Genomic DNA, 54931 nt, shown 5'->3' on the forward strand with positions numbered 1-54931 from the left:
GCCGCCGGCGCGGCACTGATGCTGCTGGTGTTCCGGGGCCGTCCGGGGTGGCGGCTGCGCGGACCGCTGGCCGTGGTGTGGACGGCGGCCGGGTCGCTGTTCGGCTGGGGGTCCTGGCAGTTGGTGGCGTTCGGGACGTTCACGGCCGCGCCCGACCCGCGGCGGGCGGTGCCGGGCCTGATGACCCTGGTGGAGGCCGCGCAGGTGGTGACCGGGCTGCTGGTGCTGGCGGTGGGCGCGATCGCCCTGGCCGAGCGGTCCGCGGCCCGCGCCGTCCCGGACACCGCGTGGGCCACGGCGGTCCCGCGGTCCGGCCGGGCCGCTGACGTAGAGTCTGCGCAATGATCACGGGGGCGGGGGCCGACCGGCACACGGACGCGGGCACGGACGCGGAGCACAGCGGAGACACGGAGACCGGCCGGGGCACGCGCCCCGTCCGCCGCGCGCTGCGCGCCCTGTTCGGGCGGCAGGCCCGGCTGCGGTGGGTGCACCTGGTGCTCGGCGGCGCGCTGCTGATGCCGTACTGGCTGCTGTCGACGGTCCTGCTGGGCTCGCTCGACCCGCGCAAGGGCCCTCTGCTCCAGGTCCTGCTCTACTTCGCCGCCCTCGCCGCCTCGCTCCCGATGGCCGCCGCCACCGCACTGGTACCGACCGTACGGGCGCTGGAGGGCGCGGCCGCCCTGGCGCTCTGCGCACCCGCCCGTGCGGACGAGGTGGCCACCGGACCGGCCCGGTCCTGGGCGGCCCGGCGGCGGACGGCCGGCTGGTTCGTGCTGCACCTCGCGTTCGGCGGCATCGTCAGCGGGATGACGCTGACCGCCACGCCGTTCGCGGTGATGCTGATCCTCCAGCCCACCGGCTTCGAGGAGTTGACCCGGTTCTGGGAGGACCTCGGCGTGCCGGGACCGCTGCCGGGACCGGTACTGGGCCTCGCCCTGCTCGCGCTGGTCGTCGGCACCAGCGCCGGCCTCGGCGGCCTGCTGGCCCGCTGGGCACCCGTGCTGCTCGGCCCGACCCCGGACGAGCGCCTGGCCGCCGCCGAACGGCGCGCCACCGTACTCGCCCAGCGCAACCGGCTGGCCCGCGAACTGCACGACTCGGTCGGCCACGCGCTGAGCGCCGTCGGCATCCAGGCCTCGGCCGCCGCCCGGGTGCTGCGCACCGACCCGGAGTTCGCGGCGGAGGCGCTGGCCGCCATCGAGGAGACCGCGCGGGGCGCCGTCGCCGAACTGGACGCGGTGCTGGGGCTGCTCCGCGAGGAGGAGCGAGGCGAGGCCGAGACGGCCGGGCCGACCCTCGCCGGACTGGACGACCTGCTGCGGCAGCTCGCCAGGACCGGGGTGACGGTGGACGCCGAACTGGCGCCGGGCCTGGACCGGCTGCCGCCCGGGTTCTCCCGCGAGGCGTACCGGATCGTCCAGGAGGGGCTCACCAATGTGCTGCGGCACGCCGGGCCCGCACCGGCCCGGCTGCGGGTCTCCCTGGCCGAGGAACAGGTGGGGATCGAGCTGACCAGTGCGCTCGACCGGCTCCGGCCCGGCCGGCCCGGCGGCGGGCGCGGGCTGCGCGGGATCGGCGAACGCGCGGCGGCCCTGCGCGGCGACTGCGAGGCCGGGCCGACGGACGACGGAACGATGTGGCGGCTGGCCGTCCGGCTGCCGGTGGGAACGGGAGGAGAGCAGCGGTGAACGGTTCGAGGAGTGCTTCGAGGAGCACGGCGGGGGTCGAGGGAGCGTCGGCGGGCGGCAGCGACCCGGTGCGGGTGGTGATCGCCGACGACGAGCGGCTGGTGCGGACGGGCCTGCGGGTGGTGATCGACGCCGAACCGGACCTCACCGTGGTCGGTGAGGCCGCCGACGGCGCCGAGGTGGTGCCGCTGGTGCGCGAACTGCGTCCGGACGTGGTGCTGATGGACGTCAGGATGCCCGGGATCGACGGCATCCGGGCCACCGAGCAGTTGGTCGGCGGGATGGCCGAGCCGCCCCGGATCCTGGTGGTCACCACCTTCGAGCACGACGACCACGTCTACGACGCGCTGCGGGCGGGGGCGGCCGGCTTCCTGCTGAAGCGGGCCCGGGCGGAGGAGATGGTGCAGGCGGTGCGGCTGATCGCGCGCGGCGACTCGCTGCTGTTCCCGGCGGCCGTCCGCGAGCTGGCCCTCCGCTACGGGGCTCCGTCCGCGCGGGACACCCGTCCGGCGCCCGGCCGGGGGGCCGACCCGGGTCGGGGCCGTTCGCCGATCGAGCGCCTGACCGAGCGTGAGGGCCAGGTGCTGCGGCTGATGGCGGCGGGGCTGAGCAACGGCGAGATCGCCGCGAAGCTCGCACTCAGCCAGGAGACGATCAAGACCCACGTGGGCGGCGTGCTCGCCAAGCTGGGCGCGCGGGACCGCACCCAGGCGGTCATCACCGCCTACGAGTCGGGCTTCGTCCTGCCGGGCTGAGTCCGGCGCCGGCGGCCACCCACCGAGGTGTCGGCCGAATGTCGCAGGGGCATCCACAGGGAATCCGGTGGATGGAGGAACGTTTTTTCCCTCCCGCCGACCCACAGGTAGAGTGCGATCTTCCCCTTCGACGTCCGATACCTCCCGTATCGCCCGGAAAGAACTGGTGGCCGTATGTCAGTCCGGACCAGCCCGGCGCTCTGGTGGCGCGCCGGCATCGTGCTCTCGACCGCCCTCGGCCTGAGCCTCCAGACCGCGCCGCTGGTGTACTTCACCATCCAGAGCAATGTGATCGTGCTCGGCTACTTCGTCGGCGCCGTGTACTGGATGCTCAAGCGCGGGACCACCGACGCGCCCGCGCCCCGGCTGCGCGGCGCCGCCACCCTGTACATCCTGATCACCGGGCTGGTCTCGCACATCCTGCTGGAGCACGGCGCCAACCCGCTGCCCGGCCTGTTCGACGGACCGGACAAGCTCCAGCACTGGTCGTCGTTCTTCGTGCACTACGTCACCCCGGTGCTGGTGATCGTCGACTGGCTGGTGTTCCGGCCCCGCAACGCCTCCTCCTGGCGGGACATCCCGCTCTGGCTGACGTTCCCGCTCGGCTACGCGGCGCTCGTACTGGTCCGCAACGCGCTGTTCTCCAACTACCCGCTGCCGTACCCGTACTTCTTCTTCGACCCGACCACGAAGGGGTACGGCTACGTCTGGGGTCAGATCGCCCTGCTGACGGTCGAGTTCGTCGCGCTGGCCGCCGTCGTGGTCGGCCTGGACCGGCTCGGGACCCTGGTCCGCACCCGGCTGGGGCGGGACAACGGCACCCCGGCCGAAGCCTGACGCCCAGTCGGTTCCGGTCCGGCATCGGAACAGCAGTCCGGCGTCGGAGGAGCCGTCCGGCGTCGGGGCAGCCGTCCGGCCTCAGATCCGCCAGGACCGGATCCGGTCGGCCGCCGCGAACACGTCCGCCCGCCCCTCCGCGATGTCCCGGGCCAGCTCGACCAGCGCCCCGTACGGCGGATCGACGCCCTCGCCCGCCGCGTGCATGTACGCGGCCGTGGCCATGCAGGCGTAGAGGTTGTTGCGCAGCGGCAGCGGGCGCAGCAGCACGATGGTGTGCATCAGGGTGGCGGCGCACCAGGCCGGATCGGCGTCGTGGCCGAGCTGAGCGGTGTTCACCCGGTGCCGTGCGACGGCCGCCTGGAGTGCCGAGTAGTCGCGCACGCTGAGGTCCTCGGGCGAGGCCAGCTCCTGGATGTCGAGCAGCCAGCGCAGATCGACGCGCGGCAGCATCATCGGCCCCCTCCCGTGACTGCTCCGCTCAGGCGGCGGGCGCGTCCTCCGGGAACGCCCGGTCGAACTCCTCGCGGTGCTCGTTCCAGAACGCCACCGCGTGGGAGACGAACACCCGGCGCTGCTGCTCCCGCACACTCAGGTCGTGGACATACGCCTTGACACTCTTTCCGTCGGCGGCGGCGGCCTCGCGGATGGCGGCGAGTTCGTGCTCCGTGTACTCGATGTTGAGTGCTGGCATGGCGCCGATGGTACTGGAGCTCACAGGAGTTGGACACTGAGTCGACAACCCTGACAGCACTCGGGGGAGCCTCTGGTCCGCAGGTCGGAGCCGGGTGGGCCGGAGCCTACCTCCGGGGTCCAGGTGGGGACAGATCCGCAGGTTGACGTGCCGAAACCGGTCGGGCCCGTACCGTCGGCCGTGGGCGGCGGAGAGTTCCGCGGGGGGAAGCCCGGACCGGAAACGGCAGGGGACGAGATGGGTATCGGACGGCGGAGGCCGACGGCCGGAGCAACCAGGACGGCGGGGGCCGCGAGGGCTGCGGGGGCGGCCAGGACGAGCGGGGCGGCCAGGACGAGCGGGGCGGCCAGGGCGAGCAGGGCGGCGGGGGTCGCGGCGGTCGCGCTCGCGGTCACGGCGGGCACCATCGGCACGGCGGGCGCCGTCGGCGCCGCACCGGACGGGGACGGCGACGCGCGGCGGCCGGGCGTCAACCGGCTGGAGGGGGTCTGGCAGACGAACGGGTACGGCATCCTCGTCGAGGTCCACGGAACGGCCTTCACCACCTACGACGTGACCCGGGTCAGCTGCACCCCGGGCTTCTTCTCCGGCGCCCAGGTCGGTGCGCCCGGACGCGACGGCACCGTCCGGTACGGCCAGTCCGGCAAGGCCTACGCCTCGTCCTCGCTCACGCCCCGGGGGCGCGACCGGGCCGTGTACCAGGAGGACGGCGCCGCCTCCGCCAGGGACCTCACCCGGCTGCCCGGCGGCCTCCCGGCCCAGTGCCGGCAGCCCGCCCCGCAGGACGCGCTCTCGGCCTTCGACCGGTTCTGGGCGACCTTCGAGGAGAACTACCCCTTCTTCGCCGCCAAGGGCATCGACTGGCGCGCCAAGGGTGCGCAGGCGCGGGCCGGCATCACCCCGCAGACCAGCACCGACGACCTGCAGAAGATCATCGTGGACCTGCTGGAACCGCTCGGCGACGCGCACACCGCGCTGGGCCGCAAGCGCCCCGGCGGCGGGTACACCGGCGTCTTCGGCGGGCTGCGCCCGGGCACCGCGGAGCCCACCGACGAAGTGCGGGAGCAGGCGGCCCGGGCGGTGGCCGCCCAGCTCCTCGCCCCCGAGCGGACCTTCGGCCAGGGCCGACTGGGGGTCGGCGAACTCCCGGGCGGCATCGGCTACCTGAGGGTCAGCGCCTTCGACGGCTATGTCGAGGACGGCCCCTACCAGGACCACGCCGCCGAGCTGGACAAGGCGCTGGACCTCCTGCTGGCGCACCCCGAGCGGCTGAACGGCCTGGTGGTCGACCTGCGGCTGAACGGCGGCGGGTCGGACCGGCTGGGACTGCGGATCGCCTCCCGGCTCACCGACCGGCCCTTCCTGGCCTACCGCAAGGTGGCCCGCAACGACCCGGCCGACCCGACCGGGTTCACCCGCCCCCAGCCGAGCGTGGTCCGCCCCGCCGTCGGCACGACCCGGTACACCGGACCGGTCGCCCTGCTGACCGCCGGCTCCACCGTCAGCGCGGGCGAGACCTTCACCCAGGCGATGGCGGAGCGGCGGCCGGCACCCGTCCGGATCGGCGAGAACACCCAGGGCGTGTTCTCCGACATCATGTTCAAGCCGGTCTCGGCCGACCTCGTGGCCGTCCTGCCGAACGAGAAGTTCCTCACCCGCTCCGGCAGCACCTTCGACGGACCGGGCATCCCGCCGAACGTCCGCACCCCGGTGTTCACCCCGGAGGAGCTGGGCCAGGGCCGCGACTCCGCCCTGACCGAGGCCCGCAGGCTCCTCTCCGCCGGAGGCACCGCGGCCCCCGGCACCGCGGACGCCGCCGCAGCCGCCGCGGCCGGCCCCCGCTGACCGTCACATCGGATCCACCGTCCTCAACTCGCCGTCCAGCTCCAGCCACCGGGTGATGCCGAGGCCGCGCAGGAACGGCAGGTCGTGGCTGGCGACGATCAGCGCCCCCTGGTAGGCGGCGAGTGCCTGGGTGAGCTGGCGCACGCTGGCCAGGTCGAGGTTGTTGGTCGGCTCGTCGAGCAGCAGCAGCTGCGGCGGCGGGTCGGCCAGCAGCAGCGCCGCCAGGGTGGCCCGGAACCGCTCGCCGCCGGAGAGCGTGCCGGCCGGCTGGTCCGCCCGCCCGCCGCGGAACAGGAACCGGGCCAGCCGGGCCCGGATCGCGTTGTCCCCCGCGTTCGGTGCGAACAGCTTGACGTTGCCCACGACGGTCAGCTTGTCGTCCAGCAGGTCCAGCCGCTGCGGCAGGTGCCGCAGCGACACCGGGGCGGTGATCGTGCCGGAGAGCGGGGCGAGCTCACCGGCGACGGTGCGCAGCAGGGTGGTCTTGCCCGCGCCGTTGCGTCCGACCAGGGCGATCCGCTCGGGCCCGCGCAGGTCGAGCTCCGCGGTGATGCCGTGCGGCAGCCGCACCCGCTCCAGGGTGAGCACGGTGCGCCCGGCCGGAACCGCGGTGCGGGGCAGGTCGATCCGGATCTCGGCGTCGTCCCGCACGGCCTCCTCGGCCGCGGTGAGCTTGCGCCTGGCCTCCTCCAGCCGCTCGGTGTGCATGCCCTGGAGGCGGCCGGCGGTCTCCTGGCCCTGGCGTTTGAGCTTGCCGGCGACGATGTGCGGATCGTTGCGGGTGACCGAGCGCTTCTTCCCGTAGCTGGCGCTGCGATCCAGCCGCGTCCTGGCGTCGACCAAGTCCCGCTTCTGGCGCTGGACATCGGCCTCGGCGTGGCGCAGCAGCCGCTCGGCGGTCTCCTGCTGGGCGGCGACGGTGCGCTCGTAGTCGGTGAAGTTGCCCCCGTACCAGGTGACCTGGCCGTCCCTCAGCTCGGCGATCTGGTCGACGTGCTGGAGCAGCTCGCGGTCGTGGCTGACGATCACCATCACCCCGCCCCAGCCGGCCACCGTGTCGTAGAGCCGCTCGCGGGCGGCCCGGTCGAGGTTGTTGGTCGGCTCGTCGAGCAGCAGGACGTCGGGGCGGCGCAGCAGCAGGGCGGCCAGCCGCAGCAGGACGGCCTCGCCGCCGGAGAGTTCGCCGGTGGTGCGGTCGAGGCCGAGCCTGCGCAGGCCGAGCCGCTCGAGAAGGGCGCGGGCGCGCTCCTCGACGTCCCAGTCGTCGCCGATCGCGTCGAAGTGGCGCTGGTCGGTGGATCCGGCCTCGACGGCGTGCAGGGCCTCGCGCGCGGCCCGGACGCCGAGCGCCTCGTCGACCCGCAGGCCGGTGTCCAGGGTCAGCCCCTGCGGGAGGTAGCCGATCTCGCCGCCCACCCTCACGGTGCCTGAGGTGGGCGTGAGTTCGCCCGCGAGCAGGCGGAGCAGGGTGGACTTGCCCGCGCCGTTGAGCCCGATCAGCCCGGTGCGGCCGGGGCCGACGGCGAGGTGGAAGCCGTCGAGGACGGGCCTGCCGTCCGGCCAGTCGAAGGAGAGGTCGGTGCAGAGGAGCGAGGTGGTGGGTTGTGCCATGGAGGCCTCCCGAGGGTCTGCCGGACGCGGCCGGTCACCGGACGTGGTCGTGGGACGGCACGGGGAGACACCGCGGGTGCGGGCGGGACCGGGAAGGGGGCCGGAACGGGGCTCGGGTCGTCAGAGCGACGGGGGACGCCGGGCCGGCTCACCACTGAGGTCGGGCACTCGCACACTCACGGACCGCGCGGGCAGCACTGGGGCTGCGGCAGGGCAGCGAAGGCGCTGCGGCGCGGCGGGGGCGGTGTCTCGGGACCTCAGTAGAGCAACGGCCTTCTCCTGTTCTGGCGGGTGGCGAGGATCACGCTACGAAGGCGCCGGGGTGGTGTGCAACCGGTTTTTTCGGTGCCGATCGCGTGCCGATCCGGTGACAGCCCCGTCCCGGAACGGCCGACTGCCGGAAGCCGTCCGCCGCACATGGCAGACTCCTCCCCTGCCACTCCCGCCACACCCGCGGCCCGTCCGCCGCACGGTCCGTGGCGGGCACTCACATCCGTGGCGTGCATTCACAGGGGGAACCGAACATCATGTCATCGATATCCCGGGCGACGCGTGCCGCGCTGGGCGCCTCCGTCGTCGCTCTGACGATGGTCGTCGCGACCGCGTGCGGCCCGGACAACAGCGACCCGGCCGCCGCGCCGACCGCCGGGGCTCCGGGCGGGACGACCGCCGCGACCACCGCCGGCGCGACCGACAAGCCGGGCGGCCTGCCGCCGATCAAGCTGCCGACGGCCGACGAGCTGAAGAAGTGGAGCTTCGACGACTGGGACAAGTGGGCCCAGCAGAACGTCGTCTCCCCGGCCGTGAAGGGCTTCTGGGACCTGCAGAAGATCCTCAAGGCCAAGCCCTACAAGCCGGGCCCGGGCAGCCAGCCGACCGCGCCGGCCACCGCGCAGCCGACGAGTGCCGCGCCGGCGCAGCCGACCACCCCGCCGCCGGCGCAGCCGACCGCGGCGCAGCCCACCACCACCGCCCCCACCCAGCCGGGCGGCAGCGGCGGTACCGGTGGCGGCACCGGTGGCAACGGCGGCGGCAGCCAGAACGACCCGCAGCCGAAGCTGGTCGAGATGAAGCCCCTCCCGCACCCGTTCGCCAAGCCGGCCCACGTCAACGGCAAGCTGTTCTTCCAGGACGGCAAGCAGGACTACGTCTGCTCCGGCACGGTCGTCTCCGACCCCGCCAACCCGGGGAAGAGCAACCTCGTCTGGACCGCCAGCCACTGCCTGCACGGCGGCAAGGGCGGCAAGTACCACACCAACATCACCTTCGCCCCGGCCTTCAACAGCAGCGGCGCGGTGAGCGCCGGCAAGCAGGGCACCCTCGCCGACGCCGAGCCGTACGGCGAGTGGGGCGCCGTCGCGGGCATGGTCGCCCCGCAGTGGACGGCCGAGGCCGACCCGGAGAACGGCGGCCCGTGGAGCCAGTACGACTTCGGCATCCTCAGGGTCGCCAACCCGGACGGCAGCGCCAAGTCCCTGGAGGAGGTCGTCGGCGGCTCGGTGCCGGTCTGGTTCAACGCCCCGCGTGAGCAGATCGCCTCGGTCAGCACCTACGGCTACCCGGCCGCCAAGCCGTTCGACGGCATGGAGCTGGAGCACTGCGAGGCCGGCAAGCCGGCCCGCCGCTCGATGGACCCGTCCCGCCCGACCATGCTGATGACCGGCTGCAACGGCAGCGGCGGCGACAGCGGCGGCGGCTGGTTCACCACCAAGGACGGCAAGCAGGTGCTGGTGTCGGACACCTCCATCGGCGGCTCCGACAACACCTGGGAGGCCGGCCCGTACCTGGACGACGTCGCCCAGCACGCGCTGGAGTACTTCTCCAAGAAGAGCAAGTGACCCCGGTCACCCGCTGAACTCCCACCGGGGGCGGTGGCACCGCGCGTGCCACCGCCCCCGGCGGCGTTTCCGGCGGCACTGACGACGGCACTGGCGACGGCACCTCCGGCGGCACCCGCCCGGTGCGCTCCCCGACCCGCCTAGAATCGACGACATCATGAGCGCCACACTCGTCGTCAAGGACCTCGCCGCCGGCCACGGCGAGCGCACCCTCTTCTCCGGCCTGGACCTGGTCGTCGCCCCCGGCGACGTGATCGGCCTGGTCGGCGTGAACGGGGCCGGCAAGTCGACCCTGCTGCGCCTGCTGGCCGGCCTGGACACCCCGGAGGGCGGTTCGCGGCGGCTCAGCCCCGCCTCCGCCAACGTCGGCCACCTCCCGCAGGAGCCGGAGCGCCGCGCCGACGAGTCGGTCCGCGACTTCCTGGCCCGCCGCACCGGCGTGTCCGCCGCGCAGGCCGCGCTGGACGAGGCCACCCAGGGCCTGGTCGACGGCACGCCCGGTGCCGACGACGCCTACGCGGAGAGCCTGGACCGCTGGCTGGAGCTCGGCGGCGCCGACCTGGAGGACCGGGCCGAGGAGGTCGCCGACTCGCTCGGCCTCAGGATCTCCCTGGACCTGCCGATGACCGCGCTCTCGGGCGGCCAGGCCGCCCGGGCCGGCCTCGCCTCGCTGCTGCTCTCCCGCTACGACGTCTTCCTGCTCGACGAGCCCACCAACGACCTCGACCTGGACGGCCTGGAGCGGCTGGAGTCCTTCGTCAAGGGCCTGCGCGCCGGCACCGTGGTGATCAGCCACGACCGCGAGTTCCTGGCCCGCACGGTGACCAAGGTGCTGGAGCTCGACCTGCACCAGAACCAGGTCAACCTGTTCGGCGGCGGCTACGAGGCGTACCTCGAGGAGCGCGCCACGGCCCGCCGGCACGCCCGCGAGGACTACGAGGAGTACGCCGACACCAAGGCGGGCCTGGAGGCCCGGGCCCGGATGCAGCGCGGCTGGATGGAGAACGGCGTCCGCAACGCCCGCCGCAAGTCCAGCGACAACGACAAGATCGGGCGCGCGATGCGCACCGAGTCCACCGAGAAGCAGGCCGCCAAGGCCCGGCAGACCCAGCGGATGATCGAGCGGCTGGACACGGTCGAGGAGCCCCGCAAGGAGTGGGAGCTGCGGATGGAGATCGCCGCCGCGCCGCGCTCCGGCTCGGTGGTCGCCACCCTGCGCGGGGCCACCGCCCGGCGCGGCGACTTCGTGCTCGGCCCGGTGGACCTGCAGATCGACTGGGCGGACCGGGTCGCCATCACCGGTGCCAACGGCGCGGGCAAGTCCACGCTGCTGGCCGCCCTGCTGGGCCGGCTCGAACTCGACTCCGGCAGCGCGGCGCTGGGCTCCGGCGTGGTCGTCGGCGAGGTGGACCAGGCGCGCGGGCTGTTCCTCGGCGGGGAGCCGCTGCTGGAGGCGTTCGCCGCCGCCGTCCCGGAGCTCGCGCCGGACGAGGTCCGCACCCTGCTGGCGAAGTTCGGGCTGAAGGCGGTGCACGTGCTGCGCCCCGCGGACACCCTCTCCCCCGGCGAGCGGACCAGGGCGGCGCTCGCGCTGCTCCAGGCGCGCGGGGTGAACCTGCTGGTGCTGGACGAGCCCACCAACCACCTGGACCTGGCGGCCATCGAGCAGTTGGAGTCGGCGCTCGCCTCGTACACCGGCACGCTGCTGCTGGTCACGCACGACCGGCGGATGCTGGACACGGTGGCGGTGAACCGGCGGATCGAGGTCGGCGGCGGGCGGGTCGCCGAGCTGTAGCCCGGAATCCGTGAGCACTGCGGGCCGGGGAGGAGGTCCAGACCTCTTCCCCGGCCCGCCGTCATGTGCTGTGCTGTCGCCCATGGTTGACAGCACAGCGCTCGACAGCGCGGTGGCGGGGACGCCCTACCCGAGTGTCCCGCTCACCCCCATGACCGTGCCCGCCCACGAGGCGGAGGCACGCAGCAGGTCCTTCCACGACGTGATGGCGCAGCGCCGGACCGTCCGCGACTACTCGACCCGGCCGATCCCGGACGGTGTGGTGGAGTGGGCGATCCGCACCGCCAACACCGCGCCGAGCGGCGCGCACGTCCAGCCCTGGCGGTTCGTGGTGATCACCGATCCGGAGCGCAAGCGCCGACTGCGGGAGGCCGCCGAGGCCGAGGAGCGCGAGTTCTACGCGCACCGGGCCTCCGAGGAGTGGCTGGCCGCACTGGCGCCGATCGGCACCGACTGGGAGAAGCCCTTCCTGGAGGACGCCCCGGCCGTGATCGTGGTCTTCGAGGTGCACAAGGGCCCGCACTCGCCGCGCCCGTACTACACCAAGGAGTCGGTGGGCATCGCGGTCGGCCTGCTGCTCGCCACGCTGCACCAGGCGGGGCTGGCCACGCTCACCCACACGCCGAGCCCGATGAAGTTCCTCAACGAGGTGTGCGAACGGCCGCAGGAGGAACGGGCCGCGTACGTCATCCCGGTGGGGTACCCCGCGGAGGGGGCGCGCGTACCGGACCTGCGGCGCAAGGAGCTCGACGAGGTGCTGATCCAGCTCTGACGCGCCCCCGGACGGCCCGGTAAGCGGCGACGGGCGGTGGTGACGGATACAGGACGTCGACATAATCGCTGTCATGAATCACGTCATGCCATCGCCGTGCGGGGGCGCGTCCGGTTCCCTCTCGTCGTCCGCGCCTCCGTCCTCCTCGCCTCCGTCCGCCTCGCCTTCGCCCGGCGCGCCCGCGCCCGGTACGCCCGACGCGCCCGTGCCCGACGGGCCCACCCTCAGTACACCCACCCTCGGCCGGCCGCCCGAACTGCTGCGGCCGGCCGAGGGGATCACCCTGCGCCGCCGTTCCGCCGCCCAGAGCCTCGCCCTCAACGCCGCCGTCCGGGCCAATCTGGACCATCTGCGCCCCTGGCTGGAGTGGGCCGCCGAGGCCCCCACCGTCGCCCGCACCGCCGAGCTGACCGAGGCCGGTGCCGCCGCCTGGGACGCCGGCACCGACTTCATCTACCTGGTCGGCCTGGACGCCGAACCCGGCCGGGTGATCGGCTCGTTCGGCCTGCACCGCCGGATCGGGCCGGGCGCGCTGGAGATCGGCTACTGGGTCGGCACCGACCACGTCGGCCGGGGCATCGCCACCACCGCCGCCCGGGCCCTCACCGAGGCGGCGTTCGCCCTGCCCGGCATCCACCGGGTCGAGATCCACTGCGACCCGGCGAACGCCGCCAGCGCCGCGGTGGCCCGACGGCTCGGCTTCCGCCTCGACCGCGAGATCGACGCACAGGTGCGGGCACCGGGCGAGACCGGGCGCAAGCAGATCTGGGTGCAGGAGCGCCGCCCCGCCCGGTAGCGTTCCGCCCCGTGGCGCTCCGTCCGGCAGCGCCCCGCTCAGTACCGGTCGCCCGAGGGCGCCGGCAGCGCGTCCAGCTCGGCGAGGTCCGCCGGCGACAGCACCAGCTCGGCCGCCGCCGCGTTCTCCGCCAGGTACTTGGGCGTCTTGGTGCCCGGGATCGGCAGCACGTACCGCCCCTGCGCGACCACCCAGGCGAGCGCCACCTGCGCGGGCGTCGCGCCGACCCGCGCCGCGACCGCCCGCACCCGCTCCACCAGCGCCAGGTTCGCCTTCAGCGCGTCCTGCTGGAAGCGCGGCAGCCCACGGCGGAAGTCGTCGGCCGGCAGCTCGTCGAAGGAGGCGATGCCGCCGGTCAGGAAGCCCCGGCCGAGCGGCGAGAACGGCAGGAACGCGATCCCGTGCTCCTCGGTGTAGGGCAGCACCTCGGCCAGCGAGTCCCTGGTCCACAGCGACAGTTCGTTCTGCACCGAGGCCACCGGGTGGACGGCCCGCGCCCGCTCGATCTCCTCGACGCCCACCTCGGACAGCCCGATCCGGCGCGCCTTGCCGGCCGCCACCGCCTCGGCGAGCGCGCCCCAGGACTCCTCGATCGGCACCTCCGGGTCGACCCGGTGCAACTGGTACAGGTCGACGTGGTCGGTACCGAGCCGGTGCAGGCTGTCGTCGATCGCCCGCCGGATGTGCTCGGGCCGGCCGTTGCGCAGCACCCGCTCCTCACCCGTGCCCGGCACCAGGCCCACCTTGGTGGCGAGCACCGCCCGCTCCCGGTACGGACCGGCCAGCGCGGCGCCGACCACCTCCTCGTTGCTGTACGGGCCGTAGATGTCGGAGGTGTCGATCAGCGTGACCCCGAGGTCGAGCGCCTGCCGGATCACCCGCACCGAGGTCTCGTCGTCCCGGTTGTGGACGTCGTAGGCCCAGGTCATCCCCATGCAGCCGAGGCCGACGACCCCGACCTCGGGACCCTCGCTGCCGAGCGTGGCGTTGCGCATGACGTACTCCTCACTGGTGTCGGCCCCCGTGGCGCCGACGTGCGACCGGATCAACGGGCACCAGCCTGCCCCTTGGAGTGCACTCGAGGTCAAGCGACACCGCCGCGCCGGGCCGGTGCCCCGCCGCCGATCCACGCATCAGCCCCGCCGCGCGAGCGCCGCGGCACCGGCGGCCGTCCAGATCCGCCGCGCCAGTTCCTCCGGCGCCAGGGTGCCGTCGACGGTCAGGCCGCAGTCGGCCCGCAGCGGCTCGATGTGGCGCTCGTGCGCGTCCCGCCGGTGCTCGACGTAGTTCCGCAGCAGCACCGCGAGCGGGAAGCCGCCCGCGACGCACTTGCGTTCGATCTTGCGGGCCAGCCGGAGGTCCGCCGCCACGTCAACGAACACGTCCAGTCGGGGGCGGGCGCGCGGCGAGGACACCCGGCGGGCGAAGAGGCCCTCGACGATCACCACCGGGACGGCGTCGAGCGCCGCAGCGAGGTCGGCGTCCAGCCGCTCGCCGTCGATCGAGCACGGATCGCCGACGTCCAGCCGGGGCGTCCCGGTCTCGTCGGGCGCCCACACGCCCCGCCCCGGTTCGGCGTACCAGTAGTCGTCGCCGTGCAGGACCCGGACCGGCTCCTCCGCCGCGGCCGCCACGAGCGCCGCGGCCAGTGTCGTCTTGCCCGCTCCCGCACCGCCGGTCAGTGTCAGCAGCACCATGCCCTCCCCCTTCTTCCGGCCGACGGCGCGAGCACCGCCCGGCCGGCGACCGTACGCCCACCGGCATCCTCCCGCCGGAACCTTAACGTCCGCGTAAGGCGTGCCGGGAGCCTGCTTTGATGCCCCGAAGGTTCTTGACGTGCCCAGGTGGTCTAGTCCAGCTTGGTCCTCAGCACCGCGCACCTCCCCCACCCGGACCACCTTCCGCCGTCACCCGCCCCCGCGCCTCCTCCCCACCGCGCGAGGCCGGTGGCAGGCCTCGTTCCCGAGAGGCACCCCCATGCCACGCGCGCCCCACGACACCCCTGCCCGGCACCGCCGCCCGGCGGTCCGCTCCAAGCTGCTCGGCCTCACCGCCGCCGTCGTCCTCGCGGGCGGCGGCCTGGCCACGATCGCCGGGAACGCCGGCGCCGCCGACGGCAACCTGCTCGCCAACCCCGGGTTCGAGAGCGGCTCGCTCGGCCCCTGGAGCTGTTCCGGCACCACCGGCAGCGTGGTCAACTCCGGCGCGCACGGCGGCTCCTACGCGCTGAGCGGCGCCGTCGGCAGCTCCGACACCGCGCAGTGCGGCCAGAGCGTCGCCGTGAAGCCCAACACCACCTACACGCTGAGTGCCTGGGTCAAGGGCCAGTACGTGTACCTCGGCGCGACCGGCAGCGGGGTCACCGACCCGGCCGTCTGGACGCCCGGCGGCAGCAGCTGGCAGCAGCTGACCGCCACTTTCACCACCGGCGCGGCCACCACCAGCGTCAACGTCTACCTGCACGGCTGGTACGGCCAGGGCGGCTACCTCGCCGACGACGTCGCGCTGTCCGGCCCCGGCGGCAACCCGACCACCCCGCCGCCCACCACCGCCCCGCCGACCACGACGCCCCCGACCACCACCCCGCCCACGACCGCGCCGCCCACCACCCCCGCGCCCAACGTGGCGCTCCCGGTGGCCCCGTACATCGACATGGGCGCCTGGCCGACCCCCTCGCTGCCCGCGATGGCCAAGTCCGGCAACCTCAAGGCCTTCACCATGGGCTTCGTCACCGGCGTCGGCTGCAAGGCCAGCTGGTTCAACGCCTACGACCCGCGCACCGGCTGGGCCAAGGACCAGATCGACGCGCTGCGCGCGGCCGGCGGCGACGTCAAGCTCTCCTTCGGCGGCGCGAGCGGCACCGAACTCGCCGCGGCCTGCACCACCGTGGACTCGCTGTTCGCCGAGTACGACGCCGTCGTGAAGGCCTACAACCTGCGCTACGTGGACTTCGACATCGAGGGCGCCGCGATCGCCGACACCGCCGCCAACGACCGCCGCTCCGCCGCCCTCGCCAAGCTGCAGAAGGCCAACCCGGGGCTGAAGGTCTCCTTCACCCTGCCGGTCCTCCCGGAGGGCCTCACCACCGAGGGCGTCGCCATCGTCCGCTCGGCCCGCGACGCGGGCGTGGACGTCGACCTCGTCAACATCATGGCGATGGACTACTACCGCTCCGGCGCGGACTACGGCGACGCCGCCGTCCAGGCCGCGCAGTCCCTGTACGGCCAGCTCAAGGCCCTGTACCCGGCCAAGAGCGACGCCCAGCTGTGGTCGGCGGTCGGCGTCACCCCGATGATCGGCGAGAACGACGACCACCAGGTCTACAACCAGGCCGACGCCCAGCAGCTGGTCGCCTTCGCCCGTCAGCACCACCTCGGCGAGCTGGCCTTCTGGGACGCCACCCGGGACGCCAACGCCTGCACCGGCGGCCTCTTCAAGTGCACCAACATCCCGCAGCAGCCCTACGAGTTCGCCAAGATCTTCGCCCAGTACGCCGGCTGAGCAACCCCGGCCGGGCGACTCCGGCCGAACACCCCGGCCGAACAGCCCCATCCGCACCCGCACCGGCGGCCCCACCCCCACGGGCCGCCGGTGCGGCGTTATTCGAGCGCGCGTTCGCGGACGGTCCACTACAGTCCCCCCATCACCGGGGCCGCCCACCAGCGGCTCCGACGCAGGTGAACAGGCACGCGAGGGGGCGGACATGACAGTCCGGGACGACACGGGCACCACGACCGGGGAGATCACCGCCGAGGAACTGGCCGCGTTCAGCCGCACCCTCGGCCGCCTGCGCGCACTGCCCACCGGCGACCTCACCCGGCTGCACGCCGAGCGACAACTCAGCTCCTTCCACCGCGAGAGCCGCAAGCAGCGCCGTCAGGAGGAGCGCGCCGAGATCCTGGCCGCCGACGCCCGTCTGCTCGCCGCCACCGCCACCGGCGCCCCGGACCGCCGCGAGGACGCCCCGCTCGCCGCCGTACCCGTCGGCCCCGCAACGGGCCGCCCCGCAACCGCCCACCCCGCACCGCTCGGCGAACTCCGCGGCGGCCGCCGCTGCTACGTCTGCAAACAGCGCTACCGCGAGGTGGACGCGTTCTACCACATGCTCTGCCGCCCCTGCGCGGCCGACAACACCGCCCGCCGCGCACTCTCCACCGACCTCCGGGGCCGCCGCGCGCTGCTCACCGGCGGCCGAGTGAAGATCGGCTTCCAGCTGGCCCTGATGATGCTGCGCGACGGCGCCGAGCTGCTCGTCACCAGCCGCTTCCCGCACGACACCGTACGCCGCTTCCGGGCCGCCGAGGGCAGCGCCGCCTGGTGGGACCGGCTCACCGTCATCGGCATCGACCTGCGCGACCCGCGCCAGGTCCTCGGCCTCACCGAGCAACTGCGCGCCGACGGGCGGCCGTTGGACATTCTGGTCAACAACGCCGCGCAGACCCTGCGCCGCCCGCCCGAGTCCTACGCGCTGCTGACCGCCGGCGAGCGGTCCGCCCTGCCCTCGGGCGACGCCGCGAGCATCACGCATGCGCCCGGCTTCCGGCCGACGGCCGCCCTGGCTCCGTCACCGTCACCGCTCCCGGGGCCGCTCCCGATCACGCTTCCGATCCCGCTCGGGGCCGACGAGGCCGGCCTGCTGCCGGACCTCGCGGACACCAACTCCTGGTCCGCACGCCTCGGTTCGCTCGACCCCACCGAGGTCCTGGAGGTCCAGCTCGTCAACGCGCTCGCCCCGGCCCTGCTCTGCGACCGGTTGCTGCCACTGCTGCTCGCCTCCCCGCACCCGCGCCGCTACATCGTCAACGTCACGGCCGTGGAGGGCCGGTTCGCCGTCCGCAACAAAACCGCCGGCCACCCGCACACCAATATGGCCAAGGCCGCGCTCAACATGCTCACCCGCACCAGCGCGGCCGAACTCGCCACCCAGGGCGTGCACATGTGCGCCGTCGACACCGGCTGGATCACCGACGAGAACCCGGCCCCCCGAAAGGCCCGGATCGCCGCCACCGGCTTCCGCACCCCGCTCGACATCGTCGACGGCGCCGCCCGCGTCTACGACCCCGTCGTCCGCGGCGAGGCGGGCTCCCCGGTCTCGGGGGTCTTCCTCAAGGACTACCGCGAGGCGGCGTGGTGACCGACCGACCGCGAGTCGGCCCTCCGGACCGCGGCCCGTGGTCGCGGTCCGGACGTCCTTTCGCATTCATCGATCCTGCTCGCCCCGGCACTACCGGTCGAGCAGCCTGAAACGCGGAAACTCCCTCGGTGTGCGCCGCCGCACCCGGCACGCGCCGCACGAATCGACCGACCGGGTTGAGCTCACGAACGCGGCGGGCAGCCGGACCGGCGGGCGCTCGGTGCGGGCGGCCCGCTCGGCGGTCTTCGCCCGGGCTGCGATCGTCGACCTGCGCGCTCGAAGCTTGGGCGACCGAAGCACAAAGGGCTCCTCCATGGGAAGCTTCGGCACCGCATGCGGCCGCTCGGCCAGTTCCGCGCACCAACGCTCGGCCCACGCCGGATCGAGGGCGTACAGCGCGGCCGCCCCCCAGAAGATCCCACAGCCGGTCGATCCGGTCCCCCAGCTCGTACCGCAGCTCGGCCCGTTGGTCCTCATCCATCCTCGGCACTCCCTCGCGCACGGAACGCCGGTTCCCTGCGGCGCACACGGCCGAGCATACACACTTAACGTCCAACTGACGATAAGTGGTCCGGGTGCCCGTTCAGCCGCCGGACGGACCCCCGGCCGCCTCCTCGGCCACCCGCTTGCGGATCACCACCGCGGTGCCCGCGTCCAGGTCGATACCGTGGCCGGGCGGGGCTGTCGCGTGGTCGTCGTCGCGCAGGACGAGCTGCGCCTGGCGCTGCTCGACCTGGACGCGCTTGCCCGCGTGGAAAAGGGCGTGCAGTTCCTCGAACACCGACATGCCGAAGCCACCGGAGGATCCCGATCCGGCCTCCGGCCCGCCGTTGCGGCGATTGCTCACCACCGCCGCCAGGGCGACCAGACCGGTCACCAGGACGGCCGCCGCCATGACCACTGCCACCACTACCGTCATGCCGTTCGAACGATCGGGTCACGCACGATCGTTCCGACGCCCGCCGCGCAGGAGGTCGACCTCGCCGACTTCCTGCGCGGCGGCCGGTAGCGGTCACTGCCCCGCGGTCACTGCCCCGCGGTCACTGCCCGGCAGCCACCGCTTCCTCGTCCGTGACCTCCAGGCCGTACGCCACGACCGCCTGCCGCAGGCCGCCCGGATAGCCCGCGAGGGCGGGGGTGAAGTCCCAGTCCCCCGCCTCGCTGCGGTCGAAGCGGCCGAGGCGCATGGCGATGTTGCTCTCCGCCCCGTCCGCGAGGTGGACGACGGCCGCGTCCTGGTCGGCGCCCGCCTCGAGGATCAGCGCCGGTCCGGCGAACCCGGCCATGGTGGCCGAGGGGTGGTTCTCGGTGTCGGCGGCGGCGATGACGACGAGCCGGTCCGCCTCGGCGGGCAGCGCGTCGAAGTCGACCATCAGGCAGGCGTTGGCGTCGTCGTAGCCGGTGACGAGGCGGACCGAACCGTCCGGCGTGGAGGCGTTGTTGTAGAAGACGAGGTGGTCGTCGGAGAGCGCGCGGTTGCCCTTGCAGACCAGGGCGGCGATGTCGTACTCCTCCTCCCCCGTCCAGTGCAGCAGGAGCCGCGCGGGCTCGGCGGCCACGTCGATCGCGGGCGCACTGTCGCCCGACCCGCCGCCGGCCGCGTCGTCCGCGGCGCTCGCGTAGGCGGGCGCGAACATCTCGTGGAAGCCGTGGTGCTTGAGCAGGCCGACCAGCTCGGAGCCGTTGATCAGCGTGATCGGCTTGCCGGAGACGAACTGGTGCGAGCTGGGGCCGAACTTGCTGGTGGTGACGAGCACGGCCTTGGTGGCCGCCCGGTCGTGCTGGAGCGTTCCGAAGAGGTCCCGCACGACCGACGGGGTCACCGTGTCCCGGTAGCGCTTGACCTGCACGATCACATTCCCGCCCCGGAACGGGTCGCTGTCGATGCCGCGCACGTCCACCCCGCCGTCCTTCGACCGGGCGGTCAGCTCGACCTTCATGCCCATCGACTCCATCAGCCGGGCTATCAGCTGCTCGAACTCGATCGGGTCCATCTCCAGCAGGAGTTGGAGCTCGCGCACCCGCCGTGCCATCCGGCCGCGGTTCGCATTGGTGTCGTCGCGGAGGTGCCGGAACAGCATCCGCTGGGCGCGGCGCTCGTTGGCATCGGGATTGCTGAGACGGTGGAGCTTGCGGCTCCGGGACATAGGTACTCCCTCGAACGCACATGGCTGACGTTTCGTCAGGTGCGTGTCAGAAATGGCGACTTCAGGACGGCTTGGGCACATCCCCCGCTGGGTAAGTGAGTAGGTTACCGCCGTACGCGGACTCTGTCGTTCGGATCGGCACGGGCAGGTTCCCCGACAGCCCGCCTGCGATCACGACCCGCTGCCAGAATTGCCGCATGAGCACCGAGGGAGCACCGCTGGAGCTGGCGCACTACTACCCGGGCTGGATCTGGGACGACGCCGCCGTGGGGCGGATGAAGAGCCTGCTGCTCTACTTCGACGGCTTCGCCCTGCTGCTGCCCGAGCACCACTTCGGGACGACGGTCGCCCGCGAGGAGCGGCTCGCCGGTCCGCTGCACGACAGGGGGCTGCTGCACAACCTGGAGCCGGACACCTGGCTCGACGCGGACAGTGCGCTGCTCGTCCAGGAGGCTGCCCAGAACACTCGGCGGAGCACGGTCCAGGAGCCGCTGAACGCCGCGAGGACGGGTGACTTCAGCGGGTCGATCACCGCCGACCACTTCGGCCCCGTGGAAATACGGGCCCCACGCATCGACGAACTGCTGCAGTCCGGCGCGGTGACCCGTCTGCGCCCTGACCTCGGCCCGGACATGGTCGAGATGGCGCCCACCGCCCGCGAGGCCGCCCTCATGGCGCTGGCCCTCGTCGCCCAGCAGCGCATCGCCGACAGCCGCCTGCACCTGGTGGGTGACCTGCCCGAAGCGAATCACGCCACCGCTTTCGCCGTGCACCGCGACCTGGAGGACGTCGGCATCGACCTCTCGCCGGTGCCGCTCGACGAGATCCTCGACTTCAAGAAACGGTACGGCGACGACTACAAGAGGTACGCCCGTGAGTTGCGCGTCTTCGTCCGGGCGCTCGAAGGGATCGATCACCTGGCAGACCGTAAGCAGTTGTTGAACGATCGCAAGGAATCGCTCGCCGACCAGGCCGCCGCACTCCGCCGGACCCGTCGAGCCTGGGGCCGCCCCCTGGCATCGCTCGCCCTCGCCGGAGCGGGCGCCGCCTGGACCCTGCACCAACCCGATCTCGTGGGGGCTCTCCTCGGCCTGTCCCAAGCGGCGTCGGGATTCACGACGCCGCCCAAGCAGCACACCCCCTTCACCTACCTCCTCGAAGCACGCCGGCTGGGGTGAACCCGGAACCCGGGCCTACCGGAGCCCGGGCTCCAGCACGAAGACCGGGATCACCCGGTCGGTCTTCTCCTGGTACTCGGCGTACGCCGGGTACGCGGCGACCGCGCGCTCCCACCACTCGGCCCTCTCCTCGCCCGTGACCTCGCGGGCCGTCATCTCCTGGCGCGCGGGACCGTCCTGGAGCTCCACGTGCGGGTCGGACTTGAGGTTGAAGTACCAGACCGGGTGCTCCGGGAAGCCGCCCTTCGAGGCCACGGCCGCGTACCGCCCATCGTGCTCCACCCGCATCACCGGGATCTTGCGGATCTTGCCGCTCTTCGCGCCGCGCATCGTGACGATGACGACCGGCAGGCCCGTGTCCCAGAGGGTCGTGCCCTGCGTGCCGCCCGAACTCTCGTACAGCTCGACCTGGTCGCGGATCCACTGCGCCGGACTCGGCTCGTACTCGCCCTCAAGAGGCATCGCGTTCACTCCGTGGTCGCGTCGTGAAGAAGGGACATCCCGGGCGGGCAGCCTATCGAGCGCGGGGCTCCGGTGCTCCCTCGGCGCTCCGCTCCGTGGTTAGGCTCTCCCGTCATGGCAACGAACGACAGTGAGCTCCTCGTGGTGACCACGACCCACGACGAGGAGACGAAGGCGCGCATCCTGGCGGCGGACGTCGTACGGGCGCGGCTGGCCGCCTGTGCGCAGGTGTACCGGATCCAGTCCGTGTACTGGTGGGACGGCGAGGTCCAGGACGCGGCGGAGTGGCGGACCGACTTCAAGACGCGCGCCGAACTGGCTGACGCACTGGTGGAGTTCATCGGCGAGCGGCACGAGTACGACACGCCGGAGGTGATCGCCGTGCCGGTGGTGGCGAGCAGCGCCGCCTACCTGGAGTGGGTGCGGGCGGAGACGACTCAGGGGTGAACGGAGCGCAGGAAGTCGGCGGATCCGACTTCCTGCGCTCCCCGAACGCCCGTCAGAACCAGTGCAGGCAGTGCGGGGGCTGCTCGGTGCGGAAGAGGGTGTCCGCCACGGCCGCCGCGCCCGGATGGCGGGCCTCGATGCGGCCGGCGCGGACCAGGGTGCTCGGGGTGGTGCCGCCGAGGTAGATCGAGCCGAGGTCGCTGACGTCCAGGGTCAGGTCCGGCTCCCGCTCGGTCTCCACGCACTCCGCCTTGCCGTCCCGGACGGTCAGCAGGTAGCGGTTGCGCTCGCCGAGGAAGGCGTCGTCGACGTCGAGCACCAGCTCCCCGTCCGCGTACCAGCCTCGTGCGGCCAGGGCGCGCGGCACGTCCAGCAGTCGCACCCAGAGCCAGTCCTCCTCGGCGCTGGTCTCACCGCTGCGGATGTCCTCCAGCTGCCACCGCAGCGGGTGCCAGGACGGGACGTGCTTGAACACGATCTGGCCGACCAGGTCGTGGCCGAGCACCGTCCGGGCCAGGGTCGTGAACACCGTGTCGTCGAGGGCGATGACCTCGTCCACGGTCAGCGTGCTCGTCTTGTTCACGCGGTCGAACTCGCCGAGCGCGTAGCTGGCGTAGCCGTCCGGGACGCCGGCGGCGTCCCGGTGCAGCACGACGTAGCGCGGCGCCGGGGAGATGGGGGGCTGTCCGCCCCGCAGGGCCCACCAACGGTGCGGGCGGGAGAGAGCACCGGGCTGGGCGAGGCGGTAGCGGTCGTAGACGTCCTCCAGGATCTCCTGGCAGTCGTCGCTCCGCACCAGCTCGACCGAACCGGTGTCCTCGCCGCCCGCCCTCGGGGTGATCAGCTCGGCCCGCCTGCGCGGCACGGTCAGCCGGTTGGTCCACGTCGCCGGTCCGTAGCCGAAGCGGCGGTAGATCACGGCCTCCGAGGCCAGCAGCACCGAGAGGAACTCGCCGCGCTCCCGGACGTCCGCGAGCTGGCGCCGCATCATCGCGGTGAGCGCGCCCCGGCGCCGGTGGGTGGGCGCGACGCCGACGGCGGTGACACCCGAGACCGGGACGACGGCGCCCCCGGGCAGGGTGAGCTCGAAGGTGTACGCGGCAGCGGTGCCGACGGGCCGCCCGTCGTCCGCCACGGCGAACAGTCCCCGGTCCATCTCGAACGCCGACCACCAGGCCCCGCCGCCGTCCTCGGTGGTGGTTCCGGGGAACAGCCCGAAGGCCGAGTGCATGGTGGCGATGAACTTCTCGCGGTCCTGCTCGGTCGTGGCACGGATCTCCATCGGTACTGCGGCCTCCCCGGCTCGTCCGCACCACCTCCCGTGGCGCCCAGCCACAGTGCATCCGCCCCGACTACCGAGGTCAAGCGAATTACCCCCGCACCGGCAAGCCCCATGAGGACCGTGCACCACTCCACCGGTCGGCACCGAGTAGGCTCACCCGGGAGGAGAGGAGGGCCGCCATGAGCCAGCCCGTGCACGACGGAATCGAGCTGATCCCTCGGCCCGAGCAGAATCCGGCAGCACTCAGAGCCGCCCTGGCCGTGGTTGCCGCAGACCGCCTCCCGGAAATGCTCGACGGACAGACCAAGGCGATGGCCGAGGCCATCGAGACCGCGAGCGTGCAGCCACTCCGCTCGTTCGTAGCTCACTGGTCAGCGGTGGTGGAGATCGAGCGGCACCCGGCGACAGCCCGGGCCTACCACCGGTCGAACTATCTCGCGAACCATGCCGCAACCCTTGCCGAGTGTCGCGAACACGCCACCGCCGTCGCCGAGTTCTACCGCACCGCCTATGCGGCGGTGAACGAGTGACCTGGAGCTGGGAGTACCTCCCCAGCGAACAGCATGTGACCGCCGGAGCCCCGACCGACATCCTGGCGGCCGTCGAACATCGGGCCGCTGAACTGGTCCGTGCCGCCGAAGCGCTCTACCTGGACGGCACCTCCTACCAGGGCAGTGGGGAGCCGATGCGCTACCTGGACATCGCGGGCGGCCTGCTCTCCTACTACGTCGTCCCGCGCCTGGAACTCGTGGTCGTCTGCCAGGTCACACCGCCGCCGGGGCTCTGATTCCTCGCACTACCGCCACTACTGAGCCCGACCAGCAGTTTCGTTCCAGAAGGACGTGACTGGCGGTCGCGCCTCGAGCTCTCCGCGAGGACCACGGCGTAGGAGTCCTCTGCGTCACGCCCCCAACACCACTCAACGTGACCGCCCCGATGAGCGGGCGAACGGTGGCCACCCTCCGAGTCGACGGGACCCGTGCCACCGGGGTGGGCGTCGGGGGCCGGGCGGGAGCCCTCGGCCTGCCGGGGGTGGCGGGCCGAGGGGTGGGGCGGGTCGGTCAGCTGAAGATCACCGAGCGCAGCTTCAGGCGGTTGCCGAGCTTCTTGCCCGGGTTCATGACGTAGTAGGTGTCGCCGTCGCAGTCGAAGTCGAGGAAGACCGTGGCCGTGGAGGTGGTGAAGTTCTCCGGTGCGAAGGCCGGGTGGTCCTCGGTGGCACCGAACAGGTTGATGCACTCGCGGCTCCTGGGGTCGGCGAGCCCGGCCGGGACTCCGGGACCGACCTTGTAGAGGAAGTCGCCGGTGGCGGCCTGGGCGGAGGTCGGTACGGCAAGGGTGATCAGCAGGGCCCCGGCGGCGGCGACCAGGGAGTTACGAAGGCGCATGGCGATTCCTCGGATTCAACGGTGCCGGAACGTCCGACGCGGCGTCGATTCCCCTCCGCCCGCCCGCGCAACGGCCGTACACCCGATCGAGGGAGGAAGATCACCCGTTCAGGCCACCCGCTCACCGCTCGGGTTACGGCTGCCGCCCGCCATGGCGTCGCGGACGCCGCGCGAGAGGCGTTCGGCCATCGCGGCGACCAGGGTGCGCGGGCGGCGCGGGGTGAGGTGGGCGCTGAGCTGGTTGGCGAAGCCCGGCACCACGTAGGCGCGGTCGGCGTCGAGCGCCCGCAGCGCCGCCCGCACGACCGGCCCGACCGTCGCGAAGCTGCCCGTGACGGCCGCCTTCCGGGTGCCGATGACGTTGAAGAACTCGGTCTCCACCGGCCCGGGGCAGAACGCCAGGACGCGGATGCCGCGGCGCCGGTACTCCTGGCGCAGCGCGAGGCTGAAGTTGAGCACGAAGGTCTTCGAGGCACCGTAGACGGCGAGGTACGGGGTGGGCTGGAAGCTCGCCGTGGAGGACACGTTGATCACCGAACCCCCGCCGCGCGCGAGCATGCCGGGCAGCAGCTCGTGGGTGAGGTCGACGAGGGCGACCACGTTGACCATCAGCTGGTCGTGGTCGCGCTGCCCGTCGATGGTCTCGAACGGGCCGCAGGTGCCGAAGCCGGCGTTGTTGACCAGGAGGTCCACGGCGAGGCCCCGGTCGGCGAGTTCGGCGCCGACACGGCGGGCGGCGTCGGGAGCGGAGAGGTCCTGGACCAGGACGTGGGCGGTGACGCCGTGGGCCTCGCCGAGGCGCTTGGCGAGGTCGTGCAGGCGGTCGGCGGAGCGGGCGACCAGGACGAGGTCGTGGCCGCGCGCGGCGAGCTGGGCGGCGAACTCGGCGCCGAGGCCGGAGGACGCGCCGGTGATCAGAGCAGTGGTGGCAGTGCGCACGGTGGTGCTCCCTTGTCCATCGATCCATGAGACGATCTGTGACATCAGAGTATCGGATAACAGAAGAGCTGCGACAGCCCTGTTTCAGTTAGCAGGCGAGCCGATCCCCCGCTGTACCGTTCCCGGGTACGCCAGAGCTGGAGGCACACAGATGAACCGCACGCCCGGGCGCCCGCTGCGCGCCGACGCCGAACGCAGTGTCCGCGCGATCCTCGCGGCGGCCGAACGCGTCCTGGCCGAGCACCCGGGCGCGACCATGGAGCAGATCGCGGAGGCCGCCGGGGTCACCCGCACCACCGTGCACCGCCGCTTCGCCAGCCGGCAGGCGCTGGTCGACGCGCTGGCCACCGAGGCCGCGGCCAAGCTCGCCGAGGCGATCGAGGACGGGCACCCGGAGACCGCGCCGCCGCTGGTCGCGCTGCACCGGGCGACGGCCAATGTGCTGCGGGTGAAGGCCGCCTGGGGCTTCGCCCTCGGGCCGGCGGCCGCCGGGAGCGAGCCGGCCGCCCGGATCCACGAGGAGGTCGCCCGCCGCTGCGTCGAACTGCTCGGCCGGATCCAGGAGCAGGGCGTGATCGCCGCGGACGCCGACCTGGAGTGGGTGCGGCGGGTCTACTACGCCCTCATCGGCGAGGTCCTGCACGGGGAGCCGGCCCACGGCTGCGGCCCGGCCACCGCGGGAACGGCCGCCGCAGGATCGGCCACTGCGGGAACGACCACCGCCGGAACGACCACCGCGGGAACGACCACGGCCCTCGACCCGGACGCGCTGGCGACCAGGATCGTGGACACCGTGCTCCACGGCGTCGGCCCGCGCCCGGCGGGCTGACGCCGCCGGGCGGCAGGGCCGACAACCGCACAGCGGCGATCAACAGCGGCGATCAGGCGCAGAGCGACTGCCCCTGCGCCGCCCGCACCGATTCCACCAGTTCCGTCGTCGCGCGCTCCTGCTTCTCGTTCGCCGCCTCGTCGGCCTTGGGGACGAGCAGGCCCGGGCCCACCAGCACCGAGGCGAACGCGACCCGGCCGGGATCGCTCCTGCAGAGATCGGCCACTGCGGCGCTGCCCCGGCTCGCCACGACACCGCGCCCCACCCAGTCGCCCATCCGGCCTCCGGAGCTGCTCGTGGAGTCGGCCTTCGTCGCCATTACCCGGACGACCACGGCCTCCGCGTCGTCCACCGTGATCGTGCAGGTCCGAACGCTGCTCCCGTTGCCGTCGCCGCGCGTCTCCCGCTGCTCCTCCGTCCCCGCCCTCCCCTTGGGCAGCAGGGCGTCGAGCGGCGTACCGGCCGCCCGCGGGAGGCCGCACAGCGTCTGCTCCACCACTTGGTCGTCGTCCCCGCCGAGCAGCACCACGGCGCCGACGGCGACCGCCCCCAGCGCCACGACCGCGCCACCGGCGATCACCAGGGCACGGCGACGGCCGGACGACCCGGAGGCGCCCGGCGTGACCACCTCCGCCGCACCGTTCTCCGGCTCGTCCGTCCCGCGTCTCGCCGTCCCGTCCATGTCGCTCTCCCCCTCGCGCCCGAACTCCCGCCCGGGCACTCCTTGATCGTCGATGCGGCGCGCAGCGTACCGCGGTGCCGACCGGCGGGCCCAGGACTTTTGCGGCACCTCCTGGAGGTCCAACTCGCCCATATGGCATGACAATCGTCTATCTCCCTCGATCGAGGGAAAGATCGCCCATGACGCCATTTTCGCCGCCGGATGGGGGAACATCAGCACGTCCGCGCCCGAACGATCCCGGTCGGGCGGCAGAACCCGGCCCCTGGATCAGCCCGTGACTCCCTCCTCCGCATCCGTGTGGGACTGCCCCTTCAACCACACCGACGGCCTGGAGTTCGACCCCCTCCTCAAGCGACTGCTCACCGAGGAGCCGATCGCCAGAATCCGCCTGCCGCACGGCGAGGGCGAGGCCTGGCTGGCCACCCGCTACGAGGACGTCCGCGTGGTCACCACCGACCGCCGGTTCAGCCGCGCCGCGGGCATCGGCCGGGACCTGCCCCGGATGACGCCCGCCCCGATCGCCCAGGTCGAGTCCATCAACCTCATGGACCCGCCGGCCCACAACCGGCTGCGCCGCCTCGTCGCCCAGGGGTTCACCAACCGCCAGGTCGAGCGGATGCGCGCGCACACCCAGCGCGTCGTCGACGGCTACCTCGACGAGATGACCGAGCACGGCGCCCCGGCCGACCTCGTCGCCCACCTCTCCGCCCGGCTCCCGCTCACCACCATCTGCGAGCTGCTCGACATCCCCGCCGAGGACCGCACCGAACTCCGCGGCCACGCCGTCGCGATGATGGCGATGGGGCCGAACAGCGGCGCCGGCCAGGTCAACGCCAAGACCGCGCTGCGCGCCTACTTCGCCGAGCTCACCGCCGCCCGCCGCCGTGATCCCGGCGAGGACCTCATCAGCGCTCTCGCCACCGCCCGCGACGGCGCCGAGCTGCTGGACGACGACGAACTCGCCGTGATGGCCATGGTCCTGCTGGTCACCGGCCACGACACCAGCACCTACGAGCTGTCCAACATCACCTACACCCTGCTCACCCACCCCGAGCAGCTCGCCAAACTCCGCGCCCAGCCCGAGATGCTGCCGCGCGCCCTGGAGGAGTTGCTCCGCTTCATCCCGTTCCGCCAGGGCGTGGGCATCGCCCGGGTCGCCACCGAGGACGTCGAGCTCGGCGGCGTGCTGATCCGGGCCGGCGAGCCGGTGCACGTCTCCTACCTGGCCGCCAACCGCGACCCGGCGGTGTACGAGCGGCCCGACGAGCTCGACCTCGACCGGGGCGCCCCCACCCATATGACCTTCGGCTACGGCACCCACCACTGCCTCGGCTCCCATCTGGCCCGGATGGAGCTCCAGGTGGCCATCGGCACCCTGCTGAACCGGTTCCCGGGGCTCCGGCTCGCCGTGCCGCCGGAGGCGCTGGACTGGCGGACCGGCTCGATCTGGCGCTACCCGCGGACCCTGCCCGTCGCCTGGTGACGACCGCCCCCAGCCGCAGACCGCCTGCCCGCAGGAACCCTGCCAACAGGCCACCTGCCCCCAGGCCACCTGCCCATCGGAGACCCCGCCATGCCAACGCTCTGCCGCCCCGCCGTCGCCGTCCCCGAGCACGTCATCACGCTCGACCAGACCCTCGACCTGGCGCGCACCCTGCACGCCGACCACCCGCAACTCGGGCTCGCCCTGCGGCTGATCGAGAACACCGGGGTGCGGACCAGGCACCTGGTCCAGCCCATCGAGGAGACCCTCCGCCACCCCGGCTTCACCGCGCGCAACGCCGTCTACGAGCGGGAGGCCAAACGCCGCGTCCCCGAGGTGGTCGAGCGCGCCCTCGGCCACGCCGACCTCACGGCCCAGGACATCGACCTCATCCTCTACGTGTCCTGCACCGGCTTCATGATGCCCTCGCTGACCGCCTGGCTGATCAACAGCATGGGGTTCCGCTCCGACACCCGCCAGCTGCCGATCGCCCAGCTCGGCTGCGCGGCCGGCGGCGCCGCCGTCAACCGGGCGCACGACTTCTGCCGCGCCTACCCCGGCGCCAACGTGCTCATCGTCGCCTGCGAGTTCTGCTCGCTCTGCTACCAGCCCACCGACCTCGGCGTCGGCTCGCTGCTCTCCAACGGGCTGTTCGGCGACGCGATCGCCGCCGTCGTGCTGCGCGGCCACGGCGGCACCGGCGTCCACCTGGAGCGGAACGGCTCGCACCTCGTCCCGGACACCGAGCACTGGATCTCCTACGGGGTAAAGGACACCGGCTTCCACTTCCAGCTCGACAAGCGCGTGCCAGGCACCATGGAGATGCTCGCCCCAGCCCTGCGCGCCCTGGCCACCGACCACGCCTGGGACGTCTCCGGCCTCGGCTTCTACATCGTGCACGCGGGCGGCCCGCGGATCCTCGACGACCTCTGCACCTTCCTCAACCTGGAGCCGGCCGCGTTCCGGTTCTCCCGTGCCACGCTCACCGAGCGCGGCAACATCGCCAGCGCCGTGGTCTTCGACGCGCTGGCCCGGATGTTCGAGGAGGGCGGGGTCGAGGACGGCACCCAGGGGCTGATCGCGGGCTTCGGCCCGGGCATCACCGCCGAGATCTCGCTTGGCAGTTGGGTGCGGCAGCCGCTGGAGGCGAAGGTCCCGCGCCGGCCCCGGGCGATCGACGCCGCGGAGCTGACCCTGGCTCATCAGACCACCCCCCTGCTGCGTCCGGCCGGGACTACGATCACCGAATGACCGATACCACCGATGCCAGCCATGCCACCGATGCGGCCGGGACGGCCGATGCCGCCGCTGTCACAGCTGTCGGCGCTGTCACCGATACGGCCGGGGCGACCAATGGGGCCGGGGCGACCGGGACGGCCGGGGCGCCGTCGATCCCCAGACCGCCCCGGCCCGGTGACGCGTCCCGGGCCACCGAGCTGGCTGCGCTCTTCCCCGCCCTGCACGCCCCGCAGTACTGGGCCTGGGGCCGCTACGACGCGCAGTTCTCGACCGTCCTGCCGCCGGACGAGCTGGTCACCAACATCCACCTGGTGGGCTTCACCGACGGCGACCGGGTGGTGCTCTGCCGTGACGACCGGAACCACTGGTTCCTGCCCGGCGGCACCCGCGAGCACAACGAGTCCGTGGACTCCTGCCTGGTCCGCGAGCTGCGCGAGGAGGCCGGCGCCCGGCTGCTCGGCGAGCCGGTCTGGCTGGGGGCGCACCGCTGCGTGACCGACGACCCGGTGCCCTACCGGCCGTGGCAGCCGCACCCGGAGAAGGCGTGGCTCTGGGGCTGGGCCGACGTGGCGGTGGACTCGGTGCCGACCAACCCGGACGACGGCGAGCAGGTCGTCGAGGTGCGGGCGGTGGAGCCGGACGAGGCCCGGCGGCTGCTGCTGGACGGCCACGAGGCCTGGTGGGGCGAGCTGATCGCGCTGGCGGTCGAGCTGCGGTCACGACCGCGCTGAGTCGGGCCCGACGGCCGCCGGGCCGCGCCCAGGAGCCCGTCGGACCAACGCTCGGAGGCTCGCCGCGCCGCGCCGCGAAGGTCACCGGAATGGCCCAGTACGGCAGCATGGCGCCCGATTCGCGGTGATATGACTCGAAGGGACTCGGGTCCCTCTCGGGCCCGCACCGACGGGAGCCGTCATGGACAACTACCCGCTGCTCAACATCTTCTGGACGATGCTGGAGCTGTTCCTCTGGATCCTCTGGTTCTTCCTGCTGTTCAAGATCATCACGGACATCTTCCGCAGCCACGACATGGGCGGCTGGGCCAAGGCCGGCTGGATGATCCTGGTGATCCTGCTGCCACTGATCGGCGTGCTGGTGTACGTGATCGTGCGCGGCAAGAGCATGGGGGAACGCGATGTCGCCCAGGCCCAGAAGGCCGACGCGGCGTTCAAGGCGTACATCCGGGACGCGGCCGGTACCCCCGGCGAGGGCGGCACCGGGGAGGCGGGCACGGGCCGCAGCCACGTCGACGACCTGGCGAAGCTCGCCGCGCTCAAGGCCGACGGGTCCATCACCGAGGAGGAGTACCAGCGGGCCAAGGACAAGCTGCTGGTCTGACCCCCGGTAGGGCCGCGGTGGCCGGTGGACGCACGTCCACCGGCCACTGCACCACGTCCTGGCGCCCCGGGTGTCAGCGCCGCCCGGAGCGGCGGTCGTCCGAACCGCCCCCGCCGGCCAGACCGGCCCGGCGCAGCGCGTCCGCCATGGCGCTGTTGCCCAGCGACCCCGAGCCGCCCGAGCCACCGGAACCACCCCGGTCCCGACGCTCCTGACCGCCGCCGCCCTGGCCACGACCGCCCTGGCCGCCACCCTGACCGCTCTGGCCCCCCTGGCCTCCGCGCCGCTCCTGGCGCGGCGGACGCGCCTGCCGGTCGCCGCCGCGCCCGCCCTCGCCCCGACCGCCCTCGCCGCCACCGCGGCCGACCTCGTCGTCCAGCCGCAGGGTGAGCCCGATCCGCTTGCGCGGCACGTCCACCGTGGTGACCCGGACGGTCACGATGTCTCCGGGCTTGACCACCTCGCGCGGGTCCTTGACGAAGTTCTTCGACAGCGCCGAGACGTGCACCAGGCCGTCCTGGTGCACACCCACGTCGACGAAGGCGCCGAACGCGGCCACATTGGTCACCACGCCCTCCAGCACCATGCCGACCTCCAGGTCGCCGATCTTGTCGACGCCCTCCTTGAAGGTGGCGGTGCGGAACGCCGGACGCGGGTCGCGCCCCGGCTTGTCCAGCTCGCCCAGGATGTCGGTGACGGTCGGGACGCCGAAGGTGCCGTCGGCGAAGTCGCTCGGCCGCAGCGCGCGCAGCCGGCTGCCGTTGCCGATCAGCTCGCGCAGCTCCCCGCCGGTCGCGGCCAGGATCCGGCGCACCACCGGGTAGGCCTCCGGGTGCACCCCGGAGGCGTCCAGCGGGTCGTCGCCGTCCGGGATCCGCAGGAAGCCCGCGCACTGCTCGAAGGCCTTCGGGCCGAGCCGGGCGACGTTCTTGAGCTCCTTGCGGGTGCGGAACGGGCCGTTGGCGTCCCGGTGCGCGACGATGTTGTCCGCGAGCGTGCCGGTGATGCCGGAGACCCTGGTCAGCAGCGGCGCGGAGGCGGTGTTGACGTCCACACCGACCGCGTTGACGCAGTCCTCGACCACGGCGTCCAGCGAGCGCGAGAGCTTCACCTCGCTCAGGTCGTGCTGGTACTGGCCGACGCCGATCGACTTGGGGTCGATCTTGACCAGCTCGGCCAGCGGGTCCTGGAGCCGGCGGGCGATCGACACCGCGCCGCGGATCGACACATCGAGGTCCGGCAGCTCCTGCGAGGCGAACGCGGAGGCCGAGTACACCGAGGCGCCGGCCTCGCTGACCATCGCCTTGGTCACGCCCAGCTCCGGGTGCCGCTTGAGGAGGTCCTCGGCGAGCTTGTCGGTCTCCCGCGAGGCGGTGCCGTTGCCGATCGCGACCAGGTCCACGCCGTGCTTCTTCGCCAGCGCCGCCAGCGTCGCCAGCGCGGCGTCCCACTTGTTGGCCGGCTGGTGCGGGTAGATCGTGTCGTGGCCGAGCACCTTGCCGGTGGCGTCCACCACGGCGACCTTCACGCCGGTCCGGAAGCCCGGGTCCAGGCCCATGGTGGCGCGGGTGCCGGCCGGGGCGGCCAGCAGCAGGTCCCGCAGGTTCGCGGCGAACACCCGGACCGCCTCGTCCTCGGCCTCGGCGCGCAGCCGGCCGCGCAGGTCGATGCCGAGCCGGACCAGCACCCGGGTGCGCCAGGCCCAGCGGACGGTGTCGCCGAGCCACTTGTCGGCCGGGCGGCCGTGGTCGGCGATGCCGAAGCGGGCGGCGATCCGCTGCTCGTAGTCGCTCGCGCCGGGCAGGTCGCCGCCCTCGTCGCCGTCGTACGGGGACAGGTCGAGGTCCAGCACCTCCTCCTTCTCGCCGCGCAGCATCGCCAGGATCCGGTGCGAGGGGAGCTTGGTGTACGGCTCGGCGAAGTCGAAGTAGTCGGCGAACTTCGCGCCCTCCTGCTCCTTGCCCTCGCGGACGGTGGCGACCAGCCGGCCCCTGCTCCACATCCGCTCGCGCAGCGAGCCCACCAGGTCGGCGTCCTCGCCGAACCGCTCGACCAGGATCGCCCGGGCGCCCTCCAGCGCGGCGGCGCCGTCCGCGACGGACTCGTTGAGGTACCGCGCGGCCAGCGCCGCCGGGTCCTGCGTCGGGTCGGCGAGCAGGGTGTCCGCCAGCGGCTCCAGACCGGCCTCGCGGGCGATCTGGGCCTTGGTGCGCCGCTTCGGCTTGAACGGGAGGTAGATGTCCTCCAGCCGCGCCTTGGAGTCGGCGGCGAGGATCCGTGCCCGCAGCTCGTCGTCCAGCTTGCCCTGCGCCTCGACCGACTCCAGGACGGCGGCGCGGCGCTCCTCCAGCTCCCGCAGGTAGCGCAGCCGCTCCTCCAGGGTGCGCAGCTGCGTGTCGTCCAGCGAGCCGGTGACCTCCTTGCGGTAACGGGCCACGAACGGCACCGTCGCACCGCCGTCCAGCAGCTCGACCGCCGCCTTCACCTGCCCCTCGCGGACGCCCAGTTCCTCGGCGATCTTCCGCCCGATCGCCTGCTGGGCCTGCTGGGCCGCCTGTTCGACTGGCGTGGTCACGAAGCCGGTCACCTTCTTCAGAGTTGCTGTCCGTACCCCCGCATTCTGACAGCCGCCACCGACGGCCCGCCCCGCCCCCACCACCCCGGGCGTGGCGCGCCGGCGGTCCCGGCCGGACGGCGCCCACCCGCGCGGGCGCGCCCCCGCCCCGCGCCCCACGACCGCTCCGCGCCCACCCGCAGAGCGCTCCGCGACCGATCGGCCACCGCTCCGACCGGCCCGGACCGGCGGCTCCCGGCAGCGCCGGCGCCTCCCCGGGCGCCCCCTACGAAACCCAACGCCCCTGTGAAATCCTCACGTTCTCACCCTGGTGTTCGAAATCCGCCTGATCGCGGGGCCCGTCCCGGCGTACAGTGCCGGGCATGTGCGCAGCCGCCCGGACGCCCGACCGCATGCACGACGACGACTTCCTGCACGACCGTCTTCACGACGAAGAACCCGTCATCGACACCGGCTTGGTGAGACGGCTGATCGCGGCCCAGTTCCCGCAGTGGACGGGCCTGCCGCTGACCCCGGTCGGCATCACCGCCACGGACAACGCGATGTTCCGGCTCGGCGCCGACCTCGCCGTCCGGCTGCCCCGGGCCGCCTGGGCCGCCGGGAACATCGCGCGCGAGCAGCACTGGCTGCCCCGCCTCGCGCCGCGGCTGCCGGTACCGGTGCCGATACCGGTCGCCCACGGGCGGCCGACCGCCGCCTACCCGTGGGAGTGGTCGGTGCTGCGCTGGCTGGACGGCGCCAACCCGACCGCCGGGGCGCTCGCCGACCCCGGGCAACTCGCCCGGGACCTGGCCGGGTTCCTCGGCGCGCTGCGCGCCGTCGAGCCGGGGCCGGACGCCCCGCCGGCCTCCCGCGGCGGCCCGCTGGCCGGCCGCGACGCCGCCACCCGCGCGGCGGTCGGACGGCTGCGGGGCGTGATCGACACCGGGGCGGCCACCGCGCTCTGGGACAAGGCACTGCGGCTGCCCGAGCCGACCGGCCCGGCCGCCTGGGTGCACGGCGACCTCACCGCCGGGAACCTCCTGGTCGCCGGACAACGCCTGAGCGCCGTCCTGGACTTCGGGCTGCTCGGGACGGGCGATCCGACGGTGGACCTGATCGCCGCCTGGAACGTGCTCCCGGCGTCCGCCCGCCCGGCCTTCCGGGCCGCCCTGGCGGTCGACGACGCCACCTGGGAACGCGGCCGCGCCTGGGCGCTCTCCATCGCCCTCGTCCAACTGCCCTACTACCGCACCACCAACCCCCCGCTGGCCGCCAACGCCCGCCACGTCGTCCGGGAGGTCCTGACGGACCGCAGCGTCTGACGGAGGGGGTGCTGCCTCAGACGAAGCGGGTGGGCTCCGCCGCGCCCGGCGGCAGCGGGGTGCGGGCGCCCTCCGCCCGCCAGGCGCCGGCCAGTTCGGCCGGGAAGCGGCGCCCGCTGCGGGTCAGCAGCAGGCCGGGGGTGAGTTCGACCTCGTCTCCCGGCCGGAACGGCCGGTCGGCCCCCGCCGCGAACGGCTCCCACGGGCCGAGGTGCCCGCGCCGCCCGGCCACCCGGATCCGGCTGCCGTAGGTGCTGGTGTCCCGCACCACCACGGCGCCGCCGCGCACCGCGACCAGCAGGTGCCGGCGGCTGACCCGGGCGGCGCGCTCGGCGGGCAGCAGCCCGGCCAGCGCGATGCCGTCGGCCGTCCCCGGGGCACGGCCGACCTCGGTGCGCGCGCCCTCGTCGAGGGTGAACCGGCCCACGCACTCCCCGTCCAGCACCAGCTTCACCTGGGCGGCACCCGGCCGGGCCCCGTCGTCGAGCAGCGGGGTGCCGTGCAGCTCGCAGGTCGGCACACCGCCGCGCATCCGCGGCAGCATCACCCGCCCGCCGCGGTGCACGCTGTAGAGGCTGCACCGCGCGTCCGGGCAGCGCCAGGCCCGCCCGACCACCTCGACCAGCGGTTTGCGGGCGGCGGTCAGCAGCCCCTGCTTCTTGAGCACGGACAGCTCCATCTTCTTGGAGATCTCCGCGCCGGTCCGGTGCCCCATGTCCAGCGGCGCCAGCCGGACCGCGCCCCGCCCGGCCGCCTCCGGCCGCAGGAACTGCCAGGTGTTGCCCTGGATCCACGGGTGCTCGATCCGGTGGTCGTCGTAGTAGTCGCCGGTCACCACCTGGATCCCGGTCATGCCGGCGATCTCCAGCACCCGCTCGTCGGCGTCCGGCACCTCCTCGACCAGCCCCTCGGCGACCCAGCGGGCCAGCGTCGGCGCGTCCCCGGGCTCGGTGAACTCCCGCCGCCCGCCCAGCAGGCTGCGGTCGGCGACGCAGTAGACGGCCACCCGCCGGTCCCCGGTGAGCCGCACCAGCGCGTCCACCACCAGGCCCAGCCGGTGCAGCGACCTCGGCGCGGGCCCGCCGAAGTCCGTGCGCCGGACGATGTTGGAGAGCTCGACCAGATAGTCCGCCCGGTCCGCGGACGTGGCGAGGTTGCGGTCGATACCGTGCTCCATCGGGCCTCCGCCTGCTCGTCCGGCACGGGCCGCCCCGGACGACCGTCCCCACGACCCGTCACACCGGATCCATCATCGCCGATCCCACTGCGGAGCGGGAGCGGACCGCGGAGCCGCCTCAGAAGATCTCGAGCAGGGGCGACATCAGCGTCACCCCGAGGTCGGCCGCGACGATCAGGGCCGCGAACGCGACGATGCCTGGCTCGGCCGCCCTGAAGCGCCAGTCCGTTCCGTTGAAGTCAGCGAGCTCGGTGCCCGAGGAGTCGACGACGTAGTCGCGCGGAAGACGCGCCCCGGCCACGAACACGGTCCCGCCCGCCTCCAGCCTGACGAAGCGCCCACGCGGCCCCAGGGAACGCCTTCCGGTGACACGCCCCTTCACCCCGAGCAGCGAGACGTCCACCCCGCGCTTCAGCTGGCCCCGTGCCCCGTAGCCCGGTGTACCCATGCCGTCGACGGAGAGGATCTCGCTGCCGTCCAGCACGAACTCCCAGCGTTCGGTGCTGCCCCCGAGCGGCACGTAGGCGCCGATCGGCCCTCGGAAGACGGTGATCCGCCCCAACGGCGAGTCCAGCTCCGCGGCCGGCCGCCGCGAAGTCACCGGATTGCGCCACGCCCTGATACTCCCGAGGGACTGCAGTTCCATAACCACCCTCTCAATGCCTTTGTGTCACATCGCTGCCGTCACGGCTGGTCCCGCACCCGATCGGTACCCGGCAGCGCGTCGACGATCCGGTCGACCGCACGGTCCCGCGTCCACGGCGGGAACTGCGGGATCCGCCGCAGCGCCGCCAGACTGCCGGCCAGCTCCGGCGACCCGAGGTGGGCCCGCCGTCCGGTCCGGTCGAGGCGGCGCACGAACCGGCGCACGGCCCCCGGGCTCCAGCGGGCCTCGGACCGCATCGGCACGTCGAAGGCCCAACGCACCGGCGGCCCGTCCAGCGGCTTCACCCAGAGGTAGGAGTCCGTGGTCCCGGGAGCCCGCTCCGTCACCGAGCCGACGGTGAGCAGGAACATCAGGGCGTTCTGGGCCCAGGACTTGAGGCCGATGTCCCGGATCTCCACGTCGATCCGCTCGATCCCGCCCCAGTGGATCTCCTTCCCGCCGGCCTCCCGCCGCAGCCCTTCCCGGTCGAACACCGGCTCCCAGGCCCGGGCTTCCCCGCGCCACAGCCGGGCGCCGTCCGACTCGTACCGCAGTGGTCCGTACCTCGACGCCATTCCGTACTCCTCGAGAATCAGCCGGCTGCGCGGCCTGTGAACGTCGGTGTCACGCGGGGAGGACGGAGGCACGGGTCGCTTCCAGTTCGCTCACCAGCCGCTCGACCCGCTTGTTCGGCGTGCTTCCCCCCGCCCCGTTCCCCGCGTCCGCGCTTCTCATCGACCCACTGTGCGACAGCGCCCCGATTCCCGGAAGTACGTCAGTGGTCCACCTTCACCACGATCTTGCCGATCTGACTGCCGCCCTCCAGGTACCGGTGGGCGTCGGCGATCTCCTCGAAGGGGAAGACCCGGTCCACCGCGGGCTCGAAGGCACCGGCGCGCAGACCGGAGGCGACGAAGGCCTCGGCGCGGCGCAGGCCCTCGGGGTCGGTGGTGAGCTCGTGCAGGGTGTAGCTGCGCATGGACTTGCCCTTCATCACCGGCATCGGCGGGAACGGGGTGTCCTCGCCGCTGAGGGCGCCGTAGAGAAGAAGAGTGCCGCCCGGGGCGAGGGCCCGGGCGAGGTCGACGACGCCGGGCCCGGCGACGGCGTCGAAGGCTAGGTCCGCGCCCCGGCCGCCGGTCAGCTCCAGGACGCGGGCGGCGAGGTCCTCCTCCTCGGTGACGACGACCTCGGCGGCGCCGGCCTTCAGCAGGGCCTCGCGCTTGGCCGGGGTGCGGGTGGTGGCGATCGGGACGGCGCCGACGCGGTCGGCGATCCGGATCGCCGCCAGTCCGACACTGCTGGAGGCGGCGGTGATCACCACGGCGCCACCGGCGCGCAGCCCTCCGACTTCCACCAGGGCGCCGTACGCGGTGACATAGGGCATCCAGACCGCCGCGCCGCCGACCGCGTCCAGCCCTTCGGGCCGGTGCACCACCGCGTTCGCCGGGACGACGGCGCGCTCGGCGTAGACGGCGTAGTCGTTCATCGAGAAGGCCGGGACGACGCTGATCGCGTCGCCGACGGCGAACCCCGTGACGGCCGGGCCGATCGCCTCGACGACCCCTGCGGCCTCGCTGCCGAGGCGGCCGGGGAACTCCCTGACGTCCTCGATGTACTGGCCACTGCGGTACAGCACCTCGGCCCGGTTGAGGCCGACCGCGTCGATGCGGACGAGGAGCTCCCCGGGGCCGGGGTCGGCGATCGGCACCTCCTCCAGCCGCAGCACCTCGGGTCCGCCCAGCTCGTGGAACAGCACGGTCCTGACCATGGTTCAACTTCCTTCCGGCGCAGGTGATCAACGCGTTTCCGTGCCGTCCAGCCAAGCCCAAAGTACGGTGGCTGTCAAACTTTGATTGCTGTCGTACTTCGACCGGTCTCGTACGATGGCCGTTCACAGGACAGGAGGCCGACCACCGATGGCACGAACCGCACCGCGCACCGGCTCCACCCCCACCCGGGACCGCGTCCCCCCGCACCCCGACCTGCGGACGATCACGCTCCAGCAGGCCCTGGAGGCACTCGTCGACCCGGTGCGGAGGCAGATCGTCCGCGCCCTGCACGCGGCGGGCGAGGACCTGCCGTGCGGAGTGATCGAGCTGCCGGTCGGCAAGTCGACCGCCACCCACCACTTCCACGTCCTGCGCGAAGCGGGGCTGATCCGCCAGCACTACGTGGGCACTTCGCGGATGAACGCGCTGCGGGGCGAGGAGTTCACGGAGCGCTTCCCGGGCCTACTGGAGGCGCTGGTCGCGGCCCCCGAGCAGCTCTGAGCGGCTCTGAGCGGCTCTGAGCGGCCCCGACCAGCCCTGAGCGGATCTGAGCGGCCGTCCCCGCCGGGCGACCCTCCCCCTCGTCGACCCTTCCCATTAGGGTGCGAACATGACACGCCATATCGCCTTCGAGGGACCGCACAACTTCCGCGACCTGGGCGGCTACCCGACCGCCGACGGGCGGACGGTCCGATGGGGGCGGCTCTACCGCTCGGCCTCGCTCGGGACGCTCACCTCGCCCGCCGACCACGAACGGTTCCGGGCGCTGGACATCGGCACCGTGATCGACCTGCGCTACCCGTGGGAGATCGCCCGCAAGGGCCGGCTGCCGGAGCTGGAGGGCGTCGCGTACCACAACCTCTCGATCGAGCACCGGCCGTACGACCAGGCCGAGATCGATCCGGAGCTCGACCCTTGGCGGTACCTGGCGGATCGTTTCGCCGAGGTGGCCGAGGACGGCGTAGCGGAGATCCGCACCGTCCTGGAGCTGATCGCCGACGCCGACCGGCCGGTCGTGTTCCACTGCGCCTCGGGCAAGGACCGCACCGGGCTGATGGCCGCACTGGTGCTGAGCCTGCTCGGCGTCGGCGAGGACGACGTGGCCGCCGACTTCGCGCTCACCGAGCTCGCCACCGCGCGACTGGTGGCCGACTGGCACGCCGCCAATCCGGGGCGCACGCTCCGCTGGCCGGGCTTCGGACGCGCGCCGGAGGACGTGATCCGGCTCGTGCTCGCGGACCTGACAACCACCCACGGCTCGGTCCACGCCTATGCCACCGGCACTGTCGGGGTGGACGAGGCACTGATCGGCCGGCTGCGCGCACGACTGCTTCCGGACCGGCCCGAAGGCGCCCACCGGTAAACCGGAACCAGCCAGGGCGGCACCGGGGCGACAATCACATGAAAAAGGAATCGGTCCAGCAATAGAAGAAAAGCGAACATTGCGGATCGATTTTCTCCGGAAAAGCGTTCGGATCGGGAAATTGCAGCGATTTCCGGTCATCCGCTTGCCAGAGTTCCGTTCTCCGGCCGCACCAGCCCGAATGGCCGGAAAAAATAGTGCTGGCCACCTGTTCGTGCACGCTAAGGTCATTTCCGCGGGGGCTCGGCCGACCGGGTGACCGTGACCGTTCCGGTCGAACCTCCGCTCGTTTCCTTCTGCCTGCATGGCACCGCCCGACCGGCGGTGCCACCGGACTGATCGGACGGACCATGGACGCAGAGAACCGCTCCGGCCGCGTGCTCCGCGGCCTGCTGGTGACCGCCGCACTGCTCGGCTTCGCCGGCGCCACCCCTGCCCTCGCCGAGGGCTCCTGGGCGTCCTACATCAGCAGTTGGGGCCCCGGCTCGGAGTCCCGCCGATGGGCGGACAGCGACCGCGACGACGTCGCCACCTCCGTCACCTTCCAGGGCTGCCAGACCGGGAACAACGACTTCAAGGACGCCGACCTCCAGCTCTACAAGGATGTCTTCGGGCCCGACAAGACCTACGGAATCCGCTCCAACCACTGCGACACGTCCAGCTGGGGCGACCAGAGCGCCGGCGACTACTACTTCGTACTGGAGGGCGTCCGCAGCGGCTCCCGGCTCTGGGTGGACACCGTAACCACCCGGTACTGAGCACCACCGAGCACCACCGAGTACCGCCGAGCACCACCGAGCTCCGTCACCCGGGCCGCCCGCCGTTCCCGCCCCCTCGGCCCGCCCTCACCGACCCACCCCCTCGACGTGCGGCGCCGGCGGCCGCCCCCGCCCGCCGGCACCCCGCGCCCCTTTCCCGAGCGAAATGCGTCGACCCTGCCATGGCCCTTGAATTCCAGCGCATCGAATTCCAGTACGGCCGGAAGGCCCGTCTCTTCACCGGCCTCGATCTGCGGATCGACAATCCGGCCACCGTCCTGCTCGGCCCCAACGGCGCGGGCAAGTCCACCCTCATGGCCCTCGCCGCCTCCCAGTTGAGCCCGCACCGGGGATCCGTCGGCTGGCACGGCGTCAATCCGGCGGCCGGCGCGGGCGACCGGGCCGCCTACCGGCGCGCGGTGGCCTGGCTGCCGCAGCAGATCACCCCGGTGCCGGGGCTCAGCGTCCGTGAACAGGTCGCGTACTGCGGCTGGTTGAAGGGCATGTCCAGGGCCGCCGCCTGGCAGGCCTCGGCGGTCGCGCTCGCCCGGGTCGGCCTCCGCGAGCTGGCCGACCGGCCCGGACACCGGCTCTCCGGCGGCCAGTTGCGCCGGATGGGCATCGCCGGCTGCCTCGCCCACCACAGCGAACTGATCCTGATGGACGAGCCGACCGCCGGCCTCGACCCCACCCAGCGGGCGGTGTTCCGCGCCCTGGTGGAGGAGTTGACGAGCGAGGTGAACGTGATCGTCTCCACCCATCAGACCGAGGACCTGGCCGGGACGTACCGGCAGGTGGTGGTGCTGGACCGGGGGCAGGTCAGATTCCAGGGCGCCACCGAGGAGTTCCACGCGCTGGCGGCCGAGGGCGGGCCCGGCGCCGGGCGCGGCACCGACGGTTCCGGTCGGCCGACGGCGGCCGTCCCGGGCCCCGGCTCCGGAACCGGAACCGTCACTGGTGCGCCGAGCGCCGAGGCCGCGTACGCGCGCCTGATCGAGCGGGAGACCTGACATGCTGCTGCGCACCGTTCTGAGGGTCTCGGCCGGCACCCGGGTGCTGCCGTTCCTGCTCGGCTTCGTCCTGGTCGCGCTCGGCGACGAGCTGACCGCCTGGGTCACCCCGGCCTACGGGCTCGCCGCCGCCGGGCACGCCAGCCTCGCACTTCCGTTCGCCTGCGCGGCGTGCGCCGCCGCCGGCGCCTGGGAGGGCGGCCGACTGCACCGGGGCGGGGTGTTCGACCGCTCGCCGGTGCGCTCCGCGCTGGCCATCACCACTCCGGTACTGCTGCCGGTCGCGCTGATGGGCGGGCTCGGCATGCTCGCCGCGCTCACCACCGCGGCACTGGCCGGCGGCACGGCGGACGGCGTGCCCCAGCCGGGCGTCCTCGCGGTCTGGGCCGGCCTGCTGCTCGCCAACACCCTGGTCGGCTCGGTCGTCGGCCGGGTGCTCGCGCCGGTGGTAGCCGTCCCGCTCGCGCTGATCAGCAGCTTCGTCCTCAACGCCTACCCGGTCGCCTTCGACACCTACTGGCCGCGGCACCTGGTCGGCGGCGGGCTGTCCGACTGCTGCGCGGTGGACCAGGTACTGGACGGGCGGGCGGTGGCGGCCTCGCTGGCCTTCTCCGGCGCGGTCTGCGCGGCCGCCGTCCTGCTGGTCCGACGGCGCGGCGGCCCGCTCGCCCTCGCCGCCGCGCTCGCGGTCACGGCGGGCGGGGTCGCGCTGGGCGGCTGGACCGCCCGCGACCTCGGCCCCGAACCGGTGCGCCCCCGGTCCTCGGCCGCGCTGCGCTGCGACTCCGGACAGCCGCGGGTCTGCCTCTGGCCCGAGCTCGGCGCCGCCCGCTCGGTGCTGGTCCGCGAGGAGGTCCGACGGACGGCCGGGGCGCTGGCCCGGCGCGGCGTCCCCGTCCCGGCGGTGTTCACCATGGCCGCCCGGCCCGGTCCGGGCGAGGCCGGGCTCGGGGTCCCGACCGACGCGCGGGCGCCGGACGTCACCGCCGCCGTGGTCGGCGGGCTGCTCCCCCGCACCCCGGACTGCGCCCGCCGCGGCGACCCCTACCCCGCCGCGGCCGTCACCGGCACGGCCACCGCCTGGCTCACCGCGACTGCCGCCTCCACCGCCACTACCGGAATCACCGGAACCCCCGAGAGACCCGCCGACGGGCGCTTCACTCCCGCCGACAGCGCCCGCGCCGCCCAACTGCTCCAGCTGCCCGAGGCCACCCAGCTCGCCTGGTACCGGGACACCCTGGACGCCCTGGCCGACTGCGGCACCCTGCCCCCTCCGGTCCCGCACACCGGTGCGACGATCGGGGGTGAGCGGTGATCTGGTGGTGCAAGGCACGCGCGGTGCCGCAGCTGGTGGCCGTCCTCGCCGGGACCGTCGCCGCCGGTCTGCTCCTCGGCGACGGCGAACTGCCGGTGCCGGCCCTGCACGGGCAGGCCGGGCACTTCCTGCTCGCGCACGTGATCACGCTGCTCCCGGCGGTGTTCCTGCTGTACGGGCTGGGCCGGGGGGACCTGCGGACCGAGACCGTCGCCGGGCGGTTCCTGCGCGGACTGGACGTCGGCCTCGCGCTCACCCTGGCCGCCGCCGGAGCCACCTGCGGCAGCCTCGCCTACGCCGCCGGGCAGGGGGCGCTCGCCCTGGTCGTGGCGCGCAACATCGCCGGCTACCTCGGCCTCGCGCTGCTGGTCCACCCCTGGATCGGCCACCGCCCGGCCGCCGCCGTGCTCGCCGCCGTCCCGCTGGTCTGCTCGGCGGCGGGCTGGCACCCTGACGGCAGCCCCCGCCCCTGGGCCTGGCCGCTGCACCCGGCCGGCTCCCCCTACGCCCTCGCCGCCGTGGGCCTGCTGCTCCTCGCCGGGGCCGGGTGCGCGCTGTTCCGCCGACATCCCACGACCGCTCCGCACCTGCTCACCGGCTGACCGGCTGACCGGCTGACCGGCTGACCGGCTGACCGCGCAGCCTCCGACCGGGGAGGAGACACCAGGAAACCGGATGCCCGGCGTCCCGGTCCCGCCTACCATCGCCGGCATGGATCGCCATGTGCCCCGTGGTCTCGCCCCCGTGGACAGCCACGCTGCCCGGTGCCGGGAGCGGGGGGACGCCGAGCACCACCGGAGCATTCGCCTCCACCCGGTCCATCCCGACCGGAACCTCGCCCTCTACGTCCGGCGGATCGAGGCGGCCGGCTGGCAGCTGACGGACCAGGCCTTCAGCGACGACGGGGCCCACCGCCGCTGCGCGATGCGGTTCGCCCGCACCGCCGGATGATCACGACAGGCTGACTGCCGGGGTCGGAGCGGCGCTGCCGCTCAGCCGCGACGCGGCCTGCCCTGACGGCCGCCGCCGCCCTTCGGCCGTCCGCCGGAGCCGGAACCCGAGCCCGAACGGGTACCCGAGCCCGAGCCGGAGCCCGAACCGGCTCGGGCACCGCTGCCCGAGCCCGAGCCGCCCTGCTGCCTGCGGGGCGCGCGTCCGGCCGGGGCCGGGGCGTCGGCCGTCTCCGGCCAGTGCGCGGGCCGCTTCAGAGCGGCCGGCAGGCGGGTGGCGGCATCGCCGCGGGCCGCGTTCAGCTGGGCCTGGGTGAGGAAGAGCGCCCCGGTCAGGTCGGCGCCGGCCAGGTTCGCGTCCCTCAGGTCAGCGCCGACGAGGTCCGCGAGCCGCAGATCCGCCCCGGACAGGTCGGCCGCGACCAGCATCGCGCCCCGGAGGTTGGCACCGCGCAGGTCCGCTCCCCGCAGGCGGGCACCGAAGAGGTCCGCCCCCCGGTGGTCGCGCCGACGCGGAACGGCGGCCCGGACCAGCTCGCCGGCCCGGAGCAGCAGCTCGGCCACCGTCTGCCGGTGCGCGGGGACGTCGACCGCCAGGATCTCCTCCGGGGTGCCGCCGACCAGCCGCTCCGTCTCCTCCAGGGCCCGGCGCAGCTCCCCGTGGACGGGGCTGGCCGGGGCGAGGGCGAGCGCCTCGGTGAGGTACTGGAGCAGCTCGTGCAGCTGCCGCACCACCGGGAACACCTCGTACATCGTCCGGGCGGTCTCCGGCGCCTCGCGCCAGCTGCGCCCGCCGAAAATCACCTGGGAGACCTGCTGGCCGGCCCCGAAGCAGTCGTACACCGTGCAGCCGGGGAAGCCGGTCTCGCGCAGCCGCTCGTGGATCCCGCAGCTGAAGTCGGTGCGAAGGTTGCGGCAGGGGGTGCCGGCGGCCTTGTCGACGGCGAAGTCCGTGCCGGCGGCGAACGGCAGTGCCACACAGCACAGCCCGAAACAGCTACCGCAGTCGGAGACGAGGTTGAGGCTCGGGACGCTCACGGTGCTGTTGTTCCTCCAGGACGACGGGTGGTGCGCTGTAGAGCGTACCGACCGCTTCGAACGGCCGTCGGTTAGTGTGGTCGGCCGAACCCCGGCACCGCAGCACCACCGCAGCACCACCACAGCACCGGGGTCGCAGCACAGCACCGCACAGCACCGCAGCTCAGCAGTACAGCACCGACGGAGGACCCAAGGCATGTCCCGGCACGACGTGACGCCGTACCCGGACACCGAGGGCGCCGAGGACGCCACGAGCACGCCCGGCGCAGCCCGCGTCGACAGCACCACCGACCCCGCCGCCGGACCGGCCCTCCGGATCCCGCCGCGCGCCCGCACCCTGGGCCTGACCCTGCTCTGCTTCGCGGTCTGCCTCGCGATCGGCCTCCAGCAGTGGACCACCGCCCAGCTCGGCGGCTTCGACCTCGGGATCTTCGACCAGGGCGTGCGCGGCTACGCGCACCTCGGCCTGCCGGTCTCGACGCTGAAGAGCTACCACCACGAGTTCCCGCCCGGCTTCTCGCTGCTCGGCGACCACTTCTCCCCCGTGATCGCGCTGATGGCGCCGCTCTACTGGCTCTGGGACGACCCGCGCTCGCTGCTGCTCGGCCAGGCGCTCTGCTTCGCCGCCGGGGTGCCGCTGATCCGCCGGATCGCCGGACGCTGCTTCGCCGACGCCGACCCGCGCACCGCCCGCCGCGCCGCCGACCTGGCCGCGCTCGCGTACGGACTGGGGTGGCCGCTGCTGGTGGCCTCGCGCGGCGGGTTCCACGAGGTGGCGTTCGCGGTGCCGCTCACGCTGCTGATGCTGGAGCGCGGGATGGCCCGGCAGTACTGGGCCTCGGCGCTGGCCGGCCTGCTGCTGTGCTGCACCAAGGAGGACATGGGCCTGGCCGTGGGCGCCTACGGCCTGGTGCTGCTGCTGCGGGCCCGGCGGGACCCCGATCCGGCCCGGCGCCGGCCGGCGGTGCGCTGGGGCGCGGGGCTGCTGCTCGGCGGTCCGCTCGCCTCGGCGGTCGCCATCGCGAAGCTGGTGCCCGCGATGGGCGGCGTGCCCGGCTACTACTGGAACTACCAGGCGCTCGGCGAGGACGGCGGCTCGGCGGTCGCCAACGTCCTGGCGGACCCGACCCTGCTGTTCACGGCGTCCTTCGACGCCCCGCTGAAGCCGCTGCTGCTGCTCTGGATCTTCGGCACCCTGTTCGCCCTGCCGCTCCGCTCGGCGACCGTGCTCCTGGCCGTCCCGCTGCTGGCCGAGCGGGTGCTGTCCAGCAATCCGAACCACTGGTCGATCGCCCGGCACTACGACGCGTTCCTGTGGCCGATCCTGCTGGTCGCCGCGCTGGAGGTACTGGGCCGCTGCCACGGCCGGGTGCTCACCCGGCGGCTCGGTGCGGCGGCGGCGGCGCTGACCGTCGCGGCCGCGGTGCCGCTGGGGGTGGCGAACCTGTTCGTCCCGGCCTACTGGCAGCCGAAGCCGAGCGAGGCGGCGCTGCTGCGCGGCGCGGCGCTGGTCCCGGACGGCGCTTCGGTGGAGGCCGACAACCAGGCGGCGCCCCGGCTGACCGCGCGGGCGGACGTGGTGCTGGTGGACGAGAAGCCGCGCGGGCGCGAGTACGTGCTGATCCGCGCGGACAAGCGGTCCTTCCCGTTCCGCACCGACCGGGAGCAGGCGGCGCGGATCGAGCTGCTGCTCGCGCACGGGTACCGGACGGTCTGGTCGGAGGACGGCGTCTACCTGCTGCACCGGGAGGGCACCGAGCCGGTCCCGGGCCAGCAGGTGCCCGGCCCGGACGCCGTCCCGTACCAGGACGCGGTGCCGTCGGACGTCGGCCACAACCTGTTCCGCGGCTGACCCGCCCGCACTCTCGCACGGCGCGGGCCCACCCGGAACCGCCGGGCTCAGCCCTCGTAGGGTGCCAGCTCGGCCCGCTTCGGCGCGCGGCCGTCGCCGGAGGAGCGGCCGGTGAGCCGGCGGCCGATCCAGGGGCCGAGGTGGGTGCGGACCCAGCGGGCGTCGGCGGCCAGCTTCTCGGCGCGGGTCGGCGGGGCGGTGGCCGGGAGCGGGGCGCGCCAGTCGAAGCCGGCGGGCCGGCCGAGCGACTCCAGCACCGCTTCGGCGACCCGGCGGTGGCCCTCGGGCGAGAGGTGGAGCCGGTCCTCGGCCCAGAGCCGACGGTCGTCGAAGCAGGGCGCGGAGAACAGGTCGACCACCGCGATGCCCGGGTCCTGGGCGAGCTCGTGGACGAAGTCCTTCATCCGCAGGATCGCGGGGAGCAGCCGGGCCGAGCCGGCCATCCGGCGGGTGGGGTCGGTGCTGCTGAACATGACCACGGTGGCGCCGGTGGCGCGCAGCCGGGTGGCGGCGGAGCCGAGGAGTTCCTCGACCCGGGCGATGTCGCAGCGCGGGCGCAGCACGTCGTTGAGCCCGCCGGCCAGGGTGACCAGCTCGGCGCCCAGTCCCGCGGCCCGCTCGACCTGCTCGTCGTGGATCTGGCCGATGAGCTTGCCCCGAACGGCGAGGTTGGCGTACCGGAAGCCGTCGGCCGGTTGCTCGGCCCGGTGTTCGGCCTGGTGTTCGGCCGCGAGCCGGGCGGCGAGGCGGTCGGCCCAGCCCCGGTAGTGGCCGTCGGGCAGCAGCTCGTCGCACATGCCCTCGGTGAAGGAGTCCCCGACGGCGACGTAACTGCGAAAGGCGGTGGGCGTGTTCTGCGTGTTCTCCATGGCCCGACGATCGTACGCGCGCCGTCCCCGGCCCACCCGTGGACCCCGCCCGCGCGCGCGGATCGGCGGCGACTCAACGCCCGCGGCAAGCGGACGCCGATCGCGCGTTGATCGGCGGCGGGCAGAGTGGGGACCGTCGGGAGGAACGGCCGGGGGGGAACCGCGGGCCGTGCGCTCCGCGGCGTCCGGCCTCGGGGGTGTCGGACACCGGGGCCGCTCTCCCCATCGCCGGTCGCGGGCGCGGCGCCTCCCACACGGGTGCCCCCGCGACCGGCCACCTCGCCGCGGCCGGAGCCGGACCGAGGCCGGACTTCAGCCGGCGGCCACCGCGCCCACCACATCCGCCGCATCCACCGCATCCGCCGTGCCCACAGGATCCGCCGTCACCGCCCCGCCCGTGACCCAGTGCGTCCGCACCGCGTCGGTCGGCCGCTGCTCCCCCAGCGCGTCGAGTCCCCAGCCGCCGAGCGCCTCGACGACCGGCCGCAGCGCGGCCCCACGCCCGGTCAGCTCGTAGACGGTGGCGTTGGCCGGCCGTTCCAGGCGGCGGCGCTCGACGACGCCCTCGCCCTCCAGCTGCTTGAGCCGCGCGGCGAGGATGTCGGTGGAGACGCCGGGCAGGTCGGCGTGCAGGTCGGTGTAGCGGCGCGGGCCGGCCAGGAGTTCACGGACGATCAGGAGGCTCCAGCGCTCCCCCACCGCGTCCAGGGCGCGGGCGACGGCGCAGTACTGGTCGTAGCTTCGGCGTGACATGTGGATCAGCATAGCCAAAAGGTTGGACTTTCCAAGTGCCTACTTGGTAGAACAAAGCAACCAGGGTCGGTGTGGGGTGACGGTCGGGAGGCCGCAGATGGAGTTTCGGCAGTCGAGCAAGCTGAATGACGTGTGCTACGAGATCCGCGGCCCGGTGGTCGACCAGGCCAACGCGCTGGAGGAGGCGGGGCACAGCGTGCTCCGGCTGAACACCGGCAACCCGGCCACGTTCGGCTTCGAGGCGCCGGAGGAGATCCTCCAGGACATCATCCGCAACCTTCCGCGGGCGCACGGCTACAGCGATTCGCGGGGCATCCTGCCGGCCCGGCGCGCGGTCGTGCAGTACTACCAGCAGCGCGGCGTCGACGGCGTGACCGTCAACGACGTCTACCTCGGCAACGGCGTCTCGGAGCTGATCCAGATGGCCGTCACCGCACTGGTGGACGACGGCGACGAGGTACTCGTCCCGATGCCGGACTACCCGCTGTGGACGGCGGTGGTCCGGCTGGCCGGCGGCAAGGCGGTGCACTACGCCTGCGACGAGCAGGCCGACTGGTTCCCGGACCTCGACGACATCGCCGCGAAGATCACCGCCCGCACCAAGGCGATCGTGGTCATCAACCCCAACAACCCCACCGGCGCCGTCTATCCGAAGGAACTGCTGGAGGGCATCCTCGACCTCGCCCGTCGGCACCAGCTGATGGTGCTGGCCGACGAGATCTACGACAAGATCCTCTACGACGACGTCGAGCACCACTGCCTGGCCGCGCTCGCCGACGACGTCCTCACCCTCACCTTCAACGGGCTGTCCAAGTCCTACCGGGTGGCCGGCTTCCGCAGCGGCTGGCTGGTCGTCTCCGGCCCCAAGCAGCACGCGAGCGACTACCTGGAGGGCCTCACCATGCTCTCCGGCATGCGGCTGTGCCCGAACGTGCCCGCCCAGTACGCGGTCCAGGCCGCGCTCGGCGGCCACCAGTCCATCAACGACCTGGTCCTGCCGGGCGGCCGCCTCGCCGAACAGCGCGACGTCGCGTACCGGGCGCTGAACGAGATCCCGGGCGTCAGCTGCGTCAAGCCCAAGGGCGCGCTCTACGCCTTCGCCCGGCTGGACCCCGCCGTCCACCGGATCGTCGACGACGAGCGCTTCGTCCTGGACCTGCTGCTCCGCGAGAAGATCCACGTCGTCCAGGGCACCGGCTTCAACTGGCCCCGCCCCGACCACTTCCGCTTCGTCACCCTCCCCCGGGCCGACGACCTGGAGACCGCCATCAACCGCATCGGCCGCTTCCTCGCCACCTACCGCCAGGTCTGACCCCGCCCACCCACCCACCACCCGACCCGAACCCGGCCACCCCGCCGCCAGACCCGAGCCGCCCCGCCTTCCCCCGGCAGCCCCCGCGTCACCACGCGGGGGCTGCCGCACTTCGCGTTCGGACGGTTGATGTGGATGATGTGGGTGGATTCATCCACGGAGGCGCGGAAATGAGTATGACCAACGTCGACGTCGACGACGCGATCCTCGCCGAGGCCATGCGGCTCATGGGGACCAGCACCAAAAGGGACACGATCAACGGCGCCCTCGCCGACTACGTCAACCGCCTGAAACGGATCGAGGCGCTGGAGAAGCTGTCCGAACGTGCGGCCCGGGGGGAGTTCGACCCGACGGAGCGAATCCATCAGGCCCGGAAGGCGGACGGGGAGAACTGACACATGAACAGCCTCGGCCAGGTGCGGGCTGGGCCCTCAACGCCCAGTACAAGCTCACGCAGAAGGGGTAGCACCGCTCGGCCGGCACGGTGGACCTGCTGCTCTGCTCGGTCGCGGCGCACTACAACTACCCGGTGCTGCACGTGGACAACGACTTCGTCACCGTCGCGCGGGTCATCGCCGAACTCCGGGAGCGCGACGTCCGGGCGTCCTGACCCGGCTCCTGTCCGAAGCCCCCTGCCGACCGTTCGGGATTCCCGAACGATGGGCAGGGGGCTTCACACATGTGCCCGGGCCGGAGGACGAGCGAGAACGCGCCCTAGGCTGGGCCGCTATGACCGTTCTGCGTTCCGTCGCCCTGTTCGTGCTCGCCGCGCTCGCCGAGATCGGCGGCTGCTGGCTGATCTGGCAGAGCGTGCGGGAGGCGCGGCCGTGGTGGCTGGCCGGGGTGGGGGTGGTGGTGCTCGGCGGGTACGGCTTCGTGGCGGCGCTGCAGCCGGATGCCGCCTTCGGGCGGGTGCTCGCCGCGTACGGCGGGGTGTTCGTGGCCGGGTCGCTGCTGTGGGGCGTGGTCGTGGACGGCTTCCGGCCGACCCGCTACGACGTGCTGGGTGCCCTGGTCTGCCTGGCGGGAGTCGCCGTGATCATGTACGGACCCCGGCGCTGAGCGAGCGCCGGGGTCCGTGGGTACGCCAGGAAGGGAGCAGGACCGGGCCTACCAGCCCCAGCCGCCGCCCTCGCCGTCGTCGTCGCTGTTGCCGTCCCAGCCCTCGCCGACCTTGCGCAGGATGGTGTAGTGGTCGACCCGGGTGCCGTCCTCCGCCAGGGCGGTGACCGTCATCTCCGACTTCTGGCCCAGGTGCGCGGGCTTCACGTCCACCTTGATGAACGAGTAGCCGGTGTAGCGCACCCGCGACCACTCCACCGTCTCGGTCACCTTGCCGCCGCCCTTGGCGAAGTAGTAGGTGTCCACCGAGTCGACGCGCTTCTCGTGGCCCTCGTAGCTGTCCGGGGCGTCGAAGCGGTACAGGCTGCGGCCGGCCGCGCCCGCCGTCACGTAGACCACGCCGTCCGTGGCCGGCTCGACGGTGGCGCCGCTCGGCACGGCCTTGGCGACCTTGTTGCCGAGGATCGCATCGGTGCGCTCGTAGACGTGGTTGTGACCGTTGATCACCAGGTCCACCCGGTACTTCTCGAACAGCGGCACCCAGGCCTCGCGCACGCCGCCCTCGGAGGCGTGCTGGTGGGTGGTCGAGAAGGCGCAGTGGTGGAAGAAGACCACGACGAAGTCGACGGTCTCGTCGTTGCGCAGGTCCTTGAGGGTGCGCTCCAGCCAGCGGGTCTGCTTGCCCGCCGAGACGCCCAGGTTGGCCGGGATCTCGTAGGAGATGTCGTTGGCGTCCAGCGAGATGACGCCGACGTTCTTGTAGCGGAAGGAGTAGACGCCGGGGACGCTGCGCTTGTCCGGGCCGTTGTCCGGCAGGTAGAAGCGGGCGTTCTCGCCGCCGTAGCCGTTCGGCGAGTACCAGGCTTCCATGTCGTGGTTGCCGTAGGAGACCATCCACGGCACCTTCGAAGCGACCGTCTCGGTCTGCACCAGGAAGGCGTCCCAGGTGGTGGCGTCGAACACCGACTTGTCGGAGTCCTGGCCGGAGCCCGCCGGGTCGGCGTAGCAGATGTCGCCGGCGTGCAGGTGGAAGGCCGGGTTCTGGGCCAGGATGATGTGGTCGTTGCCCTTGGCGTGGTCGCTGACACCCTGGTCGCCGAAGGCGGTGAAGGTGAACGGCTCGTACACCTTGCCCCAGCGGTGGTCGCGCGAGGGCGCGGTGCGGAAGGTGCCGAGGGTGGAGATCGCCTGCTGCGAGGCCGGGTCGAAGCCCTGGTGGCCGACACCGTAGTAGTACGTGGTGTCGGGGCGCAGATCCTCCAGCGCCACGTGCAGGTAGTACTGGTCCACGGCCTTGCCGGTGGGGGTGAGCGCCGGGGTGTGGAGGGTGCGCACCTCGGCCTCGATCTTGTGGCTGAGGTCCCACGGGTTCTTGCCGTAGCGCAGGAACGGCCGCTTCACCGGGGCCGGCACCTGCCAGGAGACCCGGAACTGGGTGTCCGGCTCGGGCCCGAAGGCGAGGTGACGCCCGATCGGGGCGACCAGCGAGCCGTCGATGCCCGCGGTGGCGCCGCCGGCCAGCAGCTGCGGCGCGACGGGGGCGGCCGAGGCGGTGCCGCCGAGGGCGCCGCCCACGGCCAGCGCGCCCACCGAGACGGCACCGGCGCGCAGCATCCGCCGGCGGGAGAAACGGGCCCGCAGGTACTCGTGCTGCTCGGCCATGCTCATGCGTTCGGCGAGCTTCGCCGGCACGCCCATGTTCGGAGTTTCCATGGACAGGGACTCTCCCAGTCACGTGTTGACCGGACACGGACGGGCGGTGAACGCACCCGGGCGTACCGGTCAGTCGAACGCCAATGTTCGACCATGGCTCGGCAAAGCCGTCCGCGGACGAAGAGCTCCGCGAGGGGTCGTCGGGCCGTGGTCGGGGGTCGCCGCCGGACCGGGGCCGGGACCGTCCTGAGCGGGAGTGGGCCCGCAGGACGGTCCCGACCGCCGGTTCACCCGGTCGGGCGATCGACCGTCATCAGCAGTCGTCGTCCTTCTTGTTGGTGAGGGCGACGGTGACGCAGTCGTCGGCGTTCACCCGGTAGGGCCCGCTGACCGGGTCCGGCGGGAGCTGGTAGCCGGCGGGCGCGGCGGTCTCCCGCAGGTAGTACTGACCGGTCGGCAGGTGCTTGAAGTCGCAGCCGCCGCCGGCCGCGGTGGTGCAGTCACCCGCCCGGACGTCCGGGTTGATGCCCAGGGTCTGCAGGCCGGGGATGCCGTTGGCCTCCCGCCACAGCTCGAACACCGCGCCGTTGAGGGGCTTGCCCGACCAGGCGTCCTTCTTGGTCAGGTGGATCGCGCCGGTGGCCGGGGGCTTCGGCGACGGGCAGTCCTTGGCGGTCACCTGCACACCCGCCGCAGCGTTCTGCGCGGTCAGCACCAGCGGACCGAACACCGGCTCGGCCGGCAGGTCGTAGCCGGTGGGCGCGGCGGTCTCCCGCCAGTAGTAGGTGCCCACCTCCACCGTCCGACGGCAGAGGCCGTCCGCACCGGTGGTGCAGGCCGCACCCACCTGGGTGTCCGGGTTCGCGCCGGAGGTCTGCAGGCCGGGGACGCCGTTGGTCTCCCGCCACAGGTCGAACACACCGCCCGCGAGCGCCGCGCCCGTCTCGGCGTTCGTCTTCAGCACCCGCACCTCACCGGTCACCGGGGGCACGAGCGTGTCGGCGGCGGTCGTCTGCACACCCGCCGCGGCGTTCTCGGCGGTCAGCACCAGCGGACCGAACACCGGCTCGGCCGGCAGGTCGTAGCCGGTGGGCGCGGCGGTCTCGCGCCAGTAGTAGGTACCCACCTCCACCGTCCGACGGCACAGCCCGTCCGCACCAGTGGTGCAGGCCGCACCCACCTGGGTGTCCGGATTGACGCCGGAGGTCTGCAGACCGGGGACGCCGTTGGTCTCCCGCCACAGGTCGAACACACCACCGGCGAGAACCGCGCCGGACACCGCATCGGTCTTCAGCACCCGCACCTCACCCGTCACCGGGGGCACGAGCGTGTCGGCGGCGGTCGTCTGCACACCCGCCGCGGCGTTCTCGGCGGTCAGCACCAGCGGACCGAACACCGGGTTCGCCGGGAGCTGGTAACCGGTGGGCGCGGCGGTCTCGCGCCAGTAGTAGGTACCCACCTCCACCGTCCGACGGCACAGCCCGTCCGCACCGGTGGTGCAGGCCGCACCCACCTGGGTGTCCGGATTGACGCCGGAGGTCTGCAGACCGGGGACGCCGTTGGTCTCCCGCCACAGGTCGAACACACCGCCCGCGAGCGCCGCGCCGGACACCGCATCGGTCTTCAGCACCCGCACCTCACCCGTCACCGGGGTGGAGCCGCAGGAGGGCAGGTCGCCGTTGAAGGGGTAGGAGTGGAACTCCTGGCCACCGCCGCCGACGGGCAGGCTGGTGTGGGTGAGGGAGCCGGTGGTGAAGAAGCGGCCGTTGACGCCGGCCAGGGTGACCGTGGTCTGCGAGGTCTGCTCGCCGATCAGGAAGCTGCCCTGGAACTGGCCGGTGCCGCCCAGGGTGACGGAGGTGGCGTCGGGAAAGTTCCACAGCAGGTGGTCGCGGTAGCCGTTCAGCGGGTCGTCGGAGTCGTTGATGCCGCCGCTGAAGGTGTTCAGGACGCGGGTGGCGCCGGTGACGTTGACCAGGACGGTGGCCCCGGCCGGGATGTTGGCGAAAACGATGCCCTGCTGGCCGCCGGTCGGCCCGGTGAGGTCGAAGTCGGCGTTGAAGACCTGGAGCGCCGAGCTGCCGTCACCGGTGAACAGGGTCTGGCCGCCCTGGTTGACCGCCGTGCCGGTCGGGGTGCGGGGCACCCCGCCGACCCGGGCGTAGCAGTCGGAGGCGGTCGAGAGCTGGGCACGCAGGCCGGTGTAGGGCTGGACGGCGTTGGCGTCGGTGACGGAGGTTCCGGTCACGGTGCCGGTGACCGGCCCGACGTGCCGGACGACGCCGCCCTCGGCCACAAGGGACTGGCCGCTCGCGACGGTGACCCCGGCGCCGGTGGTGAGGAAGT

At 73.3% G+C, this 54931-nt stretch carries 54 protein-coding genes and 2 pseudogenes (2 of these 56 only partly in view); 33 read left to right on the plus strand and 23 right to left on the minus strand.

The features are described from left to right. The 4 genes from IF01_RS0100515 to IF01_RS0100530 form a co-directional block, all read left to right on the plus strand. Positions 1 to 345, plus strand: partial view of a hypothetical protein gene (locus IF01_RS0100515; RefSeq protein WP_051754784.1) — the 3' portion only. The gene continues 807 nt to the left of window position 1, outside the view; 345 of the gene's 1152 nt are visible here — the last part of the coding sequence; its start codon lies beyond the left edge, outside the window; it ends in the stop codon at positions 343 to 345. Beyond that, entirely contained in the window at positions 342 to 1688 is a 1347-nt protein-coding gene (locus IF01_RS0100520; protein ID WP_078879540.1) for a sensor histidine kinase, read from the plus strand. Before IF01_RS0100515 ends, IF01_RS0100520 begins: the two co-directional genes overlap by 4 nt. Positions 1689 to 1756: 68 nt before the next feature. Then, positions 1757 to 2443 carry a response regulator gene (locus IF01_RS0100525; RefSeq protein ID WP_030391172.1) on the plus strand — a complete coding sequence of 229 codons (687 nt, stop codon included), beginning with the start codon at positions 1757 to 1759 and terminating at the stop codon, positions 2441 to 2443. Positions 2444 to 2617: 174 nt separating this feature from the next. Continuing rightward, a complete protein-coding gene (locus IF01_RS0100530; protein ID WP_051754785.1) occupies positions 2618 to 3280 on the plus strand; it encodes a Pr6Pr family membrane protein in 663 nt (220 codons plus the stop codon). Positions 3281 to 3361: 81 nt separating this feature from the next. Here the strand turns inward: IF01_RS0100530 and IF01_RS0100535 are convergent, their stop codons facing one another. Beyond that, complete coding sequence (locus IF01_RS0100535; RefSeq protein ID WP_030391174.1) at positions 3362 to 3733, minus strand: hypothetical protein; 372 nt, start codon at positions 3731 to 3733, stop codon at positions 3362 to 3364. A 28-nt stretch (positions 3734 to 3761) separates the two neighbouring features. Continuing rightward, positions 3762 to 3974, minus strand: a complete 213-nt coding sequence (locus IF01_RS0100540; RefSeq protein ID WP_030391175.1) for a hypothetical protein — start codon at positions 3972 to 3974, stop codon at positions 3762 to 3764. 237 nt (positions 3975 to 4211) lie between these two features. Here IF01_RS0100540 and IF01_RS0100545 point away from each other — a divergent pair, with 237 nt between their 5' ends. Continuing rightward, positions 4212 to 5819 carry a S41 family peptidase gene (locus IF01_RS0100545; RefSeq protein ID WP_051754786.1) on the plus strand — a complete coding sequence of 536 codons (1608 nt, stop codon included), beginning with the start codon at positions 4212 to 4214 and terminating at the stop codon, positions 5817 to 5819. Positions 5820 to 5822: 3 nt separating this feature from the next. Here the strand turns inward: IF01_RS0100545 and IF01_RS0100550 are convergent, their stop codons facing one another. After that, the gene (locus tag IF01_RS0100550) at positions 5823 to 7430 is read right to left on the minus strand and encodes an ABC-F family ATP-binding cassette domain-containing protein (protein ID WP_030391177.1); all 1608 of its coding nucleotides are present in this window, start codon (positions 7428 to 7430) and stop codon (positions 5823 to 5825) included. A gap of 527 nt (positions 7431 to 7957) precedes the next feature. Between IF01_RS0100550 and IF01_RS48015 the strand changes: the two genes are divergently transcribed. The 4 genes from IF01_RS48015 to IF01_RS0100575 all read left to right on the plus strand — a co-directional run bounded on the left by IF01_RS48015 (position 7958) and on the right by IF01_RS0100575 (position 12631). Beyond that, the gene (locus IF01_RS48015; protein ID WP_157855129.1) at positions 7958 to 9268 is read left to right on the plus strand and encodes a trypsin-like serine peptidase; all 1311 of its coding nucleotides are present in this window, start codon (positions 7958 to 7960) and stop codon (positions 9266 to 9268) included. A gap of 157 nt (positions 9269 to 9425) precedes the next feature. After that, positions 9426 to 11063, plus strand: coding sequence for an ABC-F family ATP-binding cassette domain-containing protein (locus tag IF01_RS0100560; RefSeq protein WP_030391179.1), 1638 nt, complete (start codon positions 9426 to 9428; stop codon positions 11061 to 11063). 82 nt (positions 11064 to 11145) lie between these two features. Beyond that, positions 11146 to 11835 carry a nitroreductase family protein gene (locus IF01_RS0100565; RefSeq protein ID WP_051754847.1) on the plus strand — a complete coding sequence of 230 codons (690 nt, stop codon included), beginning with the start codon at positions 11146 to 11148 and terminating at the stop codon, positions 11833 to 11835. 205 nt (positions 11836 to 12040) lie between these two features. Beyond that, a complete protein-coding gene (locus IF01_RS0100575) occupies positions 12041 to 12631 on the plus strand; it encodes a GNAT family N-acetyltransferase (protein ID WP_051754788.1) in 591 nt (196 codons plus the stop codon). Between the two features lie 38 nt (positions 12632 to 12669). Here IF01_RS0100575 and IF01_RS0100580 read toward each other — a convergent pair whose 3' ends face one another. Both IF01_RS0100580 and IF01_RS0100585 read right to left on the minus strand, forming a co-directional pair. Next, positions 12670 to 13626 carry an aldo/keto reductase gene (locus IF01_RS0100580; RefSeq protein ID WP_030391182.1) on the minus strand — a complete coding sequence of 319 codons (957 nt, stop codon included), beginning with the start codon at positions 13624 to 13626 and terminating at the stop codon, positions 12670 to 12672. Positions 13627 to 13764: 138 nt separating this feature from the next. After that, a complete protein-coding gene (locus IF01_RS0100585) occupies positions 13765 to 14328 on the minus strand; it encodes a hypothetical protein (RefSeq protein WP_244215393.1) in 564 nt (187 codons plus the stop codon). 280 nt (positions 14329 to 14608) lie between these two features. Here IF01_RS0100585 and IF01_RS44885 point away from each other — a divergent pair, with 280 nt between their 5' ends. After that, complete coding sequence (locus IF01_RS44885; RefSeq protein WP_078879542.1) at positions 14609 to 16132, plus strand: carbohydrate binding domain-containing protein; 1524 nt, start codon at positions 14609 to 14611, stop codon at positions 16130 to 16132. 202 nt (positions 16133 to 16334) lie between these two features. Next, a complete protein-coding gene (locus tag IF01_RS0100595) occupies positions 16335 to 17765 on the plus strand; it encodes an SDR family NAD(P)-dependent oxidoreductase (RefSeq protein ID WP_030391185.1) in 1431 nt (476 codons plus the stop codon). A 583-nt stretch (positions 17766 to 18348) separates the two neighbouring features. Here IF01_RS0100595 and IF01_RS43405 read toward each other — a convergent pair. After that, complete coding sequence (locus IF01_RS43405; RefSeq protein WP_149030484.1) at positions 18349 to 18684, minus strand: DUF6191 domain-containing protein; 336 nt, start codon at positions 18682 to 18684, stop codon at positions 18349 to 18351. A gap of 121 nt (positions 18685 to 18805) precedes the next feature. After that, positions 18806 to 19912, minus strand: a complete 1107-nt coding sequence (locus IF01_RS0100610) for a restriction endonuclease (RefSeq protein ID WP_051754790.1) — start codon at positions 19910 to 19912, stop codon at positions 18806 to 18808. 197 nt (positions 19913 to 20109) lie between these two features. Here IF01_RS0100610 and IF01_RS0100615 point away from each other — a divergent pair, with 197 nt between their 5' ends. Continuing rightward, positions 20110 to 21090 carry a hypothetical protein gene (locus tag IF01_RS0100615; RefSeq protein WP_030391189.1) on the plus strand — a complete coding sequence of 327 codons (981 nt, stop codon included), beginning with the start codon at positions 20110 to 20112 and terminating at the stop codon, positions 21088 to 21090. A gap of 15 nt (positions 21091 to 21105) precedes the next feature. On the opposite strand, the gene IF01_RS0100620 is transcribed toward IF01_RS0100615, so the two are convergent. Continuing rightward, complete coding sequence (locus IF01_RS0100620) at positions 21106 to 21552, minus strand: nitroreductase family deazaflavin-dependent oxidoreductase (protein WP_030391190.1); 447 nt, start codon at positions 21550 to 21552, stop codon at positions 21106 to 21108. A gap of 114 nt (positions 21553 to 21666) precedes the next feature. Here IF01_RS0100620 and cutA point away from each other — a divergent pair, with 114 nt between their 5' ends. Continuing rightward, positions 21667 to 21999, plus strand: coding sequence for a divalent-cation tolerance protein CutA (gene cutA, locus IF01_RS0100625; protein WP_030391191.1), 333 nt, complete (start codon positions 21667 to 21669; stop codon positions 21997 to 21999). Positions 22000 to 22051: 52 nt separating this feature from the next. On the opposite strand, the gene IF01_RS0100630 is transcribed toward cutA, so the two are convergent. Continuing rightward, a complete protein-coding gene (locus IF01_RS0100630) occupies positions 22052 to 23281 on the minus strand; it encodes a GNAT family N-acetyltransferase (protein ID WP_030391192.1) in 1230 nt (409 codons plus the stop codon). A 179-nt stretch (positions 23282 to 23460) separates the two neighbouring features. On the opposite strand from IF01_RS0100630, the gene IF01_RS0100635 reads away from it, so the two are divergent. Both IF01_RS0100635 and IF01_RS0100640 read left to right on the plus strand, forming a co-directional pair. Further along, the gene (locus tag IF01_RS0100635) at positions 23461 to 23811 is read left to right on the plus strand and encodes a hypothetical protein (protein ID WP_037778599.1); all 351 of its coding nucleotides are present in this window, start codon (positions 23461 to 23463) and stop codon (positions 23809 to 23811) included. After that, complete coding sequence (locus IF01_RS0100640) at positions 23808 to 24068, plus strand: hypothetical protein (RefSeq protein ID WP_030391194.1); 261 nt, start codon at positions 23808 to 23810, stop codon at positions 24066 to 24068. The genes IF01_RS0100635 and IF01_RS0100640 overlap by 4 nt, the downstream gene beginning before the upstream one ends. 274 nt (positions 24069 to 24342) lie before the next feature. Here IF01_RS0100640 and IF01_RS0100645 read toward each other — a convergent pair whose 3' ends face one another. Next, on the minus strand, positions 24343 to 24669 hold the full coding sequence (locus tag IF01_RS0100645) for a hypothetical protein (RefSeq protein ID WP_030391195.1): 327 nt from the start codon (positions 24667 to 24669) through the stop codon (positions 24343 to 24345). Positions 24670 to 24777: 108 nt separating this feature from the next. Then, positions 24778 to 25653: an SDR family NAD(P)-dependent oxidoreductase gene (locus IF01_RS0100650; protein ID WP_051754791.1), complete on the minus strand. Its 876-nt coding sequence runs from the start codon at positions 25651 to 25653 to the stop codon at positions 24778 to 24780. A gap of 106 nt (positions 25654 to 25759) precedes the next feature. Here IF01_RS0100650 and IF01_RS0100655 point away from each other — a divergent pair, with 106 nt between their 5' ends. Next, positions 25760 to 26437 (plus strand): TetR/AcrR family transcriptional regulator, encoded by a 678-nt coding sequence (locus IF01_RS0100655; protein WP_030391197.1) that lies wholly within the window; start codon positions 25760 to 25762, stop codon positions 26435 to 26437. Between the two features lie 52 nt (positions 26438 to 26489). On the opposite strand, the gene IF01_RS0100660 is transcribed toward IF01_RS0100655, so the two are convergent. Beyond that, positions 26490 to 27158, minus strand: a complete 669-nt coding sequence (locus tag IF01_RS0100660) for a hypothetical protein (protein WP_078879545.1) — start codon at positions 27156 to 27158, stop codon at positions 26490 to 26492. 223 nt (positions 27159 to 27381) lie between these two features. On the opposite strand from IF01_RS0100660, the gene IF01_RS0100665 reads away from it, so the two are divergent. The 4 genes from IF01_RS0100665 (at position 27382) to IF01_RS0100680 (ending at position 31176) form a co-directional block, all read left to right on the plus strand. Next, entirely contained in the window at positions 27382 to 28602 is a 1221-nt protein-coding gene (locus IF01_RS0100665) for a cytochrome P450 (RefSeq protein ID WP_369826259.1), read from the plus strand. A 90-nt stretch (positions 28603 to 28692) separates the two neighbouring features. Next, the gene (locus IF01_RS0100670; RefSeq protein ID WP_051741929.1) at positions 28693 to 29853 is read left to right on the plus strand and encodes a type III polyketide synthase; all 1161 of its coding nucleotides are present in this window, start codon (positions 28693 to 28695) and stop codon (positions 29851 to 29853) included. Further along, entirely contained in the window at positions 29850 to 30572 is a 723-nt protein-coding gene (locus tag IF01_RS0100675) for an NUDIX hydrolase (RefSeq protein ID WP_078879547.1), read from the plus strand. The genes IF01_RS0100670 and IF01_RS0100675 overlap by 4 nt, the downstream gene beginning before the upstream one ends. A gap of 181 nt (positions 30573 to 30753) precedes the next feature. After that, positions 30754 to 31176, plus strand: coding sequence for an SHOCT domain-containing protein (locus tag IF01_RS0100680; protein ID WP_030391202.1), 423 nt, complete (start codon positions 30754 to 30756; stop codon positions 31174 to 31176). 73 nt (positions 31177 to 31249) lie between these two features. Here IF01_RS0100680 and IF01_RS0100685 read toward each other — a convergent pair whose 3' ends face one another. Beyond that, positions 31250 to 33751, minus strand: coding sequence for a Tex family protein (locus tag IF01_RS0100685; protein WP_051754849.1), 2502 nt, complete (start codon positions 33749 to 33751; stop codon positions 31250 to 31252). 362 nt (positions 33752 to 34113) lie between these two features. Between IF01_RS0100685 and IF01_RS0100690 the strand changes: the two genes are divergently transcribed. Next, complete coding sequence (locus tag IF01_RS0100690) at positions 34114 to 35055, plus strand: aminoglycoside phosphotransferase family protein (RefSeq protein WP_233290302.1); 942 nt, start codon at positions 34114 to 34116, stop codon at positions 35053 to 35055. Positions 35056 to 35071: 16 nt separating this feature from the next. Here the strand turns inward: IF01_RS0100690 and IF01_RS0100695 are convergent, their stop codons facing one another. From IF01_RS0100695 to IF01_RS0100710, 4 genes are all read right to left on the minus strand, one after another. Continuing rightward, complete coding sequence (locus IF01_RS0100695; protein ID WP_030391205.1) at positions 35072 to 36232, minus strand: hypothetical protein; 1161 nt, start codon at positions 36230 to 36232, stop codon at positions 35072 to 35074. A 118-nt stretch (positions 36233 to 36350) separates the two neighbouring features. After that, the gene (locus IF01_RS0100700; protein WP_157855130.1) at positions 36351 to 36833 is read right to left on the minus strand and encodes a hypothetical protein; all 483 of its coding nucleotides are present in this window, start codon (positions 36831 to 36833) and stop codon (positions 36351 to 36353) included. Positions 36834 to 36916: 83 nt separating this feature from the next. Continuing rightward, a complete protein-coding gene (locus IF01_RS0100705) occupies positions 36917 to 37453 on the minus strand; it encodes a hypothetical protein (protein ID WP_030391207.1) in 537 nt (178 codons plus the stop codon). Positions 37454 to 37653: 200 nt separating this feature from the next. Then, a complete protein-coding gene (locus tag IF01_RS0100710; RefSeq protein WP_030391208.1) occupies positions 37654 to 38649 on the minus strand; it encodes a zinc-dependent alcohol dehydrogenase family protein in 996 nt (331 codons plus the stop codon). Positions 38650 to 38797: 148 nt separating this feature from the next. On the opposite strand from IF01_RS0100710, the gene IF01_RS0100715 reads away from it, so the two are divergent. Continuing rightward, positions 38798 to 39151 (plus strand): ArsR/SmtB family transcription factor, encoded by a 354-nt coding sequence (locus IF01_RS0100715; protein WP_030391209.1) that lies wholly within the window; start codon positions 38798 to 38800, stop codon positions 39149 to 39151. Between the two features lie 109 nt (positions 39152 to 39260). Further along, positions 39261 to 40013: a tyrosine-protein phosphatase gene (locus tag IF01_RS0100720; RefSeq protein ID WP_030391210.1), complete on the plus strand. Its 753-nt coding sequence runs from the start codon at positions 39261 to 39263 to the stop codon at positions 40011 to 40013. A 34-nt stretch (positions 40014 to 40047) separates the two neighbouring features. Here IF01_RS0100720 and IF01_RS48020 read toward each other — a convergent pair whose 3' ends face one another. After that, the gene (locus IF01_RS48020) at positions 40048 to 40233 is read right to left on the minus strand and encodes a hypothetical protein (protein ID WP_157855131.1); all 186 of its coding nucleotides are present in this window, start codon (positions 40231 to 40233) and stop codon (positions 40048 to 40050) included. Between the two features lie 130 nt (positions 40234 to 40363). On the opposite strand from IF01_RS48020, the gene IF01_RS0100725 reads away from it, so the two are divergent. The 5 genes from IF01_RS0100725 to IF01_RS0100745 all read left to right on the plus strand — a co-directional run bounded on the left by IF01_RS0100725 (position 40364) and on the right by IF01_RS0100745 (position 44047). After that, a complete protein-coding gene (locus tag IF01_RS0100725; RefSeq protein WP_030391211.1) occupies positions 40364 to 40771 on the plus strand; it encodes a hypothetical protein in 408 nt (135 codons plus the stop codon). Positions 40772 to 40953: 182 nt separating this feature from the next. Next, positions 40954 to 41781, plus strand: a complete 828-nt coding sequence (locus IF01_RS0100730) for an ATP-binding cassette domain-containing protein (RefSeq protein ID WP_063764105.1) — start codon at positions 40954 to 40956, stop codon at positions 41779 to 41781. 1 nt (position 41782) lies between these two features. Continuing rightward, positions 41783 to 43096, plus strand: coding sequence for a DUF7224 domain-containing protein (locus tag IF01_RS0100735; RefSeq protein ID WP_030391213.1), 1314 nt, complete (start codon positions 41783 to 41785; stop codon positions 43094 to 43096). Between the two features lie 23 nt (positions 43097 to 43119). Then, positions 43120 to 43698, plus strand: coding sequence for a hypothetical protein (locus IF01_RS0100740; protein ID WP_157855132.1), 579 nt, complete (start codon positions 43120 to 43122; stop codon positions 43696 to 43698). Positions 43699 to 43807: 109 nt separating this feature from the next. Then, positions 43808 to 44047, plus strand: coding sequence for a hypothetical protein (locus tag IF01_RS0100745; protein ID WP_149030487.1), 240 nt, complete (start codon positions 43808 to 43810; stop codon positions 44045 to 44047). A 236-nt stretch (positions 44048 to 44283) separates the two neighbouring features. Here the strand turns inward: IF01_RS0100745 and IF01_RS0100750 are convergent. After that, positions 44284 to 45084: pseudogene (locus IF01_RS0100750) on the minus strand (pentapeptide repeat-containing protein); the annotation flags it as partial. Positions 45085 to 45280: 196 nt separating this feature from the next. Here IF01_RS0100750 and IF01_RS0100755 point away from each other — a divergent pair. Continuing rightward, positions 45281 to 46936: a DUF2079 domain-containing protein gene (locus tag IF01_RS0100755; RefSeq protein ID WP_078879548.1), complete on the plus strand. Its 1656-nt coding sequence runs from the start codon at positions 45281 to 45283 to the stop codon at positions 46934 to 46936. 47 nt (positions 46937 to 46983) lie between these two features. Here IF01_RS0100755 and IF01_RS0100760 read toward each other — a convergent pair whose 3' ends face one another. Next, positions 46984 to 47805, minus strand: coding sequence for an SGNH/GDSL hydrolase family protein (locus IF01_RS0100760; RefSeq protein ID WP_030391218.1), 822 nt, complete (start codon positions 47803 to 47805; stop codon positions 46984 to 46986). Between the two features lie 402 nt (positions 47806 to 48207). Then, positions 48208 to 48558: pseudogene (locus tag IF01_RS0100765) on the minus strand (winged helix-turn-helix transcriptional regulator); the annotation flags it as partial. A 97-nt stretch (positions 48559 to 48655) separates the two neighbouring features. Here IF01_RS0100765 and IF01_RS0100770 point away from each other — a divergent pair. The 4 genes from IF01_RS0100770 to IF01_RS0100785 all read left to right on the plus strand — a co-directional run bounded on the left by IF01_RS0100770 (position 48656) and on the right by IF01_RS0100785 (position 50932). Beyond that, positions 48656 to 49870 (plus strand): pyridoxal phosphate-dependent aminotransferase, encoded by a 1215-nt coding sequence (locus IF01_RS0100770; protein ID WP_030391220.1) that lies wholly within the window; start codon positions 48656 to 48658, stop codon positions 49868 to 49870. A gap of 170 nt (positions 49871 to 50040) precedes the next feature. Further along, positions 50041 to 50265, plus strand: a complete 225-nt coding sequence (locus IF01_RS0100775; protein ID WP_030391221.1) for a type II toxin-antitoxin system VapB family antitoxin — start codon at positions 50041 to 50043, stop codon at positions 50263 to 50265. 89 nt (positions 50266 to 50354) lie between these two features. Next, the gene (locus tag IF01_RS49530) at positions 50355 to 50480 is read left to right on the plus strand and encodes a PIN domain-containing protein (RefSeq protein WP_167349715.1); all 126 of its coding nucleotides are present in this window, start codon (positions 50355 to 50357) and stop codon (positions 50478 to 50480) included. 119 nt (positions 50481 to 50599) lie between these two features. After that, positions 50600 to 50932: a YnfA family protein gene (locus IF01_RS0100785; RefSeq protein WP_030391222.1), complete on the plus strand. Its 333-nt coding sequence runs from the start codon at positions 50600 to 50602 to the stop codon at positions 50930 to 50932. Positions 50933 to 50980: 48 nt separating this feature from the next. Here IF01_RS0100785 and IF01_RS0100790 read toward each other — a convergent pair whose 3' ends face one another. Beyond that, positions 50981 to 52645: a purple acid phosphatase family protein gene (locus IF01_RS0100790; RefSeq protein WP_078879549.1), complete on the minus strand. Its 1665-nt coding sequence runs from the start codon at positions 52643 to 52645 to the stop codon at positions 50981 to 50983. 253 nt (positions 52646 to 52898) lie between these two features. Next, positions 52899 to 54931: the 3' portion of a choice-of-anchor A family protein gene (locus IF01_RS43410; RefSeq protein WP_051754792.1), read on the minus strand. Its footprint extends 403 nt past the window's final position; the window shows 2033 of its 2436 coding nt (coding positions 404-2436); the start codon falls outside the window, past its right edge — the gene reads right to left on this strand; the stop codon is at positions 52899 to 52901.

It is taken from the genome of Kitasatospora purpeofusca (assembly GCF_000718025.1).
Taxonomy (GTDB): domain Bacteria; phylum Actinomycetota; class Actinomycetes; order Streptomycetales; family Streptomycetaceae; genus Kitasatospora; species Kitasatospora purpeofusca.

Excerpts from the sequence above, each read along its gene's own strand:
- IF01_RS0100520 (WP_078879540.1), top strand. The coding sequence starts at position 342 with ATGATCACGGGGGCGGGGGCCGACCGGCACACGGACGCGGGCACGGAC.
- IF01_RS0100530 (WP_051754785.1), top strand. The coding sequence starts at position 2,618 with ATGTCAGTCCGGACCAGCCCGGCGCTCTGGTGGCGCGCCGGCATCGTG.
- IF01_RS0100535 (WP_030391174.1), bottom strand. The coding sequence starts at position 3,733 with ATGCTGCCGCGCGTCGATCTGCGCTGGCTGCTCGACATCCAGGAGCTG.
- IF01_RS0100540 (WP_030391175.1), bottom strand. The coding sequence starts at position 3,974 with ATGCCAGCACTCAACATCGAGTACACGGAGCACGAACTCGCCGCCATC.
- IF01_RS0100545 (WP_051754786.1), top strand. The coding sequence starts at position 4,212 with ATGGGTATCGGACGGCGGAGGCCGACGGCCGGAGCAACCAGGACGGCG.
- IF01_RS0100550 (WP_030391177.1), bottom strand. The coding sequence starts at position 7,430 with ATGGCACAACCCACCACCTCGCTCCTCTGCACCGACCTCTCCTTCGAC.
- IF01_RS48015 (WP_157855129.1), top strand. The coding sequence starts at position 7,958 with ATGTCATCGATATCCCGGGCGACGCGTGCCGCGCTGGGCGCCTCCGTC.
- IF01_RS0100560 (WP_030391179.1), top strand. The coding sequence starts at position 9,426 with ATGAGCGCCACACTCGTCGTCAAGGACCTCGCCGCCGGCCACGGCGAG.
- IF01_RS0100565 (WP_051754847.1), top strand. The coding sequence starts at position 11,146 with ATGGTTGACAGCACAGCGCTCGACAGCGCGGTGGCGGGGACGCCCTAC.
- IF01_RS0100580 (WP_030391182.1), bottom strand. The coding sequence starts at position 13,626 with ATGCGCAACGCCACGCTCGGCAGCGAGGGTCCCGAGGTCGGGGTCGTC.
- IF01_RS0100585 (WP_244215393.1), bottom strand. The coding sequence starts at position 14,328 with ATGGTGCTGCTGACACTGACCGGCGGTGCGGGAGCGGGCAAGACGACA.
- IF01_RS44885 (WP_078879542.1), top strand. The coding sequence starts at position 14,609 with ATGCCACGCGCGCCCCACGACACCCCTGCCCGGCACCGCCGCCCGGCG.
- IF01_RS0100595 (WP_030391185.1), top strand. The coding sequence starts at position 16,335 with ATGACAGTCCGGGACGACACGGGCACCACGACCGGGGAGATCACCGCC.
- IF01_RS43405 (WP_149030484.1), bottom strand. The coding sequence starts at position 18,684 with ATGACGGTAGTGGTGGCAGTGGTCATGGCGGCGGCCGTCCTGGTGACC.
- IF01_RS0100610 (WP_051754790.1), bottom strand. The coding sequence starts at position 19,912 with ATGTCCCGGAGCCGCAAGCTCCACCGTCTCAGCAATCCCGATGCCAAC.
- IF01_RS0100615 (WP_030391189.1), top strand. The coding sequence starts at position 20,110 with ATGAGCACCGAGGGAGCACCGCTGGAGCTGGCGCACTACTACCCGGGC.
- IF01_RS0100620 (WP_030391190.1), bottom strand. The coding sequence starts at position 21,552 with ATGCCTCTTGAGGGCGAGTACGAGCCGAGTCCGGCGCAGTGGATCCGC.
- cutA (WP_030391191.1), top strand. The coding sequence starts at position 21,667 with ATGGCAACGAACGACAGTGAGCTCCTCGTGGTGACCACGACCCACGAC.
- IF01_RS0100630 (WP_030391192.1), bottom strand. The coding sequence starts at position 23,281 with ATGGAGATCCGTGCCACGACCGAGCAGGACCGCGAGAAGTTCATCGCC.
- IF01_RS0100635 (WP_037778599.1), top strand. The coding sequence starts at position 23,461 with ATGAGCCAGCCCGTGCACGACGGAATCGAGCTGATCCCTCGGCCCGAG.
- IF01_RS0100645 (WP_030391195.1), bottom strand. The coding sequence starts at position 24,669 with ATGCGCCTTCGTAACTCCCTGGTCGCCGCCGCCGGGGCCCTGCTGATC.
- IF01_RS0100650 (WP_051754791.1), bottom strand. The coding sequence starts at position 25,653 with ATGTCACAGATCGTCTCATGGATCGATGGACAAGGGAGCACCACCGTG.
- IF01_RS0100655 (WP_030391197.1), top strand. The coding sequence starts at position 25,760 with ATGAACCGCACGCCCGGGCGCCCGCTGCGCGCCGACGCCGAACGCAGT.
- IF01_RS0100670 (WP_051741929.1), top strand. The coding sequence starts at position 28,693 with ATGCCAACGCTCTGCCGCCCCGCCGTCGCCGTCCCCGAGCACGTCATC.
- IF01_RS0100675 (WP_078879547.1), top strand. The coding sequence starts at position 29,850 with ATGACCGATACCACCGATGCCAGCCATGCCACCGATGCGGCCGGGACG.
- IF01_RS0100680 (WP_030391202.1), top strand. The coding sequence starts at position 30,754 with ATGGACAACTACCCGCTGCTCAACATCTTCTGGACGATGCTGGAGCTG.
- IF01_RS0100690 (WP_233290302.1), top strand. The coding sequence starts at position 34,114 with ATGTGCGCAGCCGCCCGGACGCCCGACCGCATGCACGACGACGACTTC.
- IF01_RS0100695 (WP_030391205.1), bottom strand. The coding sequence starts at position 36,232 with ATGGAGCACGGTATCGACCGCAACCTCGCCACGTCCGCGGACCGGGCG.
- IF01_RS0100705 (WP_030391207.1), bottom strand. The coding sequence starts at position 37,453 with ATGGCGTCGAGGTACGGACCACTGCGGTACGAGTCGGACGGCGCCCGG.
- IF01_RS0100710 (WP_030391208.1), bottom strand. The coding sequence starts at position 38,649 with ATGGTCAGGACCGTGCTGTTCCACGAGCTGGGCGGACCCGAGGTGCTG.
- IF01_RS0100715 (WP_030391209.1), top strand. The coding sequence starts at position 38,798 with ATGGCACGAACCGCACCGCGCACCGGCTCCACCCCCACCCGGGACCGC.
- IF01_RS0100720 (WP_030391210.1), top strand. The coding sequence starts at position 39,261 with ATGACACGCCATATCGCCTTCGAGGGACCGCACAACTTCCGCGACCTG.
- IF01_RS0100725 (WP_030391211.1), top strand. The coding sequence starts at position 40,364 with ATGGACGCAGAGAACCGCTCCGGCCGCGTGCTCCGCGGCCTGCTGGTG.
- IF01_RS0100730 (WP_063764105.1), top strand. The coding sequence starts at position 40,954 with ATGGCCCTTGAATTCCAGCGCATCGAATTCCAGTACGGCCGGAAGGCC.
- IF01_RS0100735 (WP_030391213.1), top strand. The coding sequence starts at position 41,783 with ATGCTGCTGCGCACCGTTCTGAGGGTCTCGGCCGGCACCCGGGTGCTG.
- IF01_RS0100745 (WP_149030487.1), top strand. The coding sequence starts at position 43,808 with ATGGATCGCCATGTGCCCCGTGGTCTCGCCCCCGTGGACAGCCACGCT.
- IF01_RS0100755 (WP_078879548.1), top strand. The coding sequence starts at position 45,281 with ATGTCCCGGCACGACGTGACGCCGTACCCGGACACCGAGGGCGCCGAG.
- IF01_RS0100760 (WP_030391218.1), bottom strand. The coding sequence starts at position 47,805 with ATGGAGAACACGCAGAACACGCCCACCGCCTTTCGCAGTTACGTCGCC.
- IF01_RS0100770 (WP_030391220.1), top strand. The coding sequence starts at position 48,656 with ATGGAGTTTCGGCAGTCGAGCAAGCTGAATGACGTGTGCTACGAGATC.
- IF01_RS0100775 (WP_030391221.1), top strand. The coding sequence starts at position 50,041 with ATGAGTATGACCAACGTCGACGTCGACGACGCGATCCTCGCCGAGGCC.
- IF01_RS0100785 (WP_030391222.1), top strand. The coding sequence starts at position 50,600 with ATGACCGTTCTGCGTTCCGTCGCCCTGTTCGTGCTCGCCGCGCTCGCC.
- IF01_RS0100790 (WP_078879549.1), bottom strand. The coding sequence starts at position 52,645 with ATGGAAACTCCGAACATGGGCGTGCCGGCGAAGCTCGCCGAACGCATG.